47 protein-coding genes, 6 pseudogenes and 1 riboswitch are annotated in these 48,036 nt (G+C 45.5%); of the genes and pseudogenes, 7 read left to right on the top strand and 46 right to left on the bottom strand.

The features are described from left to right. Positions 1–144: 144 nt before the first annotated feature. The 5 genes and pseudogenes from QGT46_RS13060 to QGT46_RS13040 all read right to left on the bottom strand — a co-directional run. A pseudogene (locus QGT46_RS13060) lies at positions 145–1,782 on the bottom strand (UvrD-helicase domain-containing protein); the annotation flags it as partial. A gap of 289 nt (positions 1,783–2,071) precedes the next feature. Beyond that, complete coding sequence (locus QGT46_RS13055) at positions 2,072–2,467, bottom strand: hypothetical protein (RefSeq protein WP_148460003.1); 396 nt, start codon at positions 2,465–2,467, stop codon at positions 2,072–2,074. A gap of 55 nt (positions 2,468–2,522) precedes the next feature. Beyond that, positions 2,523–3,344, bottom strand: coding sequence for a metal ABC transporter permease (locus QGT46_RS13050; RefSeq protein ID WP_024727565.1), 822 nt, complete (start codon positions 3,342–3,344; stop codon positions 2,523–2,525). Next, positions 3,331–4,044 (bottom strand): metal ABC transporter ATP-binding protein, encoded by a 714-nt coding sequence (locus tag QGT46_RS13045; protein ID WP_148460004.1) that lies wholly within the window; start codon positions 4,042–4,044, stop codon positions 3,331–3,333. The genes QGT46_RS13050 and QGT46_RS13045 overlap by 14 nt, the downstream gene beginning before the upstream one ends. After that, positions 4,041–4,994, bottom strand: a complete 954-nt coding sequence (locus QGT46_RS13040; protein WP_148460005.1) for a metal ABC transporter substrate-binding protein — start codon at positions 4,992–4,994, stop codon at positions 4,041–4,043. Before QGT46_RS13040 ends, QGT46_RS13045 begins: the two co-directional genes overlap by 4 nt. Positions 4,995–5,132: 138 nt before the next feature. On the opposite strand from QGT46_RS13040, the gene QGT46_RS13035 reads away from it, so the two are divergent. Further along, complete coding sequence (locus tag QGT46_RS13035) at positions 5,133–5,561, top strand: hypothetical protein (RefSeq protein ID WP_148460006.1); 429 nt, start codon at positions 5,133–5,135, stop codon at positions 5,559–5,561. A gap of 197 nt (positions 5,562–5,758) precedes the next feature. Here the strand turns inward: QGT46_RS13035 and QGT46_RS17360 are convergent. The 27 genes and pseudogenes from QGT46_RS17360 to QGT46_RS12900 form a co-directional block, all read right to left on the bottom strand. After that, a pseudogene (locus QGT46_RS17360) lies at positions 5,759–5,845 on the bottom strand (ABC transporter permease); the annotation flags it as partial. A gap of 34 nt (positions 5,846–5,879) precedes the next feature. Continuing rightward, a complete protein-coding gene (locus QGT46_RS13025) occupies positions 5,880–6,419 on the bottom strand; it encodes a DUF1697 domain-containing protein (protein ID WP_148460027.1) in 540 nt (179 codons plus the stop codon). 93 nt (positions 6,420–6,512) lie between these two features. Continuing rightward, positions 6,513–6,827, bottom strand: a pseudogene (locus QGT46_RS13020) (hypothetical protein). 78 nt (positions 6,828–6,905) lie between these two features. Continuing rightward, positions 6,906–7,787, bottom strand: a complete 882-nt coding sequence (locus QGT46_RS13015) for a class I SAM-dependent methyltransferase (RefSeq protein WP_301591145.1) — start codon at positions 7,785–7,787, stop codon at positions 6,906–6,908. 28 nt (positions 7,788–7,815) lie between these two features. Beyond that, positions 7,816–8,373: an IbrB-like domain-containing protein gene (locus QGT46_RS13010; protein WP_024727574.1), complete on the bottom strand. Its 558-nt coding sequence runs from the start codon at positions 8,371–8,373 to the stop codon at positions 7,816–7,818. Then, positions 8,348–9,643: a phosphoadenosine phosphosulfate reductase gene (locus tag QGT46_RS13005; RefSeq protein WP_369882330.1), complete on the bottom strand. Its 1,296-nt coding sequence runs from the start codon at positions 9,641–9,643 to the stop codon at positions 8,348–8,350. The genes QGT46_RS13010 and QGT46_RS13005 overlap by 26 nt, the downstream gene beginning before the upstream one ends. 161 nt (positions 9,644–9,804) lie before the next feature. Continuing rightward, positions 9,805–10,353 (bottom strand): DUF3795 domain-containing protein, encoded by a 549-nt coding sequence (locus tag QGT46_RS13000; RefSeq protein ID WP_148460007.1) that lies wholly within the window; start codon positions 10,351–10,353, stop codon positions 9,805–9,807. Between the two features lie 77 nt (positions 10,354–10,430). Beyond that, positions 10,431–10,607 (bottom strand): annotated as a pseudogene (locus tag QGT46_RS12995) (methylated DNA-protein cysteine methyltransferase); the annotation flags it as partial. A gap of 62 nt (positions 10,608–10,669) precedes the next feature. Next, complete coding sequence (locus QGT46_RS12990) at positions 10,670–10,831, bottom strand: hypothetical protein (protein ID WP_330655868.1); 162 nt, start codon at positions 10,829–10,831, stop codon at positions 10,670–10,672. Positions 10,832–10,849: 18 nt separating this feature from the next. After that, a pseudogene (locus tag QGT46_RS17355) lies at positions 10,850–11,171 on the bottom strand (DUF3788 domain-containing protein); the annotation flags it as partial. A 273-nt stretch (positions 11,172–11,444) separates the two neighbouring features. Further along, a complete protein-coding gene (locus QGT46_RS12980) occupies positions 11,445–11,792 on the bottom strand; it encodes a TIGR04076 family protein (RefSeq protein WP_024727576.1) in 348 nt (115 codons plus the stop codon). A 715-nt stretch (positions 11,793–12,507) separates the two neighbouring features. After that, positions 12,508–12,771: a metal-sensing transcriptional repressor gene (locus tag QGT46_RS12975; RefSeq protein ID WP_148460008.1), complete on the bottom strand. Its 264-nt coding sequence runs from the start codon at positions 12,769–12,771 to the stop codon at positions 12,508–12,510. Positions 12,772–12,780: 9 nt separating this feature from the next. Continuing rightward, positions 12,781–15,312, bottom strand: coding sequence for a heavy metal translocating P-type ATPase (locus tag QGT46_RS12970; RefSeq protein WP_301591140.1), 2,532 nt, complete (start codon positions 15,310–15,312; stop codon positions 12,781–12,783). A gap of 423 nt (positions 15,313–15,735) precedes the next feature. Continuing rightward, a complete protein-coding gene (locus QGT46_RS12965; RefSeq protein WP_301591139.1) occupies positions 15,736–20,163 on the bottom strand; it encodes a PolC-type DNA polymerase III in 4,428 nt (1,475 codons plus the stop codon). Continuing rightward, on the bottom strand, positions 20,150–21,226 hold the full coding sequence (gene ispG / locus QGT46_RS12960) for a flavodoxin-dependent (E)-4-hydroxy-3-methylbut-2-enyl-diphosphate synthase (RefSeq protein WP_148460010.1): 1,077 nt from the start codon (positions 21,224–21,226) through the stop codon (positions 20,150–20,152). The genes QGT46_RS12965 and ispG overlap by 14 nt, the downstream gene beginning before the upstream one ends. Before the next feature lie 12 nt (positions 21,227–21,238). Further along, a complete protein-coding gene (gene rseP / locus QGT46_RS12955) occupies positions 21,239–22,270 on the bottom strand; it encodes an RIP metalloprotease RseP (RefSeq protein ID WP_024727581.1) in 1,032 nt (343 codons plus the stop codon). A gap of 4 nt (positions 22,271–22,274) precedes the next feature. After that, positions 22,275–23,414, bottom strand: a complete 1,140-nt coding sequence (locus QGT46_RS12950; RefSeq protein WP_024727582.1) for a 1-deoxy-D-xylulose-5-phosphate reductoisomerase — start codon at positions 23,412–23,414, stop codon at positions 22,275–22,277. After that, complete coding sequence (locus QGT46_RS12945; protein ID WP_148460011.1) at positions 23,411–24,226, bottom strand: phosphatidate cytidylyltransferase; 816 nt, start codon at positions 24,224–24,226, stop codon at positions 23,411–23,413. The genes QGT46_RS12950 and QGT46_RS12945 overlap by 4 nt, the downstream gene beginning before the upstream one ends. 4 nt (positions 24,227–24,230) lie before the next feature. Continuing rightward, positions 24,231–24,929: an isoprenyl transferase gene (locus QGT46_RS12940; RefSeq protein WP_024727584.1), complete on the bottom strand. Its 699-nt coding sequence runs from the start codon at positions 24,927–24,929 to the stop codon at positions 24,231–24,233. A gap of 78 nt (positions 24,930–25,007) precedes the next feature. Then, positions 25,008–25,553, bottom strand: coding sequence for a ribosome recycling factor (gene frr, locus QGT46_RS12935; RefSeq protein WP_024727585.1), 546 nt, complete (start codon positions 25,551–25,553; stop codon positions 25,008–25,010). Positions 25,554–25,564: 11 nt separating this feature from the next. Then, on the bottom strand, positions 25,565–26,263 hold the full coding sequence (pyrH, locus tag QGT46_RS12930) for a UMP kinase (protein WP_148460030.1): 699 nt from the start codon (positions 26,261–26,263) through the stop codon (positions 25,565–25,567). A gap of 97 nt (positions 26,264–26,360) precedes the next feature. Then, a complete protein-coding gene (gene dtd, locus QGT46_RS12925) occupies positions 26,361–26,807 on the bottom strand; it encodes a D-aminoacyl-tRNA deacylase (RefSeq protein ID WP_024727587.1) in 447 nt (148 codons plus the stop codon). 16 nt (positions 26,808–26,823) lie between these two features. Continuing rightward, positions 26,824–28,107, bottom strand: a complete 1,284-nt coding sequence (locus QGT46_RS12920) for an amidohydrolase (protein WP_148460012.1) — start codon at positions 28,105–28,107, stop codon at positions 26,824–26,826. Positions 28,108–28,145: 38 nt separating this feature from the next. After that, positions 28,146–28,979 (bottom strand): purine-nucleoside phosphorylase, encoded by an 834-nt coding sequence (locus QGT46_RS12915; RefSeq protein WP_024727589.1) that lies wholly within the window; start codon positions 28,977–28,979, stop codon positions 28,146–28,148. Between the two features lie 13 nt (positions 28,980–28,992). After that, a complete protein-coding gene (locus QGT46_RS12910; protein WP_148460013.1) occupies positions 28,993–29,556 on the bottom strand; it encodes a M48 family metallopeptidase in 564 nt (187 codons plus the stop codon). Next, the gene (locus QGT46_RS12905) at positions 29,541–30,143 is read right to left on the bottom strand and encodes a SanA/YdcF family protein (RefSeq protein ID WP_148460014.1); all 603 of its coding nucleotides are present in this window, start codon (positions 30,141–30,143) and stop codon (positions 29,541–29,543) included. The genes QGT46_RS12910 and QGT46_RS12905 overlap by 16 nt, the downstream gene beginning before the upstream one ends. Positions 30,144–30,156: 13 nt before the next feature. Continuing rightward, positions 30,157–30,558 carry a hypothetical protein gene (locus tag QGT46_RS12900; RefSeq protein ID WP_148460015.1) on the bottom strand — a complete coding sequence of 134 codons (402 nt, stop codon included), beginning with the start codon at positions 30,556–30,558 and terminating at the stop codon, positions 30,157–30,159. Positions 30,559–30,807: 249 nt separating this feature from the next. Between QGT46_RS12900 and QGT46_RS12895 the strand changes: the two genes are divergently transcribed. Next, on the top strand, positions 30,808–32,004 hold the full coding sequence (locus QGT46_RS12895) for an FprA family A-type flavoprotein (protein ID WP_024727593.1): 1,197 nt from the start codon (positions 30,808–30,810) through the stop codon (positions 32,002–32,004). A 64-nt stretch (positions 32,005–32,068) separates the two neighbouring features. Here the strand turns inward: QGT46_RS12895 and moaA are convergent, their stop codons facing one another. The 14 genes and pseudogenes from moaA to cobA form a co-directional block, all read right to left on the bottom strand. Continuing rightward, a complete protein-coding gene (moaA, locus tag QGT46_RS12890; protein ID WP_148460016.1) occupies positions 32,069–33,043 on the bottom strand; it encodes a GTP 3',8-cyclase MoaA in 975 nt (324 codons plus the stop codon). Between the two features lie 15 nt (positions 33,044–33,058). Then, positions 33,059–34,429, bottom strand: coding sequence for an aldehyde dehydrogenase (locus QGT46_RS12885; RefSeq protein ID WP_148460017.1), 1,371 nt, complete (start codon positions 34,427–34,429; stop codon positions 33,059–33,061). Continuing rightward, positions 34,426–35,034 (bottom strand): SOS response-associated peptidase, encoded by a 609-nt coding sequence (locus QGT46_RS12880; protein WP_148460018.1) that lies wholly within the window; start codon positions 35,032–35,034, stop codon positions 34,426–34,428. Before QGT46_RS12880 ends, QGT46_RS12885 begins: the two co-directional genes overlap by 4 nt. Positions 35,035–35,050: 16 nt before the next feature. Then, a complete protein-coding gene (locus QGT46_RS12875; protein WP_148460019.1) occupies positions 35,051–35,671 on the bottom strand; it encodes a V-type ATP synthase subunit D in 621 nt (206 codons plus the stop codon). A gap of 28 nt (positions 35,672–35,699) precedes the next feature. After that, a pseudogene (locus QGT46_RS12870) lies at positions 35,700–36,954 on the bottom strand (V-type ATP synthase subunit B). A 45-nt stretch (positions 36,955–36,999) separates the two neighbouring features. Beyond that, a complete protein-coding gene (locus QGT46_RS12865) occupies positions 37,000–38,094 on the bottom strand; it encodes a hypothetical protein (protein WP_148460020.1) in 1,095 nt (364 codons plus the stop codon). Then, complete coding sequence (locus tag QGT46_RS12860; protein ID WP_148460021.1) at positions 38,091–39,140, bottom strand: V0D/AC39 family V-type ATPase subunit; 1,050 nt, start codon at positions 39,138–39,140, stop codon at positions 38,091–38,093. Before QGT46_RS12860 ends, QGT46_RS12865 begins: the two co-directional genes overlap by 4 nt. 71 nt (positions 39,141–39,211) lie before the next feature. Beyond that, on the bottom strand, positions 39,212–39,412 hold the full coding sequence (locus QGT46_RS12855; RefSeq protein ID WP_301591126.1) for a hypothetical protein: 201 nt from the start codon (positions 39,410–39,412) through the stop codon (positions 39,212–39,214). A 106-nt stretch (positions 39,413–39,518) separates the two neighbouring features. Beyond that, positions 39,519–40,181 carry an HAD family hydrolase gene (locus QGT46_RS12850; RefSeq protein ID WP_148460022.1) on the bottom strand — a complete coding sequence of 221 codons (663 nt, stop codon included), beginning with the start codon at positions 40,179–40,181 and terminating at the stop codon, positions 39,519–39,521. 8 nt (positions 40,182–40,189) lie between these two features. Then, on the bottom strand, positions 40,190–40,849 hold the full coding sequence (locus tag QGT46_RS12845) for a viroplasmin family protein (RefSeq protein WP_148460023.1): 660 nt from the start codon (positions 40,847–40,849) through the stop codon (positions 40,190–40,192). Positions 40,850–40,963: 114 nt separating this feature from the next. Next, positions 40,964–41,218, bottom strand: coding sequence for a hypothetical protein (locus QGT46_RS12840; RefSeq protein WP_009289659.1), 255 nt, complete (start codon positions 41,216–41,218; stop codon positions 40,964–40,966). A 110-nt stretch (positions 41,219–41,328) separates the two neighbouring features. Then, a complete protein-coding gene (locus tag QGT46_RS12835) occupies positions 41,329–41,667 on the bottom strand; it encodes a helix-turn-helix domain-containing protein (protein ID WP_024727606.1) in 339 nt (112 codons plus the stop codon). Between the two features lie 422 nt (positions 41,668–42,089). Then, positions 42,090–42,374, bottom strand: coding sequence for a cysteine-rich small domain-containing protein (locus QGT46_RS12830; RefSeq protein ID WP_148460024.1), 285 nt, complete (start codon positions 42,372–42,374; stop codon positions 42,090–42,092). Next, positions 42,371–43,885: a uroporphyrinogen-III C-methyltransferase gene (gene cobA / locus QGT46_RS12825; RefSeq protein WP_024727608.1), complete on the bottom strand. Its 1,515-nt coding sequence runs from the start codon at positions 43,883–43,885 to the stop codon at positions 42,371–42,373. Before cobA ends, QGT46_RS12830 begins: the two co-directional genes overlap by 4 nt. Positions 43,886–43,952: 67 nt before the next feature. Continuing rightward, a riboswitch (cobalamin riboswitch) is annotated at positions 43,953–44,133 on the top strand. A gap of 148 nt (positions 44,134–44,281) precedes the next feature. Between cobA and QGT46_RS12820 the strand changes: the two genes are divergently transcribed. From QGT46_RS12820 to QGT46_RS12800, 5 genes are read left to right on the top strand one after another with little or no spacing between them, the layout of a single operon-like run. Further along, positions 44,282–45,043 (top strand): energy-coupling factor ABC transporter permease, encoded by a 762-nt coding sequence (locus QGT46_RS12820; RefSeq protein ID WP_024727609.1) that lies wholly within the window; start codon positions 44,282–44,284, stop codon positions 45,041–45,043. Beyond that, positions 45,033–45,365: an energy-coupling factor ABC transporter substrate-binding protein gene (locus QGT46_RS12815; RefSeq protein ID WP_148460025.1), complete on the top strand. Its 333-nt coding sequence runs from the start codon at positions 45,033–45,035 to the stop codon at positions 45,363–45,365. The genes QGT46_RS12820 and QGT46_RS12815 overlap by 11 nt, the downstream gene beginning before the upstream one ends. Beyond that, positions 45,355–46,128: a cobalt ECF transporter T component CbiQ gene (gene cbiQ, locus QGT46_RS12810; protein WP_148460031.1), complete on the top strand. Its 774-nt coding sequence runs from the start codon at positions 45,355–45,357 to the stop codon at positions 46,126–46,128. Before QGT46_RS12815 ends, cbiQ begins: the two co-directional genes overlap by 11 nt. Then, the gene (locus tag QGT46_RS12805; protein WP_024727612.1) at positions 46,125–46,967 is read left to right on the top strand and encodes an energy-coupling factor ABC transporter ATP-binding protein; all 843 of its coding nucleotides are present in this window, start codon (positions 46,125–46,127) and stop codon (positions 46,965–46,967) included. Before cbiQ ends, QGT46_RS12805 begins: the two co-directional genes overlap by 4 nt. 26 nt (positions 46,968–46,993) lie before the next feature. Then, positions 46,994–47,779, top strand: a complete 786-nt coding sequence (locus QGT46_RS12800) for a sirohydrochlorin cobaltochelatase (RefSeq protein WP_148460026.1) — start codon at positions 46,994–46,996, stop codon at positions 47,777–47,779. Positions 47,780–48,036 lie beyond the last annotated feature (257 nt).

Below are 48,036 nucleotides of genomic sequence, written 5' to 3'. Positions count from 1 at the left end.
GCCTCCGATTTCTTTGGCAAGTTTTACTGCCTGTACTTTGTATTCATGGTCATATTTACGTGCCACTTTGAATACCTCCTTATTCTCTTGGTTTTATTATGAAATCCTTGAGAATAAACTGTCAACTTTTTATATACCACACCAGATAGAATGAAAGGTTCCGATGGTCATGTCTTTGACAGCACGTTTTCCTCCAAGCCTCTTGGCAAGCCGCTCTCTCATCTCTGCTGCCGCCTGGTTTGTAAATGTGACAGCTGTAATCTGAGCCGGAGACACGTTCCGCTCCTTCACAAGATAAGCTATTTTGTCTACCAGGGTTTTCGTTTTTCCTGTTCCCGGTCCTGCGATGACCGCAACAGGCCTGTTTTCAGCAGCGACCGCCTCCTGCTGTTCTTCGTTGATCCCTGTATCTCTGACGTTAAGGACGTCTGCATCCATGACTGTTTCTTTTTTCATAGGCCTGATTTTTTTCTTCTTTTTCTCATGCTCGGCTGCAGCGGCAATTCCCAGAGAATCAAAAAACGTCATCTGGCCGTTAATGATGTCCATCTCGTCCTTTTCGATGAGATGGATTTTTCCGTATTCTCCGTCATATCCGGGGTCGCGGCGGACTTCTCCCCGTCTTAAACGTCGGATTCCTTCCTCTACACAGGCTCCCGCACTGTGCCGGATATCCTCAAGAGGTACTTCTCTTAAAATAGAAAACTCCGGGCCAAGCTCCGAGAGCATTTTTTCAAACTGGGCATTCACTTTTTTCCCGCCGGCCGACATTCCTGTAGATGCCGCAATGACTTCCGGAAGTGGTACAAGGCTCTCAAAGGGCTTCGCATCAGGACGGAGATAATCTTCCGGCCTGTCCGCCAGCTGCTCTACCCGGTGCTGGACTCCGATGGTGATCTTTTTTTTGCAGACCGGACAGATCCCGCCATATTCCTTTGTCTCTGACGGAGTCAGCACAAGACCGCATTTCCGGTGTCCGTCAAAGTGATATTTTCCTTCTTCCGGGAAAAACTCGATCGTTCCGTACAGCCCCTGTCCGGTCTGGATGGCTCTCGTGAGGTCCGAATAGGAAAGTTCAATGTTCAGGAGATTGGCTTCCCGGCCGAGCTTTGCCGGAGAGTGGGCGTCTGAGTTTGAGATCAGCTGGAAGGAGTCCAGTGCCGAAAGCCTCCAATTCATAGGAGGATCGGAGGACAGGCCTGTCTCTAACGCATGGATATGAGGCGTTAAGTCTTCAAAACACTCCTCGATCGTATCAAACCCTGAGAAGGCTCCGAACAGTGAAAAATGAGGAGTCCATATATGGGCAGGCACCAGTACCGCATCCGGAGAAATGTCCAGAAGAATCTCCAGGAGATCCCGGCTGTCCAGACCGAGGATCGGCCTGCCGTCGGAATGAATGTTGCCGATGGTCTCGAGCTTTGCGGAAATTTTATCTGCGGCTTCAAGTCCCGGAAGAAGGATCAGATTATGGACCTTTCTTGTCTTTCCGTTCTTTTTATAGATAGAGCTGATCTCTCCGGTGATGACAAAGCGCGGATTCTGGCCGTCCGGAGCGATCCCGTCTTTTATCCGGAATTCATCTTTCAGGATATACAGGCCTTCTTCCGCAGACACCAATTTTTCCCGTAACTCGTCCCTCCATGCCTGATGAGTAAAATCACCGGTTCCTACAATATGAATCCCTTTTCTTCTGGCCCAGAGATCCAGATGTTCCGGATCACACTCTTTGCTTGTAGCCCTGGAATATCTGGAGTGGATATGTAAATCTGCAATGTACATCGTATTCTCCTTCTTTCGTAGTGTTTTATTCTTACATAGAACGCACTTTCCTATGGAACAAAGCGGACAAGTCCGCTTCAACTCCCTAAATCCCTCAATCATGAGGGACTCGTTCCGCTTTGTGCGCCAAATGCGATTTGACGCAGTCAAATGATTTCCTTACGCATTTGTGTGCATACTTGCCCGCAGGGCTTTTTTATTCCATAGGGAGGTTCGAAGAACTTTCCTATGGAATAAGAACAAAACAGATAATCTGCTGATCATCTGTTTTTAGTGACTGCTTATGAAATTATTTGCAGAATCTGATGGAATAAAGATAAAGCAGCGGGAAAACAAAGCCTCCCAGGCTTGTAGCCGTAAATTCATTTACAAAGAGATTAAAAATAAATATGAATACAGCGGCGGCTACCAGTGCGATGGCAAGCTGGAAGCAGGTTTCTCCAAATTCAAAATGTTTGGCTGCTTTTAAGCCGTAAACTCCGCACACTATTTCAAGCATCCCGAAGATAATGCAGACTACAAGGTACACGGTTAAGATCGCACCGCTCAGCCTGACCTGCTCCATGGCCATCTTCATCAGATTGCGGCTTGTCATCAGAGTGACATTGGTCACAAGGTTTAAGATCCCGGCTAACAACAGAATGATGCTCATGATCGTCAGCATCACATTCCTCTTTTTGTTCATATGTTTCTCCTAACTTGTAATAATGAAATTATTCTATCACAGAATGTTTTGAAAATCAAACATTCTGTCTGACAACCATTCTCAGCAAACGAAATACGAGAAATCCTATAAGGTTCGCAATGACGATGCTTGCACCGGCCGGTGCAGAAAAGAGATAAGACCCCGACAGGCCGATACAAAAACATATGACGGAGAGGAAGCCGGAACAGATCACGACTCCCCGGAAGCTTTTAAACATCTGCATGGCCGTCAGCGCCGGAAAGATGACCAGGCTGGAAATGAGCATGGCCCCCATCATTCTCATGCCGATAACAATCGTGACAGCGGTCAGGATCGCAAGAAGCGAATTGTAAAAGGAAACATCTACTCCCGATGCCCGCGCAAAGCTTTCATCAAAGGTGACAGCAAAAATTTTATGATAACAAAAGAGAAACAAAATAAGGACTGCGGCACTCAGCAAAACACTCAGGCGTACATCTTCTCTGCTCATGGCCAGGATGCTTCCAAACATATAGCTGTATACATCCATATTCATACCGGTAGTAAAGGAAGTCACCAAGACCCCGGCAGCCAAAGCCGATGCCGACATGACAGCAATGGCCGCATCGCTGCTGATCCGGCTGCTCTCAGTAAGCTTCAGGAGAAAAAATGCCGCAATGACAACGACCGGAATCGAGAGTTTCAAAGGAGCGATCCCGAAGGCTATTGCAATGGAAAGTGCTCCGAAGGACACATGGGACAGTCCGTCCCCGATCATGGAAAATTTTTTCAGCACAAGACTCACACCGAGCAGGGCTGCACAGAGGGAAATCAAAATTCCCACGATAAAAGCACGGATAATAAAAGGATATGATACCATTTCTTTAAATAGTTCCATGGACAGCACCTCCATTCATTTCATGGAAATGTTCAGAACTGCGGTAATCTGAGACACTGCCGAAAAAGTAATCCTCATGCCGGATGTGAAGGATCTCATCTGCATCCTTTAAGGCGTTGGACAAATCGTGTGAAACCATCAAAATTGCGATGCCCTCATTTTTGTTGAGTTCCTTCAGCAAGACATAGAGTTCTTTTGCGGCACCAGGGTCCAGACCTGTCACCGGCTCGTCCAGGACCAGCAGCTGATCGGTTGCGCATAAGGCTCTTGCCAGCAGGACTCTCTGCTGCTGGCCGCCGGAAAGCTCCCGGTAGCATGTTTTTGAAAGCTCCGGGATTCCAAGCTTCTTTAGCTGTTCCATGGCGGTAAATTTTTCTTTTCTCATATAAAAAGGCCTGCGCTGTTTTCGGCTTAAAAAACCTGACAGAACCACTTCCAGGGCAGTTGCAGGAAAGTTTTTCTGCATTTCCGTCTGCTGGGGGAGATATCCGATGCCCTTTCCAGAAAGACTGCGCCGGATTTTCCCGGAGACAGGGCGCACAAGACCTAACATCGTCTTGATAAACGTGCTCTTACCGGAGCCATTTTGCCCGATGACAGAAATATAAGCCCCCTGTTCTATTTTCATATTTAAGTCTTTTACGATGACATGTCCGTCATATCCAAGATCCACATGACTGCATGAAATAATGGATGTCATTCTCTCAGTCCTTTCTCCAGATTTTTCACATTTTTCTCCATCAGATCCAGGTATGTGACGCCCTGGTCAAACTGACGTTTTGTCACGGTGTGGCAGGAATAAAACGTCATATTTTCGGCACCGGATGCTTCACAGATCACATCCGCGATCTTACTGCTTCCAAAGTCCATATGATAGATGACCGGTATTTCTTCTTTCTTTACTAAGTCAATCAGATAGGAAAGCGTCCGGGAGCTGGGCTCCGATTCCTCGCTGCATCCCGGGAATGCCGCCCTGTAAGAGAGGCCGTATTCCTCGGTAAAATAGCGCATGGGGAATTTATCTCCGAAAACTATGAGCTTGCGTTTTCCGTGTTTTACTGCTTCTCTGAACTCCTGGTCCAATTTTTTGAGCTTTTTCAAATAATTCATTGTATTCTTTTCATAAAAATGGGCGTTGCCGGGATCTTCCTTTGATAAGACGGCGCAGATTTTTTTCACGACTTTCTGCGCATTAACAGGAGATGTCCAAATATGTTCGTCATATTCTGTTTCCCCTTCTTCTTCCTTAGGAAGGCTCATCCCCTCTGTCACCTCTTCTTCCACTGGATTGACCGAATCCATGAAGGCATAAGAAACCTGTCCGCTGTTTTCCTGGGATTTTTGTATTTTTTGGACCCAATATTCCATCGCTCCGCCGTTATAGAAAAAAATATCTGCCTTCTGTATGCTGATCAGATCGGCCGGAGTCGGTTCAAATGTATGGCTGTCTTTGCCCGCGGTGACGATCATTTTGAGTTTTACTTTATCTTTCCCAATTTGACGCACAAAATCATAGTAAGGGAAAATAGTGGTAACAACATTTAGTTTTTTTGAACTGCTGTCGGAATATTTACCGGTGCCGCATCCGGATAATGCGGACAGGCAGACAGTAAGGCACAGCAGAAAGACAATCCATCGTTTCACAGGCATTTTCCTTTCTGTATATTATCTAATTGAATATAATAGCAGGAAAAAATTTGAATTGCAAATATGGAAATTTTCTTGTGGTTGAATATTTTGTCGAATTATCATATACTTATACTTCATAGGAGAAAGGGGAATGAGTTTATGAGTCAGTATACGTCTACAAAAAAACAGCTGAAAGCGCGTGAAAATGCGTTGTTGCACGGGCTTCTCTTAATGTCTGTGCTTTTGCTTGCGGACACTTATTTAAGAACCAGGAGCTATATTCTGATTGATGGAATATGGAATAATATCTTTATTATTGTCGCTGCTTTTACTTTGATTTTTTTGGAAATGATCATAAAAGGGGCCTTCGATCTGAGCGATCCGGTCTGGACTGTGTTGGCCGGAGCCGTTGGCATCGGGAGCCTGGCAGCCTTTGTCAGTCAGGCATATCTCATATTTTTCAGCAAAGACAGTTTCTTTCTCATCACAGAATCAATATCCAGCAATGGATTCTTTTTAATCTGTTCCGTGCTGGGAATGCTTGTGGTTGCAGCTTATTTTATAAAGAGGAAATGTTTTTTGAGATAAAAGATCACTATAAAAAGGACAGGGAACATGAACTGCTTCCCGTCAGGTAGACAATTAAAATAATAATACTTTTTCTGCCAGTAGGTAATACCTGCTGGTAAATCTTTTCCCATAATAGCGTTCACTTTTCATGATTCCCCAAAAACCTTCCATTGGCCCATTGTCAAAAGCATGATAGACGGTAAATATATAATCTATGCAATCATTGTCAGCTTTACCTGATTTTTTACGACTAATCCCAAAACGCATCCTATACTCAGCGAAACGATAACAAAGACAGCAAGCCCTCTCTTTTCAAACTCCGATTTAGGAAAGCAATTACATTCCGACTATCTTCCTGACGGTGTTTGCCGTTCTTATTGTCAATTTGCCGCTGATGCCCGCACTTGCCGTCTTTGGCCACCAGTTTGTCTTTTGATAATCTTTTCGATTGAAAGACCAGAATACCGCTTCCTTATATTCCTTTATCTTCTCTAATTCTTCCCTCGGTTCTCCGATCTCGTCCCATACTTCAGCAAATGTAGCTGGAGGCATAATAAAAATCAAATTATCATAGATTTCCTTATTTTCGGTTCCCCACCAGTCAGGTGCATGATGCAAAATGTCTTCGAGATCTTCTTTTGATGTGACGAAAACTGGAATATCCAAACCAAACTGATTTTTTATCATTGTTTCAATCTGGCCTGTAAGACTCCCTATATTATTTTTCTCACTTGAAAAAATCACATTTCCACTGTTCAGATATGTCTTTACCTCTGTAAACCCAAGTTCTTCAAAAACTTTCTTTAATTCTGCCATTGGCACCTTATTTTTTCCGCTTATATTGATACCACGCAAAAGCGCAACATATCTTTTCATATTCGTTGATTCTTCCATACAAACCCCATTTGTCCTCCTTATATCTTCAATTCATTCACCCAAACGGGCAAACCAAATTTGCATTATCATCAGTCAGCATAAACATATTCCGGTATTCAGAAAACGCTTGATCACCATTTTCATATCCTCGCCGACCTCTATGAGATGCCCGTCTAAGTCGTAGAACCGGATCACACGCTGTCCCCAGCTATGCTCGATGACTTCTCCCAGATATTCAATGTCCGGGTACTCTTTCAGCTTATTCAGGAAACCGTCAAAATTCTGTTCCTCAAAAACGACTTCTGCATTGTTGGATTTCTTCAATACCTTTTACCCGAATAGATCCTCATAAAACTTTCTTGCGGCGTTGATATCCGCTACCGAAATAACCACACATACATACTTCATATAAATACTCCATTCAATCCTCTTTAGCTGTTCTTTATTTATGATAAAGCCTTTTGTATAGCACACAACTAAATGATATTATACTGCTTTAAAAATGCCGCAGATAGTTTCTGATTTTCCTGTAAAATCTGCTCCTGTCACATCATCAAAAACACCAATTTCTGAAAATCCGCCGCTTCTAAGTTCATCAATAAATGTTTCTTTGGAATAAATTTGATTCCATATATTGAAACATTCACAATTATCATCCGTTAATATCAAATACTGCTCTAATGTATTAGCGGTTTCTTCAAAACACTTATTTCTTTGAATGAGCACATAAGGCTCCGCAGACCAAAATCCACCGTTTTCGTACCGTATGCTTTGTATTGGCTGAAACGAATCCAAGTATGGCCTGTTAAATGCGTCTAATATCAGAATTCCATCTTTCTTCAGTGCTTTCTGGATTTTTTTCAGCAAAGCACTTCTGTCTTGCGGAGGAAGTACACCAAAGTCACAATAAATCAGGATAATAACATCAAACTCGTTTTCATAATCCATTTCCAGGTAGTTCTGATAGTAATACCGGATTTTACGACATGTTTCTTTCGCATGATTTTGGGCATATTCTATGGAACGTTTGGAGAAATCAATTCCTGTAACTGAAAATCCCTTATCATATAACAATTCGGAATAAATACCAGGTCCACACCCCAAATCCAAAAGCTGTTTACCCTGACCGTTTTTACAATAGCTGACAATCCATTCGACGGAATTTTGAATGGTGCTAAGCCTTCTTGATGCTCCATCGTTTTCCGTGTTTAAATGAGCTTCTAACATACTTTTAGAAATATGCTCATCATCCCAAAACGCTTTAGAGCTTTCATGATAAACGGGCGGCTCTTCTTTCAGGTAATTTATCAATTCACGATTCAAGCACACGAATTCAATCAGGTGTGGATTGGTTTTCATATGATCCATTGCAAATTATACCTGCATAAAATATCGCTTATTTTTCTGCCAAGGGGTCTTTATTATCTTTTGCCGTCTCTTCCTCTACAGGACGCCATGCCTCTCCAAACTTTATATCCTTAAATAATGCGGCAAGACCGGTAATCTGCTTGAGACGTAAAATTTCATCTCTATCCATTCCCAAATGCTTTGAAATCCATGCGTCTGATCTCCCAAATTCATGAAGTTCTTTTACGATGTTACTCATCAAGTCCACATCGTGAGAGCCTCGTGCCCTGTTATGGCGCACGGTGCTGGCCATACGTTTGTCAATCGGTTTCTCAATGACAGAAACCGGCAGCAACCCCTGTTCTCTTTCATAGATATCCGGATGGTCCATCATGACCTGGTACCGATGGAACCCATCAACAATCAGATAAAAATCCTGCGCTTTTGAGTAGTAACATACGACTGGCATCGTATATCCGTCCTCTTTAATGCTTTCATATAACAGCTTCATTTCAGGCGGTGCAACTTTATTCGGGTTATAGTTATTCGGCCGTACCTTCTCTATCGGAACAGCAATGATACTATAAACTGGGCTTTTGTACTTCATACTCAAACTCCTCTATGCTTTTGTATTTACGGCGTATAATGTCCAGCTGCTTCTGCTGCTGCCGTGTCATCCCAAACCCCATGAAACGGCAGATATGGTCATTTTTCAAAATGCAGTAACACATTCGTTTCCAGCTGGGAATATCCTTTGTGGATTTGATATCGTCCGTGTGGTCTGGTATTTCCCCCACAAATACAATGCGTGATTTTTTGTTCAATGTATAATTGGAGACGCCGTTTCGTTTTATTTGATATCCCTTTTCCTGAAGCTCTTGAATCACTTCCTCGTCCAACCCGCCTCCTGTCTCATGCCAAAATTGGATAGATGTATTGAATTTTTTTATATAGTTATTCCGCAGTCTTTTTGGCAACGTTTCCAATAAAAACTTCGTGTAGGATTTCCACGTATATCCCTCCGGCAAAGAAATATTCCGGTAGCCCATCGCTTTGGTCTTTCCATAAATGGAAGCAAAATTTGCCCCCTGTACACGTCCCACAAGCTTGCACCAAATCTCCGGGTCTATGACGCGGTATAGATTCAGTGCGTCCTTCGCATAGTCGTTGAACGGGGAGGCCACGCGCATTTGCGAGGGCTTCAGGCCAGCCATATAATAAAGATCATACAGGCGGTTATACTCGTAACCAAATAAATAGTTGGCGTGCCAGACATCATTGGTAGACCAATCATATAAAGGGGAGGCACACCAGACATCTTTAAATTGCTTGCTGATCCAGCAGGTATCTTTATACCCGTATTTTTTATTCAGAAATCCGCTATACCGCTGTAAAGATTCATCTGCCCGCATCCCAAGCAGGCATACGGTTTTTCCGCCGTCATGGGCGTTCCGGTACCATCGCCCGAACTGTTTTGCCAAATCTTCCTGATGCATCCGGTAACGGTATGTAGTCATAATGTTATTTTCCAGATTGATGACGTATTCTTTTTGGGGCATCTCCCGTATCCAGATATCCTTTTTTGTGTCATCCCATGGATACCAATACATCTCGTAACTGCTTAACGCGGTTCTGGTTGCCATGGGCAGGCAAACCCAATAAGACTCCACCTGGTCCTTGATCCGTTCAAAGGTGCGTTCTACATACTTTGTCGTCATCGTATATTGCGCCTCAAAATCCTGATGAAATACACCAATGGTTCTTTCCGGATAATGCTGATTCCGGTAATCCAGAACCAGATTGAGCAGCAAACCACTGTCTTTGCCTCCGGAAAAAGAGACATAGATATTACCAAACTCTTCAAAAAGAAAATGCATTCGTTCTAAAAACGCATCATAAACATTCAAATGTAAATACTCCCTTATCAAAAAGACACCTCTCTTCTGTTCCTTCTAAAGATAGATTTCTTTCTGCAGGAGCTCACTTCGGTTCTCTATCTTTCTCAATGCTTTATTGAATGATTACAGTATTCAAATCATCACTTCTTCTTGCGTAGCTTCAAGTTTATATTGTTCTTTGCTGCCGCAGCCTGCAGCAATCCCGCGGCAAAAGCACTCTTTTCTTTGAGCGTCAACATTTCCAAATCGGATCTGTTCTCAATTTGTCTAAGTACCTCCCGCAGCTCTTGCAAGTCTAAAAGAGTTACTGCTGTACAAAACAGGGTCTTTTTGCGCCCGTCATTAAAGCCGGACAGAAGAATGTCCAGTATTTTTGTCTTTTCCATCTGCTCCGCATTGTAAGCTTCTATTCCGAACTGCCTGGCCTTTTCCATATCGGCCTTTTGGCTGCGGTGTGTTATAAAGGAATCAAAATCGTCAATATGCTCGTATTTGGGGCAAGGATACTCACCGCATTGGAAGCAGTATTCTACACCATCATGCTCCATGCTGCACCTTGCGATTTTACACGACTGATTTCCTTCACCGCCACCGCATCCGGGGCAATATTTATATAAAAACATGGGACAAAGCCCGCAATTCAATCCACAGAGGGAAAATAATTGATTTTGTCGGTTAAATCCTTTCATGGGACCTCCCTAAACAGCTTGTCCTCATCCATTCCAGCTAACGTGTACTTGTATATAGTACCCAGCCCAACAAACTGAAAATCGGCATTATTCTTTTTTGCCAAGTATTCTCTGATAACACCAACCGTAATAACTTTTCCATAAGGAATTGTTTTCATAATTTCATCATAGGTGATAGGCGGTGCAAAATACATTTTCTCTCCACCATACTTTTTGATTGTCGCTTCATCAGTAACAATCTGTATATTGGGCATACCCGTGTCCTGCCCTATACGTGGTAACAATACTCGTGTCAGAATCAGAGAAGACACAGACACTAATATAGATAAATTTCAATTTGTAATCCGAATTTCTCTATTTTAATTAATGACGTAACATCCAGTGTCTTAAAAAATGTTACCATTGGATTCGGGGCACCCATCCATAATTCAAAAGCCATCGCCCGTTTTGTTTGTTTTGGGTCTATCTTTTTTGCCATTTTCTTCTCCACGATCTGCTATTTTCTATTCGGCCTTCTCTTAATGGCTAATAAATGCATGAAATCCCCAAACAATGACGTGTCAACAGGTTCAAATATCAGCCATTTCCCATCGTGATAAGTTTTTGTTTCATCATACCTTATCGCGCGGAGCGCGTCCACCCGAAGGGTATAAAATACGGTGTGCCCTGTGGGTATAGATTTTCCGGACGCTCTCAGAATACTCATTTCGGCCTGCTTCAAATTTTTCCCGCTCATCTTTTCCCAGGATTACCATAAAGCCAATGCAGTTCTCCCTTGCATATAGGGCGCAAAGTGTTTTTCCACCTCTTCGGTATTTTATCAAGCATAGTGAACCTCCTACAATTTGAATATTTACATCATAAACATATTTATTGTTCCATGAACGAAAGCCGGGGTCAAAGCCATCAACAGTGCAACTATTATAGTAAGAATAATATACACCTTTAAAAAAGGAGTTGGAAAAACCAGAATCTCTACTTTTCGGATACAACCATAAGCAGGACCATTTTCAATAGCATAAGCATTTTAGAATTTGTTTCCATATCCATTTCAGAAACACTTCACCTCTTTGCTTTGCCAATCTGAAAAGCTAATTAAAAAACTTTCCCTTAAAGAAATTCTCATTTCCAAGTTTTTTCGCTGTCAGCCGGAACATCACACATCCGTCCGGGCATACGATATCCTTGCTGTACTTACCGCTGCCGCCAATGTTCTCTAAATCCCCGCCGCTTCTGACTGCCTCCATAACAGGGAACAGTATCGTCATTACTTTAGAACAGATCCCTTGTCCGTCTGCATTTACAGGGCAACCATATGTACAGGTATATTTATCTCCGATTTCCTCTCCGTTACGGCAATATCGCTCTGTGTGATCGCCGCGAAGAAACCCTGTTACCTCAATTTCAAATTCATATTCTTCGTCATACCATTTTTTCATCATTGACCTCCAGCCTATGACTCCGCCTCGCCATTTTTACATAATATTCATTCTTAAAGGTTTTATTATATCATACCCAAAGGGCATCCCGTGTTTCATACCCTTCGGGCGGACGCGCTCCGCGCGATAAGGTATACCCACAGGGCACACCGTATTTTATACCCTTCGGGTGGACGCGCTCCGCGCGATAAGGTATAGAATTGCCTGCAACTCCACTTTCATTCTACGCGGTCTGAATCCTCGACCATATAGCGGTTACGATGTCAATTTCCTCCTGGATTACTGTCATCCGGGTACAGGCATTCAGAAAACACTGGTTCATTTCTTTACGCAGAGCCCTTTATGCTACTAATCCCTTCACCTGGCATATCCCTGTGACCAGTAACACAACAGGTCTTTCTTCCCAATTTAACTTCTCCAGTCGATAGTTTTATTTTTTTATATTATCTAATTATAATAAATTTGTTTTTTTAAGTCAATGTAAACACCCCTTTTATATCTGTAATCTTTGTTGCCAATTAAAACGAAACTTGATGAAAGAGCATTTAGGAAAAGAAAATTTTAAAGTACGCCTGTTGGGGAATGATAATGTATACCCACAGGGCACACCGTATTTCATACCCATCAAACGAATGGAATGATCCAACGATAGTTTTTTCAATTGTCGGAAGGAGGCCTTTCCAGAGCCGACTGGAGACAATGAAGAAAAACTTTTTTATTTGGCGAACTTATCGATGAGTTCTACCAGTTCATCAATTTTTTCATCGCCTTTGTTTTCAGCCAGGGCATCGGCAATGCAGCCTTTCATATGTGCCCGTAAGATTTCTTTATTGGTCTTTCGTATAATGGCCTCCGTAGACATGAGCTGGTTGGAGATATCCATACAGTACCGGTCTTCTTCCACCATTTTTAAGATCCCGTCGATCTGTCCCCTGGCGGTCTTCAGAAGTCTTGTGATCTGAGTCTTGTCTGCCTGCATGGCCCCTCCTTACTGAATACCGGTCACTTGATAGCCTGCATCTTCTACTGCCTGTTTCAGTGATTCGTCGCTGACCTCTTTTTCTAAGTTCACAACGGCGCTTTTATTTGAAAGGCTGACCTCTGCGGCCACCCCGTCCAGCTTATTGAGTGCATCTGTCACGTGTTTTACACAGTGTTCACACATCATTCCTTCAATCGAGATCGTCTTTTTCATGTTTGTTTCCTCCTTTCTTTGGACCGGCTCATTTACTCTTACCGGCGTTTCTTTGTTTCTTATAAAACCTGGCCGGAAAAACTTCAGGCGCAGGGCATTGCTCACGACAAATACAGAACTTAAACTCATGGCTGCGGCACCGAACATAGGATTAAGCTTTAATCCGAAAAACGGATACAGACACCCGGCGGCCAGGGGAATTCCGATCACATTATAGAAAAAGGCCCAGAAGAGATTTTCTTTGATGTTTTTGATCACCGCTTTGCTGAGCTGGACTGCCGCCACTCCGTCCAGCAGATCACTCTTCATCAGGACGATATCTGCGGATTCGATGGCAATATCGGTGCCGGCTCCTATGGCAATTCCCACATCGGCTCTGGCAAGGGCCGGAGCATCATTGATGCCGTCCCCGATCATGGCCACTTTCTTGCCTTCCTCCTGAATTTCCCGGATCTTGGCCTCTTTGTCCTGTGGAAGCACTTCTGCGATCACCCGTCTGATGCCCAGCTGTTTTTGGATTGCCGCTGCTGTTTTTTTGTTATCTCCGGTCAGCATGACCACTTCGATGTCCATCTTCTCAAATTCCTGAATGGCCTGTCTGCTGGTCGGTTTTACCACATCGGCTACAGAGATCAGCCCAAGCAGTCTGCCCTCTTTTGCAAAGAAAAGAGGTGTCTTACCCTGTGAGGCAAAAACAGTACTTTTTTCTTCCAGGTCTCCAAGAGAAACTCCAATCCGTTCCATCATTTTGAGGTTGCCGGCATATACCCTATCACCTTCTATGGAACCCTCGATCCCTTCTCCTGGCACAGACTCAAATCCGGATACCTCACAGAAGCCGGCATTGATCTCTTCGCCATAGAAGACAATGGCATCCGCCAGAGGATGCTCCGAAGGCTTCTCCATACTGGCGGCAAGCTTGACCAGTTCTTTTTCTTCAATGCCGCCGGAGGTTACGATGTCCGTCACCTGTGGCCGTCCTTCCGTGACAGTTCCGGTCTTGTCCAAAACGACGGTTTTTATCTCATGTGCCGTCTCAAGACTCTCCGCAGACTTGATCAGGATGCCGTTTTCCGCGCCTTTTCCAGTTCCGACCATGATTGCCGTCGGTGTGGCAAGACCAAGTGCACACGGGCAGGAAATGACCAGGACGGCAATAGCCGTGGACAGTGCGAACTCAAATGTCTGCCCGGAAAGGAGCCATACGATCCCGGAAGCCAGGGCAATGACAATAACAACGGGAACGAAAATGCCGGCGATTTTATCTGCAAGCTTTGCGATCGGGGCTTTGGAACCGGATGCATCTTCCACCAGCTGTATGATCTGGGCAAGCGTCGTATCATCCCCTACCTTTGTAGCCCTGAATTTAATAAATCCCCCTTTATTAATAGATGCGCTGATGACTTTATCTCCGGAGGATTTCTCCACAGGGATGCTTTCCCCGGTCAGAGCGCTCTCATCCACGGAAGTCATGCCTTCAAGGATGACTCCGTCAACCGGAATGCTGGCTCCGGGGCGCACGATCACCGTATCTCCCTCATTCAGCTCCTCCACAGGGATCTCAATCTCTTCCCCGCCCCGTTCTACGGTGGCGGTCTTCGGAGCCAGATCTAAGAGTTTGCTGATAGCCTCAGAAGTCTTCCCTTTGGACCTGGCCTCCAGATATTTTCCGACCGTGATCAGTGTCAGGATCATCGATGCAGATTCAAAATATAAATCCATGTGGTACTGATGTACCAGCTGAAGATTCTGCACACCGAGGCCGTATCCCATGCGGTAAATGGCAAATACTCCATAGACAAAGGCGGCGCCGGACCCGATGGCGATCAGGGAATCCATATTCGGAGAGCCCTTAAATAAGGTCTTAAATCCCACCTGATAAAACTTCCGGTTAATGTACATGACCGGGAGAACCAGCAGCATCTGGGTCAGCCCGAAAGAAACCGCATTGTGGGTTCCGCTCAGAAAAAATGGAAGCGGAAGATTCACCATATGTCCCATGGAAATGTACATGAGCGGTATCATAAACAGGATGGATACCCAAAGTCTTCTCTTCATGCCGGTGATCTCATCGTCTACGCCAATATCCCGGTTCCTGCCTGCTTCCTCTTGCTTATCATGGACAAAGGCACCGTAGCCTCCATCGATGACAGCTCGGATAATCTGATCATCGTTTACTTCTGACTCATCATACTCCACGGTCATGGTGTTTTGGAGCAGATTTACATTAACTTCAGCGACACCATCTAATTTTCGGACACTTTTATCTACATGGGCACTGCATGCGCTGCATGTCATGCCCGTTACATCAAATTTTTGTTTCATAATACGCCTCCTTACCACCCCCAGGGGGTATGGGTCTATTATATGTCTCACCTTAATTTCTGTCAACGATAACATTTCTCAAATAGTATTTCCCAATCCGCTTATAATATCGCCGCAGACAGAGAAAGGCAGAAAAAGCAGCTTATTTCTGCTTTTTTCTGCCTTCCATCCATTCGATGAATTTTTTTGTTAAAAGGGGGCAAACTGTCTTCCTGACCAGCGATTTAATTCCTTTATGATTTCTTTTTCAGAAAGGCGGTACCTTCCGAATAGTGCATATTTCATCCGGTCATAGCATTGAGGATCACATCTAATGTCCCGGATTTTTTTACGGCGTTGTTAAAACAAAAACTCCCCGCAGTCTGCCGATGCCTTCTGGCAGACATGAAATTATTATATGAGCGGTTCTATTATTTCGGGGTATCAAAAGAAATTGAAACTGAGCTGGTCGCTTTCTTCCAGATCTCCCATCAACCCCAATTCTTTCATCTTATCTACGACAGATTTAGGCGCCTTTGTCCGGTCACGGAAATTTTCCATGGAAGTAAAAGGTTCTCCCTTGGACGCCTCTGCGGCTTCCTTGGCAGCTTTATCTCCCATGCCGTCGATCGCGGAGTAAGGAGGCATGATCTTTCCGTCGATGATCTGAAAATCCTTTGCCTTTGCCCGGTAGATATCAAGGGGCATGAACTCAAATCCACGGGCATACATCTCGTCTGCAATCTTCATTTCCCGCAGAAGATCCAGGTCTGCATTTTTCACCTCGAACTTCGGCGTGTTTTGTATCTCCCTCATCCGGTTGTTCAGTTTTTCTTTTCCCATGCACATGTCTTCATAGGAAAATGACTTGGCGCGGATACTGAAATAGGCGGCATAGTAGGCAAGGGGGTGAAAAACCTTAAACCAGGCGATCCTCCATGCCATCATGACATAGGCTACTGCATGTGCTTTCGGGAACATGTATTTAATCTGTTTACAGGACCAGATATACCATTCCGGCACATCTTTTTCCCTCATTGCCTCTTCCTGTTCCGGTTTCAGCCCTTTTCCCTTCCGGACGCTCTCCATGATCGTAAAGGACAAGGCCTCATCCAGACCCTGATTGATCAGATAGACCATAATATCATCTCTCGTACAGATGGAAGTCGAAATCGTGGCATCCCCCTCCTCGATCAGTTTCTGGGCATTGCCGAGCCAGACGTCCGTACCGTGGGACAGGCCTGAAATGCGGACCAAATCGGAAAAACTCTGAGGATTTGTGTCCAGAAGCATCTGAATAACGAAATCGGTTCCGAATTCCGGTATCCCGAGAGACCCAAGCTTCGTGCCTCCGATCTGTTCCGGAGTAATTCCCAGAACCTCTGTTCCGTGAAACAGAGACATGACGGATTCATCGTCCAGAGGTATATTCTGAGCGTTGACGCCGGTCAGATCTTCCAGCCTGCGGATCATGGAGGGATCATCGTGTCCCAGGATATCCAGCTTTAACAGGTTGGAATCGATAGAATGGTACTCATAATGGGTTGTGATGATCGGTGATCTTACGTCATTGGCCGGCCGCTGGACGGCAGTAAAGTCGTAGATCTCTTTGTCATGAGGCACAACGATGATGCCTCCCGGGTGCTGGCCGGTCGTTCTCTTAACTCCGGTGCACCCTTTCGCCAGCCGTTCGATCTCACATTTTCTTTTAGATATTTCTCTCTCCTCCAGATATTTTAGAACATATCCATAGGCAGTCTTCTCCGCCAGTGTACCGATCGTACCTGCACGGTAGGCCTTTCCTTTGCCAAAGATCACCTCCACATATGCGTGGGCCTTACTTTGATATTCTCCTGAAAAATTAAGGTCAATATCAGGTTCCTTGTCCCCCTTAAATCCGAGGAATGTCTCGAACGGGATATCATGGCCTTCTTTGTTCATTTTTGCACCGCATTTCGGACACACCGCATCCGGCATATCACATCCGGACATACCCATCCTGGCATATTTTTTTACTTCAGGAGAGTCAAAATCCACATAATAACACTCAGGACAGATGTAGTGGGCGGGCAGAGGATTTACTTCCGTGATCCCGGACATAGTCGCCGCAAAAGACGACCCCACAGACCCCCTTGATCCTACCAGATAACCGTGGTCCAGGGAATCCCATACCAGCTTCTGTGCGATGATATACATAACCGCATAGCCGTTTCCGATGATGGAATTCAGCTCTTTGTCAAGTCTGGTGGTTACGATGTCCGGCAGATTCGGACCGTAGATATCGTGTGCTTTCTTGTAACAAATATCCCGAAGATCCCGGTCCGAGTTCTCGATGACCGGCGGGCATTTATCCGGATGAATCGGGGAAATATTTTCAATCTGGTCATTGATCATATTTGGATTTGTTATGACAACTTCTCTGGCTTTATCGCTTCCCAGATATTCAAATTCATGGAGCATTTCCTCCGTCGTCCGGAAGTAGAGAGGCGGCTGGCTGTCCGCATCTTTAAATCCCTTTCCGGCCATCAGAATCGCCCGGTAAATGGAGTCATCCGGATCTAAAAAATGCACATCGCAGGTAGCAGCCACAGGTTTGTGGAAGGTTTCACCCAGTTCCACGATCTTCCGGTTGAAATTCCTGATATCTTCAAAAGAATTGACATTCTCATGGCGCGCGGATTCGATCATAAACTGGTTATTGCCCTCCGGCTGAATTTCCAGGTAATCATAAAATTCAACAATCTTTGCGATCTCTTCCTCAGACCGCTGGTCCACGATGGCGCTGTACAGTTCGCCGGCTTCACATGCAGATCCGATGATCAGTCCTTCCCGGTACTTATTGATCAGGGATTTGGGCATTCTCGGGCGCCGGTTAAAGTACCGGACGTGGGATTCCGACACCAGACGGTTTAAGTTGACTCTTCCGGTGTTGTTTTTGACGAGAATGATACCGTGATAGGTGCGGCCTTTTTTAATGAAGTCTTCGGAGCCTGCGACAAACTCGTTTACCTGATCCAGGTCAAAGATTTCTTTTTCCTCCAGAATCTGAACAAATTTTATGAAGATTTTCCCCGTAGCTGTGGCGTCATCCACTGCCCGGTGGTGAGTCTCCAGTTTGATGTTTAAATTTTTGCACAGATTATCCAGTGTAAATTTTGCCAGGTGGGTCATCAGGCTCCTTGAGAGACCGAGCGTATCCACAATGGTAGGATGAAAATCAAGCCCCAGGCGTTTCGTATTTTCATGGATAAATCCGGTGTCGAACCCGGCATTGTGGGCCACTAAGACAGAATTCCCGCAGAACTCAAGAAATCTTGGCAGAACGGCCTCGATCGTATCTGCGTCCATGACCATCTCATCTGTAATCGTAGTAAGCTGTGTGATCTTAAATGGAATCGGGATCTGCGGATTGATGAATTCACTGAAGGTTTCCGTGATCTCACCGTCTATGACCTTTACGGCCCCGATTTCTATGATGCGGTCTGTATGGCTGTTGAACCCTGTGGTCTCAATGTCGAATACCACAAAGTCTCCCCGGAGGGACTGGCCTCTGGAGCGGACTGCCAAATCTCCCAGGTCATCCACAAAGTAAGCCTCCACCCCATAGATGATCTTAAACGGATCGTCTTTTGGAAGCCTTAAATCCTCATAGGCGTGCCTTGCAATCGGAAAGGCCTGGAGCACGCCGTGATCCGTGATGGCAACGGCAGGATGTCCCCACTCGTAGGCGCGTTTTACGATGTCATTGATCTGAACAACACTGTCGTTGTCGCTCATAACCGTATGTAAATGGAGTTCCACCCTTTTATCCATGGACGTGTCCTGGCGTTTCTCCCTGAAATCAGAGACTGCTTTGATGCCCACGACAGAACCAAGAGATATCTCATGATCAAATTTATCATACATGGCGACCGCCTTAATCCGGTAGAAGCCTCCTTTTTTCAGATCGCTGAGAACCTCCGGGAGCTGTTCATTTCTGACAAATATTTTACAGGAGATTGTATCCGTAAAGTCAGTGATATGAAAAATGATGATCGTTTTTTCGTTTCGAATTTCTCTCGTATCAAGGCTTGTAACCTGTCCGTGGATCACGACTTCGCCGATCTCATCGAAAATATCCTTGATCTCAATGAGCTCCCCTTCACAGTTGCGGCCGTAAAGAAGGGTCGGATCGTCTTTGAATTTAGGCTTTCTTTTAAACTTGGAATCGTAGGAAAAATTGGATTCTTTTTTCTTTTTTCTCGCCTTTTTCTCTTCTGCCTGTTCTTTACAGAGAAGATCGGCCTGTTCGACAATTCCCTCAATCTCTTTTTGAAGTTTATACTGGCTTTCTTTTTTCAGAGACCGGTCTGTCGTCTTGGAAAAATCAAAGCCTACCTTGATCTCCATACCAAATTTGTCTTTAAGCGTTGTCTCGAAATACTCTTTGATCTCTTCTGACTTGCTCTTGTTGACAAAAGTATTTTCAAAGATAAAGGTAACGACATCTCCGTCAATGGCATAGTCTCCTTTTCTGACCACATTAAAAATAACCTCCCCTTTGCCTTTTAACTCAAAGAGGAAGCTTTTCATATAGTGTTCAAATAAATAGTCCAGATCATACTGAGCAGAAAGCCGGAAAAACTCCTGAAAACGTATTTTGACATAACGTTTTGAAAACAGCTGCTCTCTGATCTGCTGTTCCATCCGCCAGGTGTCGATCCTTGGGATCAGATGGTCGCTTGTAAAAGAAATGAAAAGTGTGTTTTTTGATTTCTTGAATACGACCTGGCGGATACACACAGTCCGGAACAGTTCTTCTACATCTCTAGACACTTTCAGGTCAGGAAACACCTGAAAAAATTCTTTTGTATGCTCTTTAGCAGCCTGCATCTGATTCACCCCAATGTTCTAATTCATAACGCAGAGTACTTAAAAGCTCCTCCTCCGGAACTTTCCGTATGACCTGTCCTTTTTTCATCAGAAGGCCTTCACCGATTCCGCCTGCGATCCCGATATCCGCTTCCTTTGCCTCACCGGGGCCGTTGACGACACAGCCCATGACGGCAACCTTGATATTCAAATGTTCGAAATCTGCGGCCATCGTCTCTACCTGCCCGGCAAGACTGATCAGATCAATGTTGGTCCTTCCGCATGTAGGACAGGAAACCACTTCGATCCCGCCGCTTCTGAGCCCCAAAGTCTTTAAAATCAGTTTGGCACTTGCGATTTCATTAACAGGATCTCCGGTCAGTGAGACGCGAATCGTGTCTCCGAGCCCCTGATGAAGGATAATGCCAAGTCCGACTGCGGACTTGATATTTCCGCTGTACACGGTTCCTGACTCTGTAATGCCGACATGGAGCGGATAGTCGATCTGCTTTGCTACCAGTTCATATGCTCTGGCACACATAAGAACATCGGAGGATTTGATGCTGACTGCCAGATTGTCATAGTCAAATGCCTCGATCATGCGGACTTTGTCAACGGCACTCTCCACCAGTCCCTCGGCCGTCACTCCGTGATACTTTTCCACCAGCTCTTTTTCCAGTGAACCGCTGTTGACGCCTACCCGGATCGGAACGCCGTACTCTTTGGCATTTTCAATGACTGCCCGGATACGGTCCGCTCCTCCGATATTGCCCGGATTGATGCGGATTTTATCCGCGCCGTTCTCCATAGCCGCGATGGCGAGCTTATAGTTGAAATGTATATCTGCCACCAGCGGAATGTGTATCCTTTTTTTGATCTCGCCCAGGGCGTCAGCCGCTTCGGGAGTCGGGACCGTACATCTTACGATGTCGCATCCGGCTTTCTCAAGGCTTAATATCTGTGTTACGGTAGACTCCACGTCTTCTGTCTTCGTATTGGTCATGGACTGGATCAGCACAGGGTTGCCCCCGCCGATCTTTTTATCTCCGATCCGGATGACTTTTGTATTATTTCTTGTAACCATACTAAGACTCCTTTACAACATAATCTTATAGATATCCTGGAACATGACAAAGATCATAAGCCCCAGCAGCAAAAACAGACCGACCGTATGGACGGTGGCTTCCACATTTTTGGAAACAGGCTTTCTTCTGACCGCTTCCACGATGAGAAAGCAAAGTCTGCCTCCGTCCAGTGCGGGAAGCGGCAGAAGATTCATAACCCCCAGGTTTGCGCTGATCAGGACCGCAATACTCAGCATCGTGGAAAGAAGGACTGTGAAACCGTAAGTGGCTGCCTGGTTATACGTATCCCCTACCTGTTTTACAATGCCCACAGGCCCTGACAGATCATTCAGCGTCAGCTGTCCCGTAGCCAGTTTCACGACACTCTTTACCGTCACACGAATTTGAAATCCTACCTCATGAAATCCATATTCTATGGTCCTGAGGGGATTTAATTTTTGATATGGTTCCCAGCCTATGCCGATCATATACCTTTTGGCTTCCTTGTTAAACTTCGGGGTCACAGAGAGGTTTTTCTCTATTCCGTCCCGCTTTATCACGATAGGCACTTCTCCGCCTTTATAGTCCAGAAGGAAATAATAAGACAGTTCGCGGTTATTGTAGATCTTTTTTCCATCAATCTTCAAGACCTGGTCCCCGGCTTTCAATCCTGCTTCCTGAGCAGGAGACTTTGTCTCCACTCTGGCGATATCGGGCAGGTCAGCTCCTGATATACCGATCATAATAAAGGCAAGGATCAGGGCAAAAATAAAATTGAAAAACGGTCCGGCAAAAATGACTGCCATTCTGGCCCAGACAGATTTATTTCCAAAAGCGTCCGCCTCCGGCCGGTCTTCGTCTTCACCCATCATACAGGCTCCGCCGAAAGGAAGGAGTTTTACAGAATAATAAGTTTCTCCCACCTGTTTTCCGAACAGAGTCGGACCAAGCCCTATACAGAATTCGTCCACACGGATGCCGTTCTTTTTGGCGACTGAAAAATGTCCCAATTCATGTACGATGATAATAATGCCAAAGATTAAGATTGCAATAATAATGTTCAAGTAATTACCTGCTTTCTATGAATTCATATACCCACTGTTCTGTTTCCAGTACCTCCGTAAGAGATGGATTCTCTATCACATGATGTGCATTCATTGCATCTTCGATCAGATCATAAATCTCTGTAAAAGATATTTTCTCCTGCAAAAACAGAGCCACTGCTTTTTCGTTGGCTGCGTTCAGCACGGCCGGCATGGATCCGCCGGTCCGTCCTGCATCATATGCATATGAAAGACCTTTTAGAACATCAACAGGCGGCTCTTCAAAAGAGATACTTCCCAATGCAGCAAAATCTAAACGATCACCCGGAAGAAATCTGCGCTCCGGATAGTAGAGGGCGTATTGGATCGGAAGCTTCATATCCGGGGTTCCCAGCTGGGCCTTTACCCCGCCGTCCTTGAACTGCACCATAGAATGAATGATGCTCTGAGGCTGTACGACCACCTTGATCCGGTCAAAATCCATGTCAAAGAGCCAGCGTGCCTCGATCACTTCCAGCCCCTTATTGACCAGCGTTGCGGAATCTATGGTGATCTTTTTGCCCATAGACCAGTTTGGATGATTTAAAGCATCTTTTAATGTGACCGTTTTGAGTTCTTCTTTTGTCCTGGTACGAAATGGTCCGCCGGATGCCGTGATGATCAGGGAATCCACATCTCTTTCAGCCTCTCCCTGAAGGCACTGAAAAATTGCGGAGTGTTCGCTGTCCACCGGATAAATCGAAACTCCGTATTCTTTTGCCATGGGCATGATCAGATGGCCTGCGGTCACCAGCGTCTCCTTATTTGCGAGAGCGATATCTTTCTTTGCCCTTATGGCAGCCATCGTCGGCTTTATGCCGATCATCCCGACGACTGCAGTGACGACCAGCGAACAGGATGGCTCAGAAGCCGCCTCGATGAGGCCTTCCGGTCCGGAAAGCACCTTCACTTCAAGATCCTTTACGCGCAGCCGCAGTTCCTCTGCTCTTTGTTTGTCATAGAGAACTGCTGTATGCGGATGAAATTCCCGTATCTGCCGTTCTAAAAGATCCACATTGCTTCCGGCTGCCAGAGTCGTCACTGCAAGGTCTTCATTTGCACGTACAAGCTCCAGCGTCTGGGTTCCGATCGAACCGGTAGAGCCAATGATGGAAATATACTTCACTGCATCGCGCCTCCTGAGATCATCATTGTAAGATAATAAATAACCGGAGCGATCAATATAATGCTGTCAAACCGGTCTAGAATACCGCCGTGTCCCGGGATCAGAGTACCGAAATCCTTAATCCTGGAATCTCTTTTGATCGCTGAAGCAGCCAGGTCACCGATCACGGATATAGCCGCACCGATTCCGCAGATAATCCCGAACATCATCATTGGATTAAAATTAAACCGTATCCTTGTCTTTAAATAGATACCATATGCTGCTCCTAAGATCACCGCCCCAATAATACCGCCGATCAGGCCTTCTATGCTCTTTTTCGGACTCAGTTTCGGGGTCATCTTGTGCTTTCCGATCAACATGCCGGTGCAGTAAGCAAGTGTATCATTGCCCCATGCGGCCAGGAACAGGAGCACGATAAATTCGCCTCCGTTCTGAGCGATCCTCAGCTGATAAATATAGGAAATCATGACGCTCACATAGACAAATCCAAAAAAACAAGCCATCACCTGGTTCATGTGATACTTTGGAAAGCGGATCACATAACATCCGAGCAGGAAGATCATAAACAAAATGATGATCGATGTGGACCACTGGCCCAGGTCAAAAAACAATGCGGCATAGTAAAGAATCGTTCCTGTGTATCCAAGGACCGCCAGAGATGATTTCTCTATTTTGAAAATCTTCAGTATTTCATTGTATCCGATCAGGGCAACGATCGCCGTTAAGAGTAAAGTTACGATACCGCCCAGGTAAAGGCCAAGGACGGTAACTGCCACTAAAGCAATCCCGCTGATAAGTCTCTGTTTAAACATAAGTCTATATTCCTCCAAATCTCCGTTCTCTTCCGTTATAGTACTCCACAGCTTTTTTCAATTCTTTTTTGTTGAAATCCGGCCAGAGCACATCGGTAAAATAAAATTCTGTGTAGGCCAGCTGCCAGAGCATGAAATTCGACAGCCGCTGTTCTCCGCTTGTGCGGATCATCAGGTCAGGCTCGGGAAGTCCCTTTGTATCCAGATATCCTGCAAACAGATCTTCTGTGATCTCCTCTTTTTTCAGAGTGCCTGCCAGCAGATCACCGGCCATTTTTTTCATGGCGCGGATCATTTCATCGCGGCTGCCGTAATTCAGGGCGATAGTAAAATTGATTCCTGTGTTGCCCTTGGATGCTTCTTCAAGCTGTTCGATCTTTTCCCTGAGATCCTCTGAAAGCCCGGTCACATCTCCGATGACGCGGACCCGCATATTATTTTTATTTGCCCGTTTGATGCATGTCTTTAAGTAGTCCCTTAAAAGCTTCATCAAGGCATCCACTTCATCCTTCGGACGTCTCCAGTTTTCGGTTGAAAATGCGTATACCGTCAGGTATTTGATGCCCATGTCAAATGCATCCTCAATGATTCTCTCCACCGTCTTGCTGCCCTGTGCATGCCCCATATTCCTGGGAAGGAATCTTTTTTTTGCCCATCTGCCGTTGCCGTCCAAGATTATCGCAACATGCTCCGGCACTCTCATTGACTCCATAGAACACCTCCGTCAAATCATCGAAAAAACAGGGCTGACTCAAACCAGCCCTGCAGCTTTTCTTTATTGTTATACTGTCATGATCTCTTTTGACTTTGCCTCCACCGCATCATCAATTTTTTTGATATATGCATCCGTAAGCTTTTGAACTTCAGATTCCTGGTCTTTTAACTGGTCGTCGTTCAGCTCATTGGCTTTGTTCATCTTTTTCAGTTCATCGTTGGCATCCCGGCGGATATTCCGGACTGCAACTTTTGTTGTCTCTCCTCTTTTTTTGATATCCTTTGCCAGATCCTTTCTGCGTTCTTCCGTGAGTTCCGGGAAATTCAAGCGGATCGCAGTTCCGTCATTGTTAGGAGTGATTCCGATGTCAGACATCATGATCGCTTTCTCGATCTCTCCGAGCAGATTCGGCTCCCACGGCTGGATCAGGATCGTGCGGGCTTCCGGAACAGAGACATTTCCCACCTGCTGGATCGGAGTAGGCACTCCGTAATAGTCTACGGTAACTTTGTCCAGAACGTGAGGATTGGCGCGTCCTGCACGTATCGCCATAAATTCTGATGTCATGTTCTCATAAGATTTCTGCATCTTATCTTCAAATTTCTTTAACATTTTTCTTCCTCCTATTTTACGGTAACATATGTACCATTGAATTTTCCTTTTAATAAATCGGCTATGCTGTCCGGCTCATTAAGCCCGAACACTGCAAGGGGCATCTTGTTTTCCAGACACATGATCGTAGCTGTCAGATCCACGACTGCAAGCTTTTGATCCAATACATCATCTAAACTGATAGTATCGTATTTCTTTGCATCGGGGTTAACCGCAGGATCGCTGTCGTAAACACCGTCAATAGACTTGGCGAGCAGAATAGCATCTGCCTCGATCTCCACAGCGCGAAGAGCTGTTGCCGTATCGGTAGAAAAATACGGATGTCCGGTTCCGCCTGCAAAAAAAGCGATCTTTCCGTCTTCCATGGCTTCTATCGCCTTGTCTTTGGAAAACAGTTCTGTAAACGAGCCGCACACAAATGGGGTGAACACTTCGGTTTCAAGCCCTGCGGTGCGGAAAGCGTCCGCAATATAAATACAGTTCATCACCGTAGCCAGCATGCCGATCTGGTCTGCTTTCGTCCGTTCCATATTCTCGCTTGTGCGTCCTCTCCAGAAATTACCGCCTCCGATGACAATGGAGATCTGGAGTCCCCGGTCGGCGAGAACCTTGACCTGTCTTGCCACATCCATACAGGTGGCTTCGTCAAAACCAGTCTTTTTATCTCCCGCGAGTGCTTCGCCGCTCAGCTTCAAAAGAATCCTTTTCATATCCTTTATATCTTTCATGAACTTACCTCATCTATCGTATTTTTCTGTTTCTCTCTGATGAATTATAGCATAAACCATACCAAAGGACAACTGAAAATCAGCTGTCCTCACTGTCCAGTATGATCGTGAACGGTCCGTCGTTTGTAAGCCTCACTTCCATCTCCGCACCGAAGATTCCGGTCTCGACTTTCGGAACTTTTTTTCTGCACTCTGATATGATATATTCATACAATTCTTCTGCCAGGTCCGGTTTTCCTGCATTGATGAAAGAAGGCCGGTTGCCCTTTCTGCAGTCTGCATAGAGGGTAAACTGGGAGACGAGCAGGAGACTGCCGTCCACATCCTTCAGTGCAAGATTCGTCTTCCCATTTTCATCGTCAAATATTCTTAACCCTGCCATTTTTTTAATCAGTTTATCCGCTGTCTCTCTCGTGTCGTTCTGACCGACACCGATCAGTACTAAAAATCCCCGGTCAATGCTCCCGACCGTTTTGTGGTCCGCATCCACCTCGGCATGGCTGACTCTTTGAATTACAAATTTCATATGCTCTCTCTTTCTTTTAATATCCAAAAATTCTTCCCGTGATCTCTTCCGCTTTCCTGTAAACGTAATCAGGTTCTTCTCCGATAAAGAATTCTCCGTCCTCATAGAGGATCTTCCCCGCAACCATAGTGAACCGGACATTTTGTTTGCTTCCGCTGTAAACTAAATTCTTTGTCAGATTATGGAGCGGCCGCATGTTTGGCTGATTCAGGTCGATCAGGATCAGGTCTGCCTGCTTCCCTTCTGCGAGAATATCACAGTCAGAGAGTCCCATTGCCGCTGCGCCGCCCAGCGCAGCCATTTTGAGCACAGCGTCCGCATCTGTGGCCGAGGCGTCGTTTTCCCGGTACTTGGAGAGCCCTGTGACCAAAAACATTTCACGGAACATGTCCAGACAGTTGTTGCTCGCTGGGCCGTCAGTCCCGATGGCCAGATTGATCCCCATATCCATCATCTGCTTTATCGGCGCAATGCCGCTTGCCAGCTTCAAATTAGATGCCGGATTTGTGATCACAGACACCCGCCGTTTTTTCAAAATCCGGAGATCTTTTGGTTCCATATGGACACAGTGAAAACACCCGCCTCCATTCTCGAACAGGCCCAGTCGGTCCATGTAAGCCGTCGGCGTCAGCCCGGTGCGTTCTTTGCAGGAAATGACTTCCGGGAGGCCCTCTGAACTGTGGGTATAAACCGGAGCATGATACTGATCCGCCAGCTCTTTTAGAGCGCGAAGTTTCTCCTCGGATGTGGTATACTCTGCATGAAAACCAAGCCGAAAGCTGATCAGACTGCCTTTTTTGTTATATTTTTGATACCATTCGTCCAACTGTTCGACAGACTGTGAAAAATCGTTCAGGGCACCGCAAAGCACCGTCCTGAATCCGCAGTCTTCGGATGCCTGAGCGATCGTATCAGGTGTTAAGTACATATCAAAATTGGCCGTCATCCCGCTTGTCAGATATTCCATAACCGCAAGCTTGGAGAGATGATAGATATCGTCGGGAGTGAGCCTTGCCTCCCATGGAAAAACCTGCCGGTTCAGCCATTCAAGCAGCGGCAGGTCATCTGCATGGGACCTTAAAAAGGTCATGCCAGAATGAGTGTGGGCATTTTTAAAACCCGGCATTAAAAGACCACCCCGGGCGTCAATCTCTCTTTCAAACTGCCCGTCTGCTCCGGAAAAAGCGGAGATTTTCTCACCGACATATGAAATCCGGGACCCGTCAATTTGGATTTCTCCGTCAAACGGCTGCATACCGTTTTCCATTGTAAGAATTTTGGCATTATAGATCCTTATCATGAGACTCTCCTTTGAATATATTGCCGGAACTGCTTTTCTCAGAGCAGCTCCGCTATCTTTATGATCCCTTCTTTGAGCAATGCCTTAAACACAGGAGCGGCTTTATCTGCGGTCTCCTGAACTTCTGCATGGCTTAACGGCTTCATTGTGATGCCTGCGCCCGGATTGGTGATGCAGGAAATACCGCAGGTCTTCATTCCCATATGCTTTGCGGCTACGGCTTCGCAGGCCGTACTCATGCCGACCGCATCCGCACCCAGTATTCTGCACATTTTGATCTCCTGTGGAGATTCAAAATTCGGTCCGCTGAGCTGCACATAGACGCCTTCCTTCAAATCGATTTCAAGTGTCCTGGCGATTCTGCGAAAAATGTCCTGGAATCTGTCATTATAAATGCCTGTCATATCACAGAAACGTTCTCCCAGCTTTTCCAGGTTCGGTCCGATCAGCGGAGAAGGAACGAAGGTAGAAATCTGGTCAGTGATCATCATGAGATCACCGGCGTCAAATTCGTCGTTGACGCCTCCTGCCGCATTGGTAAGGATCAGGGCTTTGGCACCCATCATTTTCATCAGACGGATTGGCAGGACCACATCTGTCATGTCATAACCTTCATAGTAATGGACTCTTCCCTGCATGATCACCACGGGTACCTTTTCTACATAACCAAAGATAAATCTTCCTTTATGGCCTTCCACTGTGGACACCGGAAAATCCGGCAGATCCTTATAGTCTACGGTTGTCTCGATCTGAATATCCTCTGCAAAATCGCCGAGTCCTGATCCAAGTACAATGGCTATCAGCGGCTTAAAATCTGTTTTTTCCTGCATGCTCTCATAGCATATCTGTAATTTTTCATAAACCGCATTCATTACGGTCCCTCCTTTATGAAATCAACTGAACTTTATATTCTGCACCATGTTTCGACAGCCATGTTTTCGGCTGTTCATAATCCGGCATATACTGTGCGACTACCTGATAAAATGCCGGGGAATGGTTCATGACTTTTAAGTGGGCAAGTTCATGTACCACCACATATTCAAGAACTTTTCGCGGCATCAGTATCAGCTTCCAGTTAAAATTTAAGTTTCCTTTGCTGCTTGCGCTGCCCCAGCGTGTCTTCTGTTCACGGATCGTTATTTTCCCGTAAGCAACTCCCATCTGTCCTGCATATATCCGGCAGAGCCGTGTGATCACAGTTTTCGCCTCCTGTATATAGGTTTCCCGTTCTTCGGCCGTCATACGGATATTTTTCTGATTTCTTTTTCTCTCCTCTGAAAGCTTCACGTGGTGTCTGATCCAGTCTTGTTTATCTTCGATAAATCTGCGGATCTCACTTTTTGGAAATCGTTCGGGCGCTCTGATAATCACCTGTCCGTCCGCAGTCACTGTGACGGCCAGAGTTTTTCTGCTGCTGTAAATCACTCTATAGTCTAACGCCTGATCCACTGATAAACCACTCCCTCCAGCAGTGCCTTGGATGCGGCAAAATATTCCCGTACTCTGTCTTTGTGTCTGCTTTGATAGATCATCGCATCCGCGATAACCGCATGGGCGTTAAGTCCTGCGGCTTCTGCCAGATAATCTGTCCTTGGGACATACAGCTTCTGCGTGCACACATAAAATGATTTTCCGCGAAACGCGGAACTTGTATTCTTCATTGTGCGGAATGTATCGAATCCTTCTCGGTCTTCATATAGATTTTCCTTTGGAATTCCTCTTAAAAGCAGGTACATTTGCATGAACTTTACTTCCTTTTTCGTTCCTGAGATCAGAATAAACCTGCAGACACCGGCCCGGTAAAGCCTCAGCGCCCCGTCCAGACGGTCCTTAAGCTGTGCGCCTATGACACCGTTTTTTACGAGGGCGCCCGGAACTAAAATGCCGTCCCTCCTTTTGAGCGCCTCACAAAAGAATACATCCGGCACTGCTCTCTTTTGTTTTCCATGCAGCCTTCTATATGAAAACAGAGAAAAACCTGCGGCCAGGATTTCCGGAAGAAACCAGAGCCAAGTATGTCTTTTTTTGCCTTTCATCTCTCATAACTCCTTATTGAACGTTATCTTCAGTTTGTTCCTGCTGCTGTTCCGTTGTGGCCGGCTGTTCCGTCGTGGCAGGTTTTGGTGCCTCGGTCTTTTGTTGTGTGGCTGTTGTCGTTTTCTGCCGTTCGGCCGTAGTCCTCTTCTGTCTGCGCGTCGCCGTACTCCTGTGGGCTGCGGTCGTACTCTGTTTTCCGGACCTGGTGCTTTCTGTGCCGCGTTCCGGCGTCTGATGATCTTCGGAAGATCCGGTATCTTCCAACGTTGTCTCTTCCGAGGATGTCTCAGTTACTGCTGAGTCTTCTTTATCCTTTTTAAATCCGCCGGAAAACATTACTACAATGACCATGCAAATGATCACAGCAACTGTCCCGAAGATCAGTGCGATCATATTTTTTTTACTGATCTGCATTGTCTTATCTCCTGTTCTTATATAAATTTTTGTTTTATTTTCCTTCTCTATGCCGTCTCCATTATAAAAGAGGAATGGAAATGTGTCAATTTTTACTAACAAAGAATTTATATAATAAAAACATGCTGGGAATTATGTAGAATCTTTTTCAGTTGGTATATTTGACTTGTAAAATGCATTTTGGGACATTATACTAGTATTGATATAATATTGACAAAAAATAATCAAACAAGCTAAGGGGATGAAAACATGTATTGTACAAAAAATATTACAGACGACTTATATTGGATCGGAGGAAACGACAGGAGACTCGCCCTGTTTGAAAACATTTTTCCGGTGCCAAACGGTGTTTCTTACAATTCTTATGTGCTGTTAGATGAAAAGACAGTGCTTTTCGATACGGTGGACAAGGCTGTCAGCGAGCAGTTTTTTGAAAACCTTGTCCATGCGCTCGGAGAACGCACACTGGATTATGTGATTATCAACCACATGGAACCTGATCACTGTGCCATGCTCAAAGAAGTAATCATGCGATATCCGGATGTTCAGATCGTATGCAATGCAAAGACGGCGGACATTATCAAACAGTTCTTTAAGATCGAGACAGACGCTGTCATCGTGAAGGAAAACGATACCCTCTGTACCGGAAAACATACTTTCACATTCCTTATGGCACCTATGGTACATTGGCCGGAAGTTATGGTCACATATGATACGACGGACAAAATATTATTTTCTGCAGATGCCTTCGGAACTTTCGGGGCGATCAACGGAAATCTGTTTGCCGATGAGATTGAATTTGAGCACAAATGGCTGGATGACGCCAGAAGATATTATACGAATATCGTAGGAAAATACGGAGCTCAGGTACAGGCTCTGTTAAAGAAGGCTTCCAATGTGGAAATCGGAATGATATGTCCGCTCCATGGTCCGGTGTGGAGAAAAGACCTTGAGTGGTTCATTGAAAAGTATCAGAAATGGAGCACTTACGAGCCGGAAGACCAGGGTGTCATGATCGCTTATGCATCTATTTACGGCAACACGGAAAATGCAGCTAATGTACTGGCTTCCCGCCTTGCTGACAAAGGTCTTAAAAATATTGCCATGTACGATGTGTCTGTAACCCATCCGTCTGTGGTTGTTTCCGAAGCATTCCGCGCAAGCCATCTGGTATTTGCGTCTCCAACATACAACGGCGGTATTTTCCCGAATATGGAGACCGTGCTGCTTGATCTGAAAGCACATAATCTTCAGAAACGTACCATAGCGTTCATGCAGAACGGAACGTGGGCGGCAACTTCCGGCAGACAGATGAACGAGTTGGTGTCAGGTATGAAAGAAATGACCGTCCTGGAACCAACCATAACGATCAAATCTGCGCTGAACGACAGCCAGTCAGAGGAAATCGACGCAATGGTTGATGCAATTTTGGAATCTATGAACTAAATAATATATATGCTAAAAGACGCTTTTAAAGGCCACCTCAATAGGCCATTTAAAAGCGTCTTTTTTATCCTCCGATCTGTGACATTTTCCGGCTGTCTGCTTCACCGTTCGGGTCTCTCTCAGAAAACCGGTGTCCTTCAGGCTTATCCAGGACAGTCTGGCATATGAGTTGTGAAAGCTCTTCTCTTGATATTCCGGATCTTAATTTTTCTCTCAGAGGTATGCCGCGGCTGTAATACAGACAAGGCTTTAAGAAACCTTCTGAGGTGAGCCGGATTCTGTTGCACTTTCCGCAGAATTTACAGTGGACCGCATCGATGAACCCCACGACTCCGCAAAAACCAGGGATTTTTAAATATCTGGCAGGTCCGTTTCCCCTGACCTGTTCTTCTTTTTTGATGCCGGGATATTTTTCACGGAGCAGAGACATGATCTCATCCGAATCCATTCCGGTGAATTGTTTTCCAAAGCCGATGGGCATTATCTCGATGAAACGGATATCAACGGCATCTTTTCTGCCTATATCCAGCAGATCAAAGATTTCCCCGTCGTTGATACCCTTCATAATCACACAATTTATTTTGGTGTTCAGTCCCATGCAGGCGGATTTTCTGACGGCCGACAAAACCGTCTGTACTCCTGTTTTCCCGGTAACAGCTTTATACTTTTTCTCGTCCAGTGTGTCCAGGCTGACGTTAATGCCGTCGATCCCTGCCTCTTTCAGCCGTTCAAGATATGGTTTTAGGAGGAGGCCGTTGCTGGTCAGGGTGACCTGCCTGACTCCGGGAAGCTGTTTCAGCCTTTCTATAAAGCCAACACATCCTTTCCTCACCAGAGGCTCTCCTCCCGTGATCTTAAACTTACAGATGCCCAGATCTGCGGCGCTCTCACATATGCTTAACAGTTCTTCGTAGCTTAAAATATCTGCATGTTCCACAGATTGAATATCTTCCGGCATACAATACCGGCACCTTAAATTACAACGGTCAGTGACGGAAATCCTCATGTAATCAATTGTGCGTCCGTAGATATCTTTCATCACTGTGTGTCCTTTCTATCTCAAAAACAGATGAAGCAGCCTGTTTTTTCTCTCGTGGTATGGGTGGTACCGGATGGGAAGATCCATCCATGTTGATTTCTTTACAATACTCTTTCTGTGACTGAATGTCCGAAAACCATATTCGCCGTGATAGGACCCCATGCCGCTCTCACCGACTCCTCCGAATCCCAGGTGTGATGTGGCGAGATGTATGACGGTGTCATTGATACATCCGCCTCCGAAAGCCAGATTGTTAAGAGTCCATTGTTCCATTTTCTTATTTCTTGTAAACAGATAGAGAGCCAGAGGCTTCTCCATCTGTCTGATATGCCGTACCGCATCTGAAAATCTGCGGTAGGAAATCACAGGCAGCACAGGACCAAAGATCTCTTCCTGCATGACGGGGGAATCCCACGATACCTCTGGAAGGATGGACGGTGCTATTTTCAGTGTTTCTTCACAGCCGTACCCCCCGAAGGCGGCAGTCTCTCCTTCGATCAGCTTCATAATCCTGTGATATTGCTTTTCATTGATAATCTTTGGGTATTCACCGTTTAAGAGAGGCTCCTTTCCGAGCATACGGCAGGTCCAGTAGATCAGTTCTTTTATCAAAGCCTCTTTTACAGATGCATGTACGAGGATGTAGTCCGGTGCCACACAAGTCTGGCCGCTGTTTAACAATTTTCCGAACACAATCCTCTTGGCAGCCAGAGAAAGATCTGCCGTCTTGTCAACGATACAGGGACTCTTTCCGCCAAGCTCCAGGGTTACGGGTGTCAGACGGCGGGCCGCATGTTCCATGACAATTTTTCCTACTGTCTTGCTGCCGGTAAAGAAAATATGATCAAACTTCTGGCTGAGAAGCTGTTGGTTCTCCTCTCTTCCGCCTTCCACAACAGCGATATAGCCTGCGGGAAAAGTCTCTTCTACGATGTGCCGGATCAGAGCGGATGTGTTGGATGCGTCCCTGGACGGCTTTAAGATACAGCAGTTTCCGGCAGCCACGGCTCCGATCAGAGGGGCAGACGTCAGCAAAAAAGGATAGTTCCACGGAGCCATGATCAAAACCACACCCAGAGGCTCGGAGATTTCAAAGCTTTTTGCGTGAAACTGGCTAACCGGCGTGGGCTTTCTCTGCGGTTTCATCCAATCTTTTAAATGTTTTTTTGCATAGTTTATTTCACTGTAAAACAATCCGACTTCTGTCATATATGATTCAAAGCCGGATTTATTCAAATCTTTTTTCAAAGCATGTATCAGCTGTTTTTCATGGCTTTTGACTGCCTGTTCTAAACGGCACAGAGCTTCCATCCGAAAAGTATATGATTGTGAAGCACCTGTATAATAAAAATTTCTCTGAAGTTTTACTAATCGGTCAATGGTCATAAAGGTTCCTCCTTATGGAATAAAAAAGAAAAAGTCATCTGTTCATAGTCAGACTTTTTTTCCAGTGGGCCGGGTATTTTCTGTAATATGAATTCGGTCTGTCCGTCATCCATAAGCCATATCCATGCATCTTCCGGGTCCAGGATGAGAGGCATTCTGTGGTGGACACTCTTCACAGATTCATTTGCTTCTGTGGTAAGGATCACGAAACGCTGACAGGCGCCAAACTGATTCCAGCATCCTGCCATCAGGAGCGGTTTTTTGTCTGTACGTTGAAAAGTATATTTCGTCTTTTTGCTGTCCCACTCATAAAAGCCGCGGGAAGGCACGAGGATTCTTTTGGTACGGACGCTGTCCCGGAACATCCTTTTTTCGAGTGCGCCCTCCGCCCTCGCATTGAAGATCAGCTGATTTTTTTTTAAACCGGGAAATCCCCATCTCATCCTTTCAAGTCCGATTCCTGCCGGTGTGCGTACCAGAACATCCGCAGTGTCCGCGGGATGAACGTCCTCTGCCGCCGGGACAACATCTTCTGTCCCGGGAATCCTGAATGTATCATAGAGTTCTTCTGCCACTAAAGGGTCTGTAAAATATCTTCCGCACATAATACTCTCCTGTCCGTTAAGCTTTATTTTTTCTCCGTTTGATCACTTTAAGCCTGGTGAATTCCTCTCTCTCCTTCTCTTCCAGGGCATTGGATATCTCGGTCACAAGACTCCTATAAGAAGGAATCGTAATATTTTTTAAGGCATTTGTACGCTTCTGCGTCTTTTTGATGCTGGCCGCCAGCCGATAGGCAGAGTTTTCGGCCATGGAAAGCCGGATGGTCAGATCTTTGACCTTCCGGAAAGCCTCTCTTGCTTTGTCTATGGATTCCCCTGTGGTGCTGAAGGAATAGGTCGGAATGTTTTGATCCGGTGTATAAGTCACCAGAGGGATCTCTGTTCCCATGATACTGCGGCTTTTTATTTGAATAGAATCCTCGATGGGCACCGTATAGGCCAGCTGGTCTGTCTCGCTGATGCCGTGTTCGATATTTGCGGCCTGAAGACATTGATAGGCGTAAGTAAAGGTCACATCGATCTGTTTCTGAATATCCTTCGCCTGGTCAATCAGGTTCATAAGTTCTCTGATCAGAATGTTTCGTTTCTTGTCCATCAGATCATATCCCTGTATAGCCAGGGCGAGAGAGTTTTTAGCGAGCATCAGATTACCCTTAGTCGGAAAAGTCCTTGGATCCATACGTCCCCCTCCTTTCTTTCAGCTTGGGCTAAAACATCAAAGAATCTGTTGCCGCCGGAGGCCTGCTGTCCTCCGGTTTTTTGGAATAAGTATCCTTATCCCCGGTCTTTCGATAATAACGGTCCAGAAGTTTCGTATTAACACGGTCCAGTTCCTCTCTCGGAAGAATAGTGAGAAGTTCCCAGCCGAGATCGAGGGTCTCTGTCATCGTGCGGTTTTCCTCACTTCCCTGTTCGATATACCGTTCCTCAAACTCTTTTCCAAACTCTAAATACTTTTTGTCGATCGGAGACAGCTCGTCTTCCCCGATGACAGAGGCCAGATTTCTGGCGTCCCCCACTTTTGCATATGCGGAGAACAGCTGGTTTGCCAGATCCTGATGATCTTCCCTTGTATAGCCCTCTCCGATTCCGTCTTTCATAAGGCGGGACAGGGACGGGAGCACACTGATCGGCGGATAGACAGCCTGACCGTGCAGACTGCGGTCCAGCACAATCTGTCCTTCCGTAATATATCCGGTGAAGTCCGGGATGGGATGCGTGATGTCATCATTGGGCATCGTAAGGATCGGTATTTGAGTCACTGATCCGTCGATGCCTTCCACGATGCCCGCCCTCTCATAGATCATTGCCAGTTCACTGTATAAATAACCGGGAAATCCTTTTCTGCTTGGAATCTCTCCTTTGGAGGAGGAAACTTCCCTCATGGCCTCCGCAAAGGCCGTCATGTCGGTCAGAATGACCAAAACATGGCTTAAGGCACCGCTCTCCTCAAACGTCCTGCGGAAAAAATCCGCGTCGTCGTGTTTGACACCCATGGCGGCAAACACGATGCCGAAGTTATCCATGCTGTCCCCGGATCAGTGTCATCAGGCCGTCGATTGCCGAAATCCCTGTGCATATAAAATTCCTTGGATACTCCCTGCGGACCGGATTCAGAGGCAGTCCGTTGACATTGCGTTTTACGTTCGACGCAATGGGCCCCAGTCCATCGATAGGTTTTCCAAGGCCGTTTAATGTCCTTCCAAGGATGTCGGGGGAGAGAGAAATTTCCATGGGATGTCCCGTAAGCCTTGTATGAGTATTGGAAAGCCCCATATTATCTGTCGTGTCAAACACCTGGATGATCGCCTTGTCCTCATAAAGCTCGATGATCTTACCAAGTTTTTTCCTGTTTCCCTCTATGACAAACTCTACTATTTCCTCATAAAAAGCATCTCTGCAGCCCTCCAGTACCACTAAAGGACCATTGATCCTGTCAAGTCCCAAATATTCAATCGGCATGTTAAACACTCCTTTCAGGTACAATCCTTTTACACTGCAGACAATTTAACCGTTTTTCTCGATTATCTTCCGGTAAAAATCATCCACCGCTTTTCGATATTCATCAAACATCTTCAGCCTGTCATTGGGCACATCATATTTCATGGATATCACAGCTTCAAAGATTGTATCTTCTTTATGAAAGGCATTCTGCTGCAAAAATCCAAGACGGATCACTCTGGCGATCTCCAGGATCAGCTTCTGATCATTTTTAATGTCTTCTGTGAAGTGCTTAACGTCTTCTTCCGTCATCCAGCCGCATAAAATATAAAAATCCTCGTGTTTGTCTTCCACACATGCAGCCATCTTCCTCACATCAAAATTTGCCGATAAAGCCGCTAAGGTTTCCCTGGCAGCATAAATCTTATCCGCATTTTCGTTCAGTGTCTGTGTCATCTTATTATCCAGATTCTTCTTTTCTTCTGTGAGAATAGAAAGTTTTCGGTTAAGGTCGTCATAGGCCTCCTCCGGAGTTCCGATGAACTCGTCCGGGATGAAAATCCTTTCAAAGTGAAGAGACTTGAAAATGGCATCAATCTGTTCCGATTTGGACCTGGACGTAAAATAGACCCCATACCCGTAGCTGTTATTTCGTACCCCCTCTACAAAGATCACATCCTGATTGTGTTCGATGAACTCCAGCATCTTTTCAAAGTATTCCAAAGGTGCCCGTCCGAAGCGGAATTTCACGAATTGAAAGTGGAACACTTCTCTCAGGACAAACTGCATGGGGCGGAATGGTTCAATCATTTTTATTTGTTCAGTGAGATGCTTTTCCTCAAGCTCCAGTGCTTCTTTTTGAGCCTGAATACTGCGGCAAATGTTTTCGGGCTGGGATACGATCCTAAGTGCCTGGTCAGAAGTCAGGCCGGGAAGATCCTGATTTTTCGGAACGCTAAGAAGCTCTGCGGCTTTATCGGCCCGTTCCAGAGGCTTTTTATAAGGGTTCGTATCCGTGAACGGCTGCAGGTTATCAACCGTCTTTAATTCCGACAAAGCATTTTCAAGCTGAATCTCGTATTTTGACAGATAATCGTTGGTGACTCTGTCGATGTCGCGCTTTGGGCCCGTGAGAGTTATAAACTTCATCTTAACAATCATACCCCGATAACTCCTTTCATATAACCTGCCGTCTGTTCAGGAGGCAGGCCGTAACGGACGCGTTCCATAATGGTAATCAGTCTCTGTATCTCCTCTTCCTTATAGAAGAGATATGCGGTCAGGCTTGCGATAGAATACGGATCTCTCCACCTTTCCGTCAAATACAGGCGGCGGAGACACTCGCGGTACATCTGCTCAATGGAAGCTGTATTTTCTATCCGGTACCGTTTTCCATAAAAACTTCCCGTGACCTCCGTTTTAAATTCCTCAGTTCCTGACACTTCCGTAAGTTTTTTCAGTTCCTCCACATGAATATGAAAATGTATTGGGATCAGCAGCGCATAGATATCCGCAGGCTGCATATCATAATACTTCTTGGAGCGGTAGATCCACTGCAGGTTCAGAAGATCAATCTGTGTGCCTGCCTCTTTTGTGAAGATCTCCAGTTCTTTCTTTTTTAAGATTTTTTTCTTTTCTTTCCATATGGAGGAGAAATAATAGAGATTCAGTGCCAGATCAAAATCAAACAGTGTCTGTGCCCCCGCATCCAGTAAATTTGAAAGCGGACCATAATATTCTGTATCCCGAAGCCCTTCCACCAATTCTTTGATATTTTTCGATCCGGTCAGGCGGCCGATGGAAATCTGAGAATACCGGTCAAAGAACTGTTTTTTATAATCCAGGTCAAAGGGCTTTTGATAATGATTAAAAATAATCCGGAAACAGTAATTGATCAGTTCCACCTCATATCTTTTTAAATACAATTTGAGGAATCTGCGCTGTTCCAGCCCTGAAAACCGGTACAGCTTTGTATAATCTTCATACAGAGACTGTACCAGTACCTTTTCTATATTTCCGCGGTGAAGATCTGTCTCATCCAAAAGAGATAAGATATCTTTGTAGGCCGGATATCCCTTTAGATGGGCCACGATTTCAGGGACACTGAAAAGCTCTGCCAAAAACTGAAAATCCTCATCCTTTAAGAGCTTAGCTCTCATGGCACGTATCTTGGTAACCAGAGCACTGTATTTTATCATACTTCCCATAGGCTATACCCCGCTGATGCGTTCTAAGATCTCCCTGGCATACTGTTCCCCGCTCTGCCCATATTCCTTCTTCAACTGAAGGAGCTTTGACTTTCTGTCTGTTTTGATATTTCTGTAAGCCTCTGCTCCGTCAGAGACTTTAGCTCTTCGTCAAATTTTCTCTGTTTCTGCCACATTTCCTGTTCAAGTTCATCCTTCTCTTCCTCTGCATGTTTTACGATGGCGGCAGCGGCACTCTCAATTTCAGCCAGCCTGTTTACAATCGCATCCATCCTCACACCCCCTTCTCAAGTCAAAATGTTTTTTTCATTATACACCTAATGCATAAAAAAAGCATCTGAAAACCCAGAGATGTTTCCCTGTTTCCAGATGCATATTTCAGTCGGACCATTTTGAGTGCAGGATGTTAAACAGACCTTTTTCGTCTGACACCGTATAGTCTGGAGATACTTTGCCGTCCGGCAGAATATCCTGTCTCCGGTTCAGCCAAATGCTCTTCCAGCCGGCATTTATGGCTCCGCTTATATCTGTGGCATATGTATCCCCTATAAACCATGTATCCTTCCTGTCAAGTCCAAATCTCTGCTCCGCGAGTTTGAAAATCCCGGGGTCCGGCTTGCGGACTCCCTCGTCCCCGGATACAATGATCCGGCTGTCAGGTATCCATGCTTCCAGGTGAAGATTCTTTACTTTGTTCCACTGAGCACGGGAGAACCCATTTGTTATGACTCCGGTGAAAATTCCTTTTTGTCTGCAAAACTCCAGAATGTTTTTCATTCCTTCTGTCAGCGTGATCTTTGTCTGTTCTATCCGGTATACCTCATGAAATTCCATCACCTCTGACTCTGTAATCTGAATCCCGAATTTCCTGAAAGCTTTGCGGATTCTTTCAATAACAGGGATGTCATGAATTCTTCCCGCCAGAAACAGGTCCATAGAAGGAATGGAATATCTCTCTTTAAAAACCTTCTCGCATGCGCTGCAAAAAGGTATGGACACATCATAGAGTGTATCATCCACATCGAACAGTATAGCCAACATCCTCCACCTCACTTTTTCTCTTGATTATTTTGCGGCATCCACCGGTCTGATCCATTTGAGACAAAGCTTCCGTCACCGATGCCAAGCGCAGACTTTGCAAGCATATCTGCCCTGTCATTGTACTCATCATTGGAATGGCCTTTTACCTTTACAAACCGTACCTGAAGCCGATCCTTCACACTATTGTAGAAGGAACGGTAGGCCTTCGTCCCCTCTTTCTTTGCGGCCCACTCCCCGGTGCACCATTTTGCGATTCCCTCATAATCATAGTAAATGGCCAGCTTTTGATAGCCGCTGTCCACAGCATACTGCATTGCCTTTTGAGCGCCCTTGATCTCGCCGGCCACATTTCTCATAGAGGCTAACGCAGGATCTGCATATTTTTCGGCAAAATACAAGTCTCCCTCTTTTTTTCTGATGACCATGCCATATGAAAATTCTTTTTTTCGATGGTCATAGCTCCCGTCTACATAGGCTGTCAGGGTCTGGCCGTCGATCTCCATATCCCGCCCGGCCGAAGAGTTAAGAAATGCCTCGGCCTCGGTCAATGCAGGAAAGCTTTTAAACTGAGCACACGGAAATCCGGAAACCTGTGCCTGACAATCCTTCCATGTGCGATAAATCCCCGGGTTACGTCCTTGTCTGACTGCGTAAAATTTGTTTGCCACGATGTAAATCCTCCATATTTTTTCCGCTTTTTATTATAACAGAAACAGGAAGTATCTGAAAGTACAGATACCCCCTGCCTGATTGCCGCTATTTCAATGATAAAAGATGAAGTTTTAGTTATTCGACAAATTTACAGAAAAACTGTATGTAGCATTTGCTTTGGCAAGGACCTTCTGTTTTACAGAACAATCGTCGATCAGATAGGAAAATTCTTTCATGACATCCCATAAGTCCCTTGCCTCCTGACCGCTTAATTCGGTTGTACGGTCATTCAGTAATTTCCCTACGGCGGCAGCGGTCTGCCTCACATTCTCTGTACTAAAATCATTTCCAAGCAACTCTAAAAAAACTTCAGACATATATTTCATATTTGCTCCTTTTATTATCTTAAAAGTAACACTGCTCATGCTTATAGAGTAAAGCAAAATTCTGAAAAAGTCTATTCTTTTCGACAGACATAAAATGAAGGAATCCGTCTCTATTCGACAGAATCTCCGTTCATACTTTTCTGAAAAGTATCCAGCAAATCTGATAATATACGTTTTTGTTTGGGAGTCAAACTTTCTACTTTCAGGAGAAGTTTATTTTCACTCTCAATTATTTCCGGATCAAATTGATCTTTTAATATTTCATTTGGTGCTGTTTTTAATGCCTGACATATTCTGATGAACAGAGGCAGACTTGGAAGCCTGATCCCTGATTCTATCTGCCTGATGTGTCCGGCATTTACATCACAAATTTCTGAAAGAGCTTCGGAAGTCAGCCCTCTTTCTTTCCGAATCTGGTTAATCCTCTTACCCAACAATCTGCGTTCCATGTGCATGGCTCCAATCGGTATTATTTTCTCTCTCTCATATCCTTTCACAGCCTTATCTATAAGGTTTTAACATACATGTATTTCATTATATACAAAAGGTTTCCCGTTTCACTAGATGCGTAGACGTATGTATTGTCATCTCTCTGCACACAAAAAAGATGGATTTGAAAATGCTTCTTCTTTTATGTCGAATTTTGTCATCCATTTTCTATTTATATGATTCATAAGAAAGCCGTCTATCAAACGTGACAGGAACAGGATATCAAAATGAAAATAAATTTATGAGTCATCGGGAGCGCAGCTTTTGCAGCCATCGCTGCAGAGCAGGACACTATTATGGAACTAATGCGGAAGGATATGTCAGATATATCGGCTTCATAAGAGGAAATCGGAACAATGAATGCGGAACTGAAAAGGAAGGATTATTTCTGCTGCTGATCTCTGGAAGCTCTCATTGCAGCGGCAATCTCAGAAAATTTTCCGGTGATATAGCCATAATTTTTTCTTTTATGAGGGATCATGCACTGACTGCAGTCTTTCACGCCGTTTTTTAATCTAAAGCTGCCGCCGCAGTTCTCCCCAAGCATATAGAGCGGACAGTAACAAAAAAGGCAATTAAAGTTATCGATATCATCCGTTTCATGGCAGGGGAAATACTCACAGTCTCTGTGCCGGAAAAATTGATAGTTTTTTTTCTCTTTCTTCATAATTTACTTCCTGTCTGATGTTCTAAAATAAGGCGGACGAGACTTTCGACCGATGCCTGCTCTGCAGTATATACATTCATCTCAAATTCTTTCGCCGCCTGGGCGGTCTGCTCTCCGATACATGCTGCCTTCATCCCTTTGATGCACGTATCCGCCAGGGCGGCCGCAAATCCCCGAACTGTGGAGGCGCTTGTAAAGACTGCCCAATCGATCTCTCCCGATTCGATCATTTCTTTTACAGGGACCAGCTGCCAGTTCTCACATCGAGTCTCATAGATTCCTATATCATCTGTCTGAATCCCGGGCTTTTTCTGAAGAATCCGTACAATTTCCTGATTTCCCGAAGCTGCCCGCGGCATCAGGATATGCTCCGTACCTGAAAGTCTGTCCGCGAGTGCCCTGGAAAGAGAAACTCCGTCATAATGTTCGGGTACCAGATCACAGAACAGGCCTTTCTCTTCCAATGTCTTTTTCGTACCCGCACCGATGGCGGCAATCCTGCAGGAACCAAGGCTCCTGATATCTTTTTTCTGCTTTTTCATTTCTTCGAAGAAAATCCTGACTCCATTGATACTTGTGAACACGATCCAGTCATAAAAATCGATCTTTTCAAGAGCCATGGAAAGTTTCCTCTGGTCTCTTGCCGGCTCTATGCTGATAGAAGGCATTTCCAGGACTTCGGCCCCTTGTTCCCTGAACATGGCAGCCGTCTTTGAGATAAGCTCTTTCGGGCGGGTCAGTAAAATGCGGCATCCCGCCAGAGGAAGGTCTTCATACCAGGCAAAATCTTTTGAAAGTCTGCACACCTGTCCGACGACAATGACCGCAGGAGTCTTTATCCGGCTTTTGCACACGGCCTCCGGAAGTTCACAAAGCGGCGCAGAAACTCTTTTCTGTCCTGCCGTGGTTCCCCTGGAAAGCACTGCCGCCGGCATCTGAGGGTTCATTCCCGCAGAGATCAGGGAGTTTGCGATATCTGGAAGTGATGAAATACCCATCAAAAACACCAGAGTACCTTTTGTCCTCACGAGAGCTTCAAAGTCGATATCATATTCTGCTCCTGCTTTTTTGTGTCCGGTTATGATATGCACGGAAGAACTGAAGTCCCGGTGAGTCACAGGGATACCGTTATATTCCGGCACCGCAACCGGTGAGGTGATGCCCGGAACGATCTCAAATGGAATATAGTGTTCTTTTAATAGTTCCAGTTCTTCTCCTCCTCTGCCGAACAGGAAGGGATCTCCTCCCTTCAGCCGCACGACAAAACGGCCTTTTTGAGCTTCATTAAGAAGCAGCAGATTGATTTCTTCCTGAGGCATCGTGTGCTGTCCGGAACGTTTTCCGACATAAATGTAATCAGCCTGTTTTGGAAGTGCCGATAATATTTCAGTGCCGATCAGGTTGTCGTAAATGATCACATCCGCCTTCTTCAGCACTTCCGCTGCTTTTATCGTCAAAAGGCCGATGGACCCGGGCCCTGCGCCCACCAGCCATACTTTTCCAGTCTTCATCGGTAATTTCTCCTTTTTATTTCCATCATAGCATATTGACAAGGTTCTAACAACTCGATAAAATGGGAGAAATTGAATGTTTACAGGTGCCTTTGATAAAGGAGAATAGGAAAGCGGGTGAGATTCCCGCACGGTCCCGCCGCTGTATAGGAAGAGCCGCATTTCAATTATGTCACTGGGAAACTGGGAAGGCGGAATGCGGCAGTGAAGCCTGAGTCAGAAGACCTGCCGTGAACATGCGATTTACACCGGTCTGCGAAAGACAGCCGGTGTAGAATATACCGTCGAAGGAGCCGCGCCCTTCTGCGCCTATATTCGATGCACCAGTATATCTGGCGCTTTTGGTGTTGCAGTTTTTACACCGAAACACAGTTAAGTGAATCGAAAGGAGCAAACATGAAAAACAATCAAAAAATCATTGTAACCGCTGTACTGGCGGCGGCTGTCATCTTCGGCTTCGGCCGCACAGCCAGCGCCATGCACATCATGGAGGGGTATCTTCCTCCACAGCTCTGTATCTCCTGGGGAGCTCTGAGCCTTCCGTTTTTAGCCGCAGGATTTTTCTCCATCAAAAAGACGGTCAGCAAAGACCGGCGTCTGATGACGATACTGGCTATGTCAGGAGCATTTATCTTCGTTATCTCTTCTTTAAAAATCCCCTCTGTCACAGGAAGCTGTTCTCATATGACCGGCACCGGACTCGGAGCCATTTTGTTCGGCCCCTTGGCTGTGAGCATTCTGGGCATCATTGTGCTGATCTTCCAGGCAGTCCTCTTGGCCCACGGGGGATTGACGACCCTTGGCGCCAATACTTTTTCTATGGCAATTGCAGGGCCATTTTTATCCTTCGCAGTGTATAAGGTCTGTCAAAAATGCCGGCTGAACCGCCGGATCAGCGTATTTTTGGCCGCAATGCTTGGAGACATTTTTACATACTGCATCACCAGCGTCCAGCTGGCACTTGCGTATCCATCAGAGCAGGGTGGCTTTCTGGCCTCCGCGGCAAAATTTCTCGGAGTTTTTGCTCCAACCCAGCTCCCTCTCGCCATCGTAGAAGGAATTCTGACCGTTGTAATCATCATCTCGCTTGAGTCCTATGCCCGCCCGGAACTCAAGATTCTTGACTTCATCAAGGAGGGACATGCATATGAAAAGTGATAAGAAAAAAGTCATCATCCTGCTTTTAGTGGCCGCCTTTATTGCTGTGGTCCCTCTGTTTGCCCTAAAGGGCGCCGAGTTCGGAGGCTCTGACGATGCGGGCAGTGTCATGATATCAAAGATAGAGGGAAGGGAATATCAGCCATGGTTCACTCCCGTCCTGGAAACTTTCATTGACGGAGAGCTTCCGGGCGAAGTGGAAAGCCTTCTGTTCTGTGTACAGACCGGGATCGGTGTCGGGATCATTGCCTATAACCTGGGACGTTTAAGGGAACGGAAACGTCTCCTTGCTTCGGCAGAGGCGGCAAATGATGCTGATTGATCAATACGGTTACCGGTCCGGGCTCAGAAAAGTAAACGTCATGGAAAAGTTCTGCTTTTCTGTGACGACGCTTCTGCTCTGTATCCTGAGCAGATCCTTTTCTGTTTCCATTCTGGTTCTTTTAAGCCTTGGATGGCTGACAATAAGAAAAGGAGGTATCCCCGTCCGCCGGTATATAAAGCTGATGCGTATCCCCGCAGTCTTCCTGCTCTTGAGCACGCTGGCGATCCTCGTCAATATTTCCAAAACTCCTCTGGATGCCTATGCAGTGCCGGCAGGTCCCTACTATATAACAGGAAGCACCGAATCGGTCATCTTTGGTCTCAGACTGATCCTGTCATCCCTTTCCGCGGTGTCCTGCCTATATTTTTTGTCCCTGTCAACCCCGGTAACCGATCTGATCGGCATTTTAAAGAAACTTAGATGTCCGGCACTGCTCATAGAATTGTTTCTGCTCATTTACCGGTTTATTTTTGTCTTAATGTCAGAGGCTTCTGCTGTAAGGATTTCCCAGGAGTCCAGGCTTTCCTGTCGGAATTTTAAGACGGCAGTCCGTGCATTCGGAGGTATGGCCTCTGCTCTGTTCATTCGGGCGGTGAAGCGCTCCGGCAGATTATACGATGCCATGGAATCCAGATGCTACGATGGAACCATACGGGTCCTTTTGGAAGAATATCCGCCGAAGAAGAAAGAAATCATTTGCATGATATTGTTTGAACTTCTTCTGCTGTCTATCACGATAGGAAGGAATATTTACATATGAAAACAGAGTCTATGATAACAGCTGATAATCTGTGGTTTACTTATGACGGAGAGGATATCCCGGCCTTACAGGGGCTTTCTCTGGATATTAAGAGAGGGAGCAAAACTGCGGTTATGGGAGCAAACGGTTCCGGAAAGTCCACGTTTTTTCTCTGCCTGAACGGTATTTTGCGTCCCCAGAAAGGCGCCCTGTCTTTTTGCGGAGCCCCTTATTCCTATGATAAGAAAAGCCTGTTAAATTTGAGAAGCAGGATCGGCATCGTATTTCAGGACCCCGATAACCAGCTGTTTTCAGCCAGTGTCCGGCAGGAGATTTCTTTTGGCATTTTAAATCTTGGGGCAGACAATGAGACAGCCCTGAGAGAGACGGAAAAAATCATGGATGCGCTGGATATTACAGAATTAAAAGACCGCCCTACACATGCCCTAAGCGGAGGACAGAAAAAACAGGTGGCTGTCGCCGATATCCTTGTCATGCATCCTGATATTGTGATTCTGGATGAACCTGCCGCGGCCCTTGACCCGAAGCATACAGACATGTTAAATAAAATCATCGATCAGATGACAGAATCCGGTATTACGGTTCTGATCTCAACTCATGATCCGGACTATGCTTTTTCATGGGCAGATCAGATCATCTTGTTTCATCAGGGCAAAGTTCTCAAAGCCGGATCACCCCTGGAAGTATTTTCTGACAGGCCGGCTCTTAACCTCACCAATTTGTCTCAGCCGGCTGTACTCTCTATATATGAAAGTCTTTGCCGGAAAAAGATGATCAATGAGAAATTTCCGGCTCCCAGAAGTCTCATGGAGCTTTTACATTTCATCGAAGGGATCTGAAGATTCCCTGTCTGCGGAGGAGAATAATGAACGATACTAGAAAAAAAGCAATATTAGCGGTCAGTTTTGGGACCAGCTATGAAGATACACGAAAAAAAACGATCGAGGCAATCGAAGATACATTAAAAGAACGTTTTCCGGATCACAAAATGTACCGTGCCTGGACCAGCCGGATGATCCTTGAAAAAATAAAAAAGAGAGACGGAATCCATATTGACTCTGTTCCCGAAGCCATGGAGCGCATGAAATCCGACGGCATTGCAGATGTGATCATCCAGCCCACCCATGTGATCAACGGCGTGGAAAACGATCAGATGAAAACAGACGCTCTTTCCTTCCGGGACTCTTTTCATTCTATTGTCTTCGGGGCACCTCTTCTCTCATCGGAATCCGACAATGAAGCGGTTGTGAATGCGGTGGCATCGGAATTTTCGTGGATCTCTGACAAAGATGTCCTGGTTCTGATGGGACACGGCACTACTCACTATGCCAATACTGTCTATGCTGCCCTTGACTACCGGTTCAAGGATATGGGGTTTAAAAATATCTTTCTGGGTACAGTAGAAGCCTTCCCGAATATGCATTCCCTGATGCGTATGGTAAAAGAATTCCATCCGAAGAAAGTCATTCTTGCGCCTTTTATGATCGTGGCCGGAGATCATGCAAGACATGATATGGCGGGAGACGACCCGGATTCCTGGTACTCTCAGTTTGTGTCGGCGGGATATCAAGTAGAATGTGTAATGAAAGGACTCGGGGAATATGACGGGGTCAGGGAGCTGTTTGCAGAACACGCGAAATCCTGTACCTAGATATTGACTTTCTCAGTCAATATGATATTCTATAAAAAATAGCATAAATGTTAATTACCGCCGGGTAACGTCTTATTCATTCCAGTAGGCCTTTGTTGGAATGTGTAAGACGTTTTTTATACCATAGGATTAGGGTGTCAAAAGACACATTAATAAATATCTGATTTTGTTTGTACCTTGAAAATTTAACACGAATTGGTTTGAGAATATTAAATTTAGAACAATCAACAGAAGGTGAGCTTGATGTTTTGAGTATT

The sequence above is a fragment of the Anaerostipes faecis genome (assembly GCF_910574135.1).
In the GTDB taxonomy this organism is placed as follows: domain Bacteria; phylum Bacillota; class Clostridia; order Lachnospirales; family Lachnospiraceae; genus Anaerostipes; species Anaerostipes hominis.
This window is presented reverse-complemented; position numbering and strand designations above follow the sequence as displayed.

Excerpts from the sequence above, each read along its gene's own strand:
- QGT46_RS12965 (WP_301591139.1), bottom strand. The coding sequence starts at position 20,163 with ATGCAGGCTGCTAAAGAGCATACAAAAGAATTTTTTCAGGTGTTTCCT.
- QGT46_RS12875 (WP_148460019.1), bottom strand. The coding sequence starts at position 35,671 with ATGGATCCAAGGACTTTTCCGACTAAGGGTAATCTGATGCTCGCTAAA.
- QGT46_RS13005 (WP_369882330.1), bottom strand. The coding sequence starts at position 9,643 with ATGCATTTTCTTTTTGAAGAGTTTGGTAATATCTATGTCTCTTTTTCC.
- QGT46_RS12850 (WP_148460022.1), bottom strand. The coding sequence starts at position 40,181 with ATGTTGGCTATACTGTTCGATGTGGATGATACACTCTATGATGTGTCC.
- QGT46_RS12820 (WP_024727609.1), top strand. The coding sequence starts at position 44,282 with ATGAAAAACAATCAAAAAATCATTGTAACCGCTGTACTGGCGGCGGCT.
- dtd (WP_024727587.1), bottom strand. The coding sequence starts at position 26,807 with ATGAAATTTGTAATTCAAAGAGTCAGCCATGCCGAGGTGGATGCGGAC.
- QGT46_RS13015 (WP_301591145.1), bottom strand. The coding sequence starts at position 7,787 with ATGGATCATATGAAAACCAATCCACACCTGATTGAATTCGTGTGCTTG.
- QGT46_RS12975 (WP_148460008.1), bottom strand. The coding sequence starts at position 12,771 with ATGCAGGCAGACAAGACTCAGATCACAAGACTTCTGAAGACCGCCAGG.
- QGT46_RS13045 (WP_148460004.1), bottom strand. The coding sequence starts at position 4,044 with ATGACATCCATTATTTCATGCAGTCATGTGGATCTTGGATATGACGGA.
- frr (WP_024727585.1), bottom strand. The coding sequence starts at position 25,553 with ATGTTAAAGAAATTTGAAGATAAGATGCAGAAATCTTATGAGAACATG.
- QGT46_RS12915 (WP_024727589.1), bottom strand. The coding sequence starts at position 28,979 with ATGAATGCGGTTTATGAAAAATTACAGATATGCTATGAGAGCATGCAG.
- moaA (WP_148460016.1), bottom strand. The coding sequence starts at position 33,043 with ATGAAAGATATCTACGGACGCACAATTGATTACATGAGGATTTCCGTC.
- QGT46_RS12945 (WP_148460011.1), bottom strand. The coding sequence starts at position 24,226 with ATGTTTAAACAGAGACTTATCAGCGGGATTGCTTTAGTGGCAGTTACC.
- QGT46_RS13025 (WP_148460027.1), bottom strand. The coding sequence starts at position 6,419 with ATGAAAAGATATGTTGCGCTTTTGCGTGGTATCAATATAAGCGGAAAA.
- QGT46_RS12805 (WP_024727612.1), top strand. The coding sequence starts at position 46,125 with ATGAAAACAGAGTCTATGATAACAGCTGATAATCTGTGGTTTACTTAT.
- QGT46_RS12920 (WP_148460012.1), bottom strand. The coding sequence starts at position 28,107 with ATGATAAGGATCTATAATGCCAAAATTCTTACAATGGAAAACGGTATG.
- cbiQ (WP_148460031.1), top strand. The coding sequence starts at position 45,355 with ATGCTGATTGATCAATACGGTTACCGGTCCGGGCTCAGAAAAGTAAAC.
- QGT46_RS12840 (WP_009289659.1), bottom strand. The coding sequence starts at position 41,218 with ATGAAATATATGTCTGAAGTTTTTTTAGAGTTGCTTGGAAATGATTTT.
- QGT46_RS12885 (WP_148460017.1), bottom strand. The coding sequence starts at position 34,429 with ATGACCATTGACCGATTAGTAAAACTTCAGAGAAATTTTTATTATACA.
- QGT46_RS12815 (WP_148460025.1), top strand. The coding sequence starts at position 45,033 with ATGAAAAGTGATAAGAAAAAAGTCATCATCCTGCTTTTAGTGGCCGCC.
- ispG (WP_148460010.1), bottom strand. The coding sequence starts at position 21,226 with ATGGTTACAAGAAATAATACAAAAGTCATCCGGATCGGAGATAAAAAG.
- QGT46_RS12990 (WP_330655868.1), bottom strand. The coding sequence starts at position 10,831 with ATGGCAAAAAAGATAGACCCAAAACAAACAAAACGGGCGATGGCTTTT.
- QGT46_RS13010 (WP_024727574.1), bottom strand. The coding sequence starts at position 8,373 with ATGAAGTACAAAAGCCCAGTTTATAGTATCATTGCTGTTCCGATAGAG.
- QGT46_RS12905 (WP_148460014.1), bottom strand. The coding sequence starts at position 30,143 with ATGAAAGGCAAAAAAAGACATACTTGGCTCTGGTTTCTTCCGGAAATC.
- QGT46_RS12940 (WP_024727584.1), bottom strand. The coding sequence starts at position 24,929 with ATGAGAGTGCCGGAGCATGTTGCGATAATCTTGGACGGCAACGGCAGA.
- QGT46_RS12900 (WP_148460015.1), bottom strand. The coding sequence starts at position 30,558 with ATGCAGATCAGTAAAAAAAATATGATCGCACTGATCTTCGGGACAGTT.
- pyrH (WP_148460030.1), bottom strand. The coding sequence starts at position 26,263 with ATGAAAAGGATTCTTTTGAAGCTGAGCGGCGAAGCACTCGCGGGAGAT.
- QGT46_RS12880 (WP_148460018.1), bottom strand. The coding sequence starts at position 35,034 with ATGTGCGGAAGATATTTTACAGACCCTTTAGTGGCAGAAGAACTCTAT.
- QGT46_RS12865 (WP_148460020.1), bottom strand. The coding sequence starts at position 38,094 with ATGATTGTTAAGATGAAGTTTATAACTCTCACGGGCCCAAAGCGCGAC.
- QGT46_RS12855 (WP_301591126.1), bottom strand. The coding sequence starts at position 39,412 with ATGGATGCGATTGTAAACAGGCTGGCTGAAATTGAGAGTGCCGCTGCC.
- QGT46_RS12835 (WP_024727606.1), bottom strand. The coding sequence starts at position 41,667 with ATGGAACGCAGATTGTTGGGTAAGAGGATTAACCAGATTCGGAAAGAA.
- cobA (WP_024727608.1), bottom strand. The coding sequence starts at position 43,885 with ATGAAGACTGGAAAAGTATGGCTGGTGGGCGCAGGGCCCGGGTCCATC.
- QGT46_RS12970 (WP_301591140.1), bottom strand. The coding sequence starts at position 15,312 with ATGAAACAAAAATTTGATGTAACGGGCATGACATGCAGCGCATGCAGT.
- QGT46_RS12895 (WP_024727593.1), top strand. The coding sequence starts at position 30,808 with ATGTATTGTACAAAAAATATTACAGACGACTTATATTGGATCGGAGGA.
- QGT46_RS12800 (WP_148460026.1), top strand. The coding sequence starts at position 46,994 with ATGAACGATACTAGAAAAAAAGCAATATTAGCGGTCAGTTTTGGGACC.
- QGT46_RS12980 (WP_024727576.1), bottom strand. The coding sequence starts at position 11,792 with ATGAAAAAATGGTATGACGAAGAATATGAATTTGAAATTGAGGTAACA.
- QGT46_RS12830 (WP_148460024.1), bottom strand. The coding sequence starts at position 42,374 with ATGAAGAAAGAGAAAAAAAACTATCAATTTTTCCGGCACAGAGACTGT.
- QGT46_RS13050 (WP_024727565.1), bottom strand. The coding sequence starts at position 3,344 with ATGGAACTATTTAAAGAAATGGTATCATATCCTTTTATTATCCGTGCT.
- QGT46_RS13055 (WP_148460003.1), bottom strand. The coding sequence starts at position 2,467 with ATGAACAAAAAGAGGAATGTGATGCTGACGATCATGAGCATCATTCTG.
- QGT46_RS13040 (WP_148460005.1), bottom strand. The coding sequence starts at position 4,994 with ATGCCTGTGAAACGATGGATTGTCTTTCTGCTGTGCCTTACTGTCTGC.
- QGT46_RS13000 (WP_148460007.1), bottom strand. The coding sequence starts at position 10,353 with ATGAAAGGATTTAACCGACAAAATCAATTATTTTCCCTCTGTGGATTG.
- QGT46_RS13035 (WP_148460006.1), top strand. The coding sequence starts at position 5,133 with ATGAGTCAGTATACGTCTACAAAAAAACAGCTGAAAGCGCGTGAAAAT.
- QGT46_RS12860 (WP_148460021.1), bottom strand. The coding sequence starts at position 39,140 with ATGGGAAGTATGATAAAATACAGTGCTCTGGTTACCAAGATACGTGCC.